This window comes from Xanthomonas cucurbitae (assembly GCF_002939885.1).
Classification (GTDB): Bacteria; Pseudomonadota; Gammaproteobacteria; order Xanthomonadales; family Xanthomonadaceae; genus Xanthomonas; species Xanthomonas cucurbitae.
On record NZ_MDED01000030.1, the window covers coordinates 1 to 48595 of the forward strand.

Here is a 48595-nt window from a genome sequence, read left to right on the forward strand (position 1 = left end):
GTGCAACTCCACTTGGTCGTGTAGGGGCTCAGGCTACGACACCTGGCCCGCTACGTTATAGGACTGTTGCACTTCGCGGGCGAATCCACCAGTGACATTGCTGTTTCGCATCTTCTTCTACCTCATCAGTGACTGAAAAATTAGCACGCCGCAGCATCTGTGAGCCAGACTCCACGCGTTCTTGGCAGTCTGCCAAAGCCATGCTCAATCAATGTGTCGCGAAGCAGTCTGTCGCAGAATGCCTCTGATGAATACGGGGTGCGGAAGATGTGCGCGGATCCAACTATGTTTTTCCTGAACGCAAGATTTGCGCCACCAGCAAGACGGTAGTATTTGCCATTCGGATATCCGGTCAAAACCTTGACCTTGGATGCCGCCTCGTCAATCGCATCCAGCATCCTGACTACCTCGCAAAGGTAATGCGGCGACGCTTCAGAGCCATCTTCTAAGAGGAATGAGCACTTCACAAATGAAAAGCCAGCTGGGTCCATGGACTGAAAAATCTGCTTCAGCGGCTCTGATATCAGCCAGTATCCCTTGAAGCCGCTATGCATGTCATTTGGCATATCACCAATGCGGCTGTCGTATCGCAGGCGTGGAGTTTCCTTCAATTCTGCAAGTCCTCCACGTTCCGATGGTTGGCTCATGTGCGCGGGGAATGGTACGTTCTTTTCATTCTCAAATTCCACGCCATTTCCCCGTCCTCCACCTCTCACGTCAGGCTCAAGGATATAGAACTCGCCCTTCTTCGGCTTATGGTGAGTTGTCATTGTTGACTCTTCTATTTCATTCATGGGCACAACTCCATAACGTTTCAGCATGTTTTTCCGCAATACTCCGAAATTGCAGGGCCAATGCGTTCAATAATTCCAGATCAGGTCGCGCTTGACGTTGATGCTTTGTTTCCAGTTGCAGCAACCGGTTGCCATCGGGCGGCGCGCCATGGCTGGTCCACTGGCCTTGGCTGTCTCGGTAATAGCGCCGGCCGTCGGAGGCGGTCAAGGCGTCCGGATCCGGGAGCATCTGCTGCACCGCCGGCGCCAGCGGCCAGCTCTCTGCCGCCCATCCATTACGGTAATGCGCAAGTTCATAGCGCGCGGCAATCGCGCCGGGGCTGTTGGCGGTGTTGCGGGCGATGGTGGCCTGCGCCTGCGTATCTAATTCCGCTGCGCGTGGGAGTGAGGCGGTTTCCTGCACATAGCTGCCGCGATCGTTGGCACCAGAGATGTCGGTCTTGACCAGGCGATGCCATTGGCCGTTGGAGTCATCGCGGATCCACTCGGCGCTTCTCAGGCTAGGGTGATCGCTGGCATTGGATGGTTGGCGATCGACGATGGGCGTGGCGATGGGGTTGTCCACGCCATCCTGGCTGGTGTCGGCCTGCCCATCGCGCGTCCACGCCGTGCCATTGAAGCTCCACGGCGTGCCGTCGTGATCGGTCTGACGATAGATGGCGCGGTTGTCGAGCAAGGCGGCGGCTTTCTCGCTGGCCACGCTCATGAAGTAGGCATCGGCGGCGATCAGCACCATCGGCCCGGCGCCGGAGCTGCCCAGCGCGTAGGCCGCCGCGCTACCGCCCGCCCAACCGCCGACATTGCGCCCGGTGAAGTGTGCCAGCTCCGATTGCGCGGCGAGCGGGTTGTCCTGGCCGAGCAAATGCGTGGCGCGTTGGCCGGTCATCACGGTGTCGGCGGCGGTGGCGAGCAGGCCAGCGGTGCGTAGCGCCTGGCCTGTTGATAGCTCGCCTGTCAACAGTTCGACGGTGGTGAAGCCGCGCTGAGAAAGCGGCGTGTACAAGTGCGGTGTGGAACCAGCGGCATGCGCGATGCGGAGGGGCGCATCACCCACCGCTGTAGGCGTGTCGTCCAGCACTTCGCTGACAAGTGCCGCTGTGGAGTCGGACAAGCGCACGCGCCCGGCACTTTCAGCATGCGCGATGGCCATCCGCAATTCCTCGCGGCCGGCGATCTCGCGGATCACGGCATCGCGTTCATCAGGCACAGCGACCAGAGTGCGCCCTGTCGCACGCGCCGTCTCGATGACCTTGGCAATGCGTTGCTCGGAGTGGGTGATAGCAGCCCATTCGGATTCCACCGCGCTCATCGAGCGCAGCGCCTTCAATTGATCGGCGTGCGTTGCGCGGTAACTGTCTAAATCGGAGAAGGTCTTGTGGTTCTGCGCGTTCGTATCGGCCTTGGTCAGACGATCTGGGATAGTGGTGAAAACATCGCCATTTATCAATGCGACTTTTAGGGTGTCTTGCAATTCGCGCACTTGACCGGCGACGCGCTGCAATGCGGCGGGGGCGTTGCGCATTGCAGCCTTGCCGTCCGGAGAGTCAAAAATATCTTCAAGATGAGCAATGAGTTCTTTTGTGTATGAACTCCGCGTACGACCACGATGTGGTGATGTTTCCAGCGTATCGGCGAGTTGGCCGCCTTTGGGCAAGTACAGCCGATTGACAGAGACATCGGCATCGATCAAACCATGCTCAGCCAGTTTTCTGAGCAAAGGATTCCGTAGAAAATTACTCTGCTCAATGACGTGATGGCTTTGAAGAAGCGAGTCATTAGCCGACATTTACATTGACTCCAGTCGCTCGAAGGGAAGCTCGGATCAGTAGTCTGCAGCGTCTATGAGCCAAACGCCGCGCGTCCGAGGCGACTTGCCAAACCCCTGCGCGATCAAGATATCGCGCAGGACGCGATCACAGAAAGCTACGGATGTGTAAGGTGTTCGAAAAATATGCGCATCCTCGATGGCGTCTGCTTTGAAAGCCAGCTGTCCGCCACCCGTAAGGCTGTAGTGCTTGCCGTGTTGATAGCCAGTTAATATCTTGACCTTGGATGCCCCTTCATCAATTGCCTCAATGATCCGCACGACTTCGCATAGGTAGTGCGGCGCTGCGGGCGAGCCATCTTCCAATCTGAAATCGCATGGCGCGAAAGCAAATCCCTCGGGATCTATCGATTGGAGCAGCTGCTTCAGTGGCTCTGAAACCAGCCAATACCCTTTTAAGCCGCTTTCAAGATCGTTTGGCATATCGCCGATGCGACTGTCGTAGCGCAGGCGCGGTGTTTCCTGCAATGCGGCCAGTCCCGCATCTTCTCCCGGTAGACTGTCAGCAATGGGGAACGGCACACTGTCTTCGTTCTCCAATTTCACACCGGGACCGCGACCGCTGCGCATATCTGGCCTGAGGATGTAGAACTCGCCTTTTCTGGGCGCATTCGGATGTATTGCTTGCGCTTGATTTGACTGGTTCATGGGTGTTCTCCGATCAACCCTGCATATAACCGAAATGCGATATCCGCTTTCATCAAGCGGGCGCCGCCAGCATACGCGATTTGTATGTTCTAACACCGCGCTGCAGATGGGCGATCGGACTGTCGGCGCCATAGTGGCCGCCTGGTTCGTGCTGCAGCTGCATGGCGCCATCGACTGCGAGCCCCTCCGCTTCGCGCGTGCGCTTCGTCGCCAGTTCGATCGCTTCGCGCCAGTGCGGCTGCAGCTGCGTGCCTACGATGCTGTAGCGGTACAGCGTTTGCGCGTGCTGTTGCTCCTGCGCCGACGGCGGCGATTGCCGGATGGCGGCGATCAGCTGCGCCTGCTCGGCCAGCGCCGGTTGCAGCAGTGCGCGCGTGGTCTCCAGTTCCAGCAACCGGTTGCCATCGGGCGGTGCGCCATGGCGGGTCCGCTGGCCTTGGCTGTCGCGATACTGGCGCTGGCCTTTTTCTGCATCCGCGACCACGCCGGTCTGCACCATGCCCATCGATTGCCTATCTGTGGGATTGCCTGAAGCCGGGCGAAAAACGCAAACGCCCGCAATGCGTCGAAGGCATTGCGGGCGTTGGTGAAGGCGGCAGGCCTTCGTTCTGCGGTGGTGTGGGCGTTACGCCTTGGGCGCGTCGCGCAGTTCGCGGCGCAGGATCTTGCCGACATTGGTCTTGGGCAGTTCTTTGCGAAACTCGACCACTCGCGGTTGCTTATAGCCGGTCAGGTTGGAACGGCAGTGCGCCTTGACGTCTTCGGCGGTCAGGGCCGGATCCTTCTTGACGATCACCACCTTGACGATCTCGCCGGACTTTTCATCCGGGACGCCGACGGCGGCCACTTCCAGGACGCCGGGCAGGGTGGCGACCACGTCCTCGATCTCGTTCGGGTACACGTTGAAGCCGGACACCAGGATCATGTCCTTCTTGCGATCGACGATGTAGACGAAGCCTTGCTCGTCCATGCGTGCGATGTCGCCGGTGTGCAGCCAGCCCTCGGCATCCATCACCTTGGCGGTCTCCTCGGGCTTCTTCCAGTAGCCCTTCATCACTTGCGGGCCCTTGAGGCACAACTCGCCGATCTCGCCGATCGGCAAGGTGTTGCCGGCGTCGTCCTTGATGCAGGCATCGGTGGAAGGAATCGGCAGGCCGATCGAGCCGTTGTAGTCCTTCAGGTCCATCGGGTTGATGCACGCGGCCGGAGAGGTCTCGGTCAGGCCGTAGGCCTCGACCAGGGTCTGACCGGTGACGTTCTTCCAGCGCTCGGCCACCGAACGCTGCACGGCCATGCCGCCGCCGAGGGTCATCTTGAGCGAGGAGAAGTCGATCTGGTCGAAGCCGGGTGTGTTGAGCAGGCCGTTGAACAGCGTATTGACACCGGTAAATGCGGTGAAGCGGGTCTTCTTCAGCTCCTTGACGAAGCCAGGCATGTCGCGCGGGTTGCTGATGAGGTGATTACAGCCGCCGACCTTCATGAAGACCAGGCCGTTGGCCGTCAGTGCGAAGATGTGATACAGCGGCAGCGCGGTGATGACCACCTCGTTGCCTTCTTCCATCTTGCCCGTGCCGGCGATCCACTGGTGCGCCTGCTGCATGTTGGCGACCAGGTTGCGGTGGGTCAGCATCGCGCCCTTGGCCACGCCGGTGGTGCCGCCGGTGTACTGCAGGAAGGCGATGTCGTCCGATTCCACCTGCACCGCAGGGACGTTGTGCTTGCTCCCGAGCGCGAGCGCCTCGCGGAAGCGGATGGCACCGTCGAGGCGGTAATCAGGCACCAGCTTCTTGATGTATTTGACGACGAAGTTGACCAGCGCGCCCTTGGGGAAACCAAGCATGTCGCCCAGCCCGGTGGTGATGACCTGCTTGACCGGCGTGTCGGCGATGACCTGCTGGACGGTGGTGCCGAAATTGTCGATGACCACCAGCACGCTGGCGCCGGAGTCGACCAACTGGTGCTTCAACTCGCGCGGGGTGTAGAGCGGATTGACGTTCACCACCGTCAGGCCGGCACGCAGGATGCCGAAGGTGGCGATCGGGTACTGCAGGCAGTTGGGCATCATCAGCGCGACGCGGTCGCCCTTCTTCAGCTGCAATTGGCCGAGCAGATAGCCAGCGAACTGGTCGACCAGGCGATCCACCTCGCGATAGGTGATGGTCTTGCCGAAGCTGTGATAGGCGGGACGATCGGCGAAGCGTTTGGCCGAGGTGGCGAACACCTCGGCGATGGTACGGAACTGCTCCAGATCGATCTCGGCGGCCACGCGGGCCGGATAGCTTTGCAACCAAGGACGTGCCTGATTCATCTGCCCCCCTCCAGGGTAATCGGTGCGCGACGCGGTGTTGTCCACGGCACTGCAGCTGTCGGCAGCATACCGTCATGAATGGAAAAGGCGAAGCGTGATGCACCGCAATATTCGGTAGCGGCCGGCAGCGGCGGGTGATGGCATCGCTGTGGATGCTGCTGCCTGTCGCCGGTAGGCCCGAGTTGTACGGGAGCGGCGCCTGCGGCAGACGATGGCGCCGATGCAGGCGGCGATCGAGGTTCATCGCGCGGCGCGCTGGTGGGGCAGGGCGCCGGCCGTCCGAACAGGGACAGGCCGGCCTGCCGGCCCCAGAAACGACATTCCCGCCACGCGGCGGGAATGTCGGCAGTGGTGCCGTACGGGGCGGTCAGGCGGCCTTGCGTGCAGCCAGTTGACGCAGCACGTATTGCAGCAGACCACCGTGCTTGAAGTACTCCACTTCCTTGGGTGTCAGCAGCAATACCTTGACCTGGAACTGCTTGACGCTGCCGTCGGACTTCTTCGCATCGACGTTGGCACGGCGGCTGGCGCCGTCCTGCAGGCCGGTGATGTCGAGCACTTCCGATCCATCCAGGCCAAGGCTTTGCGCGTTCTCGTTGTCCAAAAACTGCAGCGGCAGCACGCCCATGCCGACCAGGTTGGAGCGGTGGATGCGCTCGAAGCTCTCGGCGATCACCGCCTTGACCCCAAGCAGGTTGGTGCCCTTGGCTGCCCAGTCGCGCGAGGAGCCGGTGCCGTATTCCTTGCCGGCCAGCACCACCAGCGGCACGCCATCGGCCTTGTATTTCACCGCCGCATCGTAGATGGCGAGTTTTTCCGGCTGGCCGCCATTAGCCGGGTAGTACAGCGTGTTGCCGCCCTCTTCACCGCCGAACATCAGGTTCTTGATGCGGATGTTGGCGAAGGTGCCGCGCACCATCACATCGTCATTGCCGCGGCGGCTGCCGTAGCTGTTGAAGTCTGCCGGCTGCACGCCGCGTTCCTGCAGGAAACGGCCCGCCGGCGAGTCCTTTTTGATGTTGCCGGCCGGGGAGATGTGGTCGGTGGTGATCGAATCGCCGAACAGGCCCATGATGCGCGCACCGTGCACGTCGTCCACGTTTCCCACCTGCATGGTCATGCCGTCGAAGTAGGGCGGGTTTTTGATATAGGTGGAGGCGGCGTCCCATTCGTACAGCGCGCCATCCGGCGAGGCGATCGTGTTCCAGCGCGTGTCGCCCTTGAACACGTCGGCGTAGTTCTGCTTGAACATCTCCGGGCCGACGGTGGCGGCGATGGTGTCGCCGATTTCCTTGTTGCTCGGCCAGATGTCGCGCAGGTAGACCGGCTGGCCGTCGCTGCCGGTGCCCAGTGGCTCGGTGGTCAGGTCGATGTCGGTGGTGCCGGCGATCGCGTACGCCACCACCAGTGGCGGCGAGGCCAGGTAGTTCATCTTGACTTCGGGATGCACGCGGCCTTCGAAGTTGCGGTTGCCCGACAACACCGAGGTCACCACCAGATCATCCTTGGCAATCGCCGCAGACACGTCTTCCGGTAGCGGGCCGGAGTTGCCGATGCAGGTGGTGCAGCCGTAGCCGACTACATAGAAACCGAGTTTTTCCAGATCGGCGAGTACGCCGGCCTTGCTCAGATAGTCGGTGACTACGCGCGAGCCGGGCCCGAGCGAGGTCTTCACCCATGGCTGCGCCTTCAGGCCCCTGGCCGCCGCGTTACGCGCAAGCAGGCCGGCGCCGAGCATGACTGCCGGATTGGAGGTATTGGTGCACGAGGTGATGGCGGCGATGACCACCGAGCCGTCGCGCAGCTGCCAGCCGGCACCGCTGTCGGTGGCGTGCTCGGCGTGTGCGGCCTTGGCACCAACGGCGGTGCCGCCACCGCCTTCGTTTTTCAGCCGGTCTTCCTGCTTGAGATCGGTCAGCTTCTTGCTGCGTGCGTCGGCAAAGGGCTTGAGGCTTTCGCGATAGTTGCGCTGCATGTCTTCCAGCAGCACGCGGTCCTGCGGGCGCTTGGGGCCGGCCAGCGAGGGCTTGACCTCACCCATGTCCAGTTCCAGCGTGGCGCTGTACTGGGCGGGCGGGGTGTTGGCGTCGTGCCACAGGCCTTGCGCCTTGGCATAGGCTTCCACCAGCGCGATCTGCTCCTCGCTGCGGCCGGACAGGCGCAGGTAGGTCAACGATTCTTCGTCGACCGGGAAGATGCCGCAGGTGGCGCCGTATTCCGGTGCCATGTTGCCGATGGTGGCACGGTCTGCCAGCGGCAGGTGTTGCAGGCCCTCGCCATGGAACTCGACGAACTTGCCCACCACGCCGGCCTTGCGCAGCATCTGGGTGACGGTGAGCACCAGGTCGGTGGCGGTGGCGCCTTCGGGCAGCTTGCCGCTGAGCTTGAAGCCCACCACCTGCGGAATCAGCATCGAGGAGGGCTGGCCCAGCATCGCGGCCTCGGCCTCGATACCGCCCACGCCCCAGCCCAGCACGCCGATGCCATTAATCATGGTGGTATGGCTGTCGGTACCGAACACGGTATCGGGATAGGCAACCAGGGTGCCGTCCTTGTCGGCGCTCATCACCACGCGCGCCAGGTTTTCCAGGTTGACCTGGTGGACGATGCCGGTATTGGGCGGCACCACCTTGAAGTTTTCGAATGCCTTCTGGCCCCAGCGCAGGAAGCCGTAGCGTTCCTGGTTGCGCTGGAATTCGATCTTGCCGTTGAGGTCGAGCGCGTCGGGCTTGCCGAACACGTCCACCTGCACCGAGTGGTCGATGACCAGTTCGGAAGGAATCTGCGGGTTGATCTGGTCGGCCTTGCCGCCCAGCTTGACCACCGCATCGCGCATCGCGGCCAGGTCCACCACGCAGGGCACGCCGGTGAAGTCCTGCAGCACCACGCGCGCGGGCATGAAGGCGATTTCGATCTCCGGCTCGGCCTTGGGGTCCCACTTGGCGACCGCCTCGATATGGTTCTTGCCGACGGTCACGCCGCCGTCTTCGTGCCGGAGCAGGTTCTCCAGCAAGATCTTCATCGAGTAGGGCAGGTGGGCGATATCGAAGCGCTCGCCCAGTTTGGGCAGGCTGTAATAGTCGTAGCGCTTGCCGTGGACCTCAAACGAGGTGCGGGTGGAAAAGGAATCGCTCATGCATCACTCCTATGGCGTCGAAGGCTTTAGGTAGGGGTTAATTCTGAGTCATTCAGTGTGTACGTACGGTTTGTGTGCCCGTTCTGCGGGCTTGAGTATGGCAACCAAAGTATGTATAGTTCGTGCATACTTTATCCACGGAGCGCCCATGGAAGCCACCGTTGCCGAGCGCGGCCAGATCACGCTGCCCAAGGCGGTACGCGATGCCCTTGGGCTGACCAAGGGCACTACGCTCAAGGTCGAGCTGGAAGGGGGGCGCATCATCCTGCGCAAGAGTGTGGACGATGCGATTTCACGCGCACGCGGCCGCTTCAAGCTGGATGGCTTCGATAGCACCGACGATGCGATGCGTGCCATTCGCGGGCGTGCGCCGGGCGATCCGTTCGATCCTGAAGCCGGCGCATGATTGCCATCGATTCCTCGGTGCTGGTGGACCTGCTGGCCGACAGTGCGCAGGCAGACGCTGCCGAAGCCTGTTTGCGCCAGTGCCTGAGTACCGGGCCGGTCGTGGTGTGCGACGTCGTGCTGGCCGAAGTGTGCAGCGCGCTGCGCGACGGCGCCGAGGCGCTGTCGGTGCTGGAAGACATGAGCATCCGCTTCAATGCGCTGGAGGCCAAGTCGGCCCTGCGCGCCGGCGAGATGCAGCGTCGCTTCCGTGCGCGCGGCGGCAAGCGCGAGCGGGTGGTGGCCGATTTCCTGATCGGCGCCCACGCGATGCTGCAATGCGATGGCCTGATTACCCACGACGAGAAATTTTTCCGCGACTACTTCAAGGGCTTGAAGATCATCGTGCCCAAGCCCACCCCCTGATCCACGTTTCGCGTTTCTACACCTTACCGCTGTCTTTTTTGGAGAACCCGCATGTTGGAAGCCTATCGCCACCACGTTGCAGAGCGCGCCGCGCTCGGTATCCCGCCGCTGCCGCTGACCGCGCAGCAGACCGCTGAGGTCATCGAACTGTTGAAGGCGCCGCCGGCCGGCGAAGACGCCTTTCTGGTCGAGCTGCTGAGCCAGCGCGTGCCGGCCGGCGTGGACGATGCCGCCAAGGTCAAGGCATCGTACCTGGCCGCCGTGGCTTTCGGCACCGAAAAGACTGCGCTCATCAGCCCCACGCGTGCCACCGAGCTGCTCGGCACCATGCTGGGTGGCTACAACATCCAGCCGCTGATCGACCTGCTGGACAACGCCGAGCTGGGCACCACCGCCGCCGAAGCGCTCAAGCACACCTTGCTGGTGTTCGATGCGTTCCACGACGTGCAGGAAAAGGCGCAAGCCGGCAACGCGCACGCCAAGGCCGTGCTGCAGAGCTGGGCCGATGCCGAGTGGTTCACCAGCAAGCCGGAAGTGCCGCAGAGCATGACCGTCACCGTGTTCAAGGTGCCGGGCGAAACCAACACCGACGACCTGTCGCCGGCGCCGGATGCCACCACCCGGCCGGACATCCCGCTGCATGCGCTGGCGATGCTCAAGAACGCCCGCGAAGGCGCAGCGTTCGTGCCGGAAGAAGACGGCAAGCGCGGCCCGATCCAGGCCATTGCCGACCTCAAGGACAAGGGCCACCTGGTCGCCTACGTGGGCGATGTGGTCGGTACCGGTTCTTCGCGCAAGTCGGCCACCAACTCGGTGCTGTGGTGGACCGGCGAAGACATTCCGTTCATTCCGAACAAGCGCTTCGGCGGTGTGTGCCTGGGTAGCAAGATCGCGCCGATCTTCTACAACACCATGGAAGACGCCGGCGCATTGCCGATCGAGCTGGACGTGTCGCAGATGGAGCACGGCGACGTGGTCGAACTGCGTCCGTACGACGGCAAGGCGTTGAAGAACGGGCAGGTAATTGCCGAGTTCGCGATGAAGTCGGACGTGCTGTTCGACGAAGTGCGCGCCGGTGGCCGCATTCCGCTGATCGTGGGCCGTGGCCTCACCGCCAAGGCGCGCGAATTCCTCGGCCTGCCGGCGTCGGACCTGTTCCGTCTGCCGATGGACCCGCCGGACACCGGCAAGGGCTTCTCGCTGGCGCAGAAGATGGTCGGCCGCGCCTGTGGCTTGCCGGAAGGCCAGGGCATGCGTCCGGGCACCTATTGCGAGCCGAAGATGACTTCGGTGGGCTCGCAGGACACCACCGGCCCGATGACCCGCGACGAGCTGAAGGATCTGGCTTGCCTGGGCTTCTCGGCCGACCTGGTGATGCAGTCGTTCTGCCACACCGCCGCCTATCCGAAGCCGGTGGACGTCAAGACCCATCACACCCTGCCGGAGTTCATCTCCACCCGTGGCGGCGTGTCGCTGCGTCCGGGCGATGGCGTGATCCACAGCTGGCTCAACCGCATGCTGCTGCCCGACACCGTCGGCACCGGCGGTGATTCGCATACGCGTTTCCCGATCGGCATTTCGTTCCCGGCCGGTTCCGGTCTGGTGGCCTTTGCGGCCGCCACCGGCGTGATGCCGCTGGACATGCCCGAGAGCGTGCTGGTGCGCTTCAAGGGCGAAATGCAGCCGGGCGTGACCTTGCGTGACCTGGTCAACGCGATCCCGCTGTACGCGATCAAGGACGGTCTGTTGACGGTGGCCAAGCAGGGCAAGAAGAACATCTTCTCCGGCCGCATCCTGGAAATCGAAGGCTTGCCGAACCTGAAGGTGGAGCAGGCGTTCGAATTGTCCGATGCCTCGGCCGAGCGTTCGGCGGCCGGTTGCACCGTGCACCTGGACAAGGCACCGATCATCGAATACCTGACCAGCAACATCACCCTGCTGCGCTGGATGATTGCCGAAGGCTACGCCGATGCACGCACCCTGGGCCGCCGCATCAAGAAGATGGAAGAGTGGCTGGCCGACCCGCAGCTGCTGCAGCCCGATGCGGACGCCGAATACGCGGCGGTCATCGAGATCGACCTGGCCGACATCCACGAGCCGATCGTGGCGTGCCCGAACGACCCGGACGACGTCAAGACGCTGTCCGACGTGGCCGGTGCGGCGATCGACGAAGTGTTCATCGGTTCGTGCATGACCAACATCGGCCACTTCCGTGCCGCCGCCAAGTTGCTGGAAGGCAAGCGCGATATTCCGACCCGGTTGTGGGTGGCACCGCCGACCAAGATGGACGCTTCCGAGCTGACCAAGGAAGGCCATTACGGCACCTTCGGCGCGGCCGGTGCGCGCATGGAAATGCCTGGCTGCTCGCTGTGCATGGGCAACCAGGCGCAGGCACGGGAGGGCGCCACGGTGTTCTCCACCTCCACGCGTAACTTCCCCAACCGCCTGGGCCGCAACACCAATGTGTACCTGGGTTCGGCCGAGCTGGCGGCGATCTGCTCGCGTCTGGGCCGGATCCCGACCAAGGCGGAGTACATGGCCGACGTGGGTGTCATCAAGACCAGTGGCGAGCAGATCTATCGCTACATGAACTTCGACCAGATCCAGGAATACCAGGACGTGGCCGAGACGGTCGCTGCCTGAGTCGGCGAGCGATTGACGTGTAGAACGCAATGCCCGGCACTGCCGGGCATTGCGCTTTTTGAGCGATGGCCTGGCGTTGGCTTCACGATGCCGGGCGATAAGGCAACTGCCAGCTGACTGGTCTGGTGCATTGCAACAAAAATCTGATGTCGCGGTGGCTAGTGTCCGGCCTTCCCCCACGTGCCCTCGATGCCATGCCAACCTGCACGATCGCTGGTCAACCATTGCACTACACACAGTACGGCCAAGGTTTTCCAGTGTTGCTCGGCCACAGCTATCTTTGGGATGCGGACATGTGGGAGCCGCAGATCCAGGCCCTGTCGCCGCACTATCAGGTCATCGTTCCGGAGTTGTGGGGTCACGGGCAATCGGGGGGCTTGCCGGACCGCACCCAGGGAATCGACGATCTTGCACGGCAGATGCTTGGGTTGCTGGATGCGTTGGAGCTGCCGCAGTGCGCGGTGGTCGGCGTGTCGGTCGGTGGCATGTGGGGCGCGGAGCTGGCGTTGCTGGCACCGGCGCGGGTCCGCAGCCTGGTGTTGATGGAAACCTTCCTGGGTGCCGAGTCGCAGACAAGACGTTTACGTTGCTTCGGCCTGCTCGATGCGATCGAGGCGGCAGGGCAGGTGACGCCTGCACTGATCGAGGCGATCGTGCGGATCTTTTTCCGTCCGGGAACCGACCCGGGGTCTGCGCTGTCGGCGGCGTTTGCGCAGCGCCTGGCGAGGTTGTCGGTCGAGCAGCTGCGTGCGTCGATCGTGCCGCTGGGGCGGCTGATCTTCGGGCGTGCCGATCGGCTCGATGCAGTGTCTGCGCTGGATCCGGCGCGCACCTTCCTGCTCGGCGGCGCTGGCAACGTGGCACACCCGCCAGAAGAGGTGTGGAAGATGGCCGAGGCGATCTGCTGCGATTACGAACTGGTGCCCGATGCCGGGTACCTCGCCTCGCTGGAGAACCCGGCGTTCGTCAATGCGCAGTTGCTGGGGTGGTTCAAGCGCACCTTGCAGTGATGCTTGCTTGCGTGCGGGATGACGCTCGCAACCCCTCTCCCGCTAAGGCTGTGTGCCCAGCCAGGCTTCCAGCGCGGGTGCAGGCAGCGGGCGCGAGAAGAGATAGCCCTGCAGCACCTCGCAGCCCAGATCGGCAAGAAACAGACGCTGGGCCTCGTTTTCCACGCCCTCGGCGACCACGTGCTTGCGCAGGTGTTCGCCGATGCGCAATACCGAGGTGGTCAGCGCACGCGCATCCTCGCTGTGTTCGATGTCGCGCACGAAACTCATGTCCAGCTTGAGTTCGTCGATCGGCAGGCGGTGCAGATGGCTGAGGCTGGAGTAGCCGGTGCCGAAGTCGTCCAGCGACAACGTGATGCCGGCTTCGCGGATGGCATGCAGGTTTTCCAGGACACCGGGCTGGCCGGAGAGCATCACGCTTTCGGTCAACTCCAGGGTCAGGTCGGACGGTTGCACGCTCAGCTCGGCGATCAGCTGCAGCAGGTCCGGCAGCATGCGCGGACTCTCGAAGCCGCTGGCGGACAGGTTGACCGACACCCGGGCTACCGCAATGCCGCGCCTGCGCCAGTCGGCGATCTGTTCGCAGGCGCGGCGCAACACCCAGGCATTGAGCTGCGGCATCATGCCTTGCTCTTCGGCCACCGGCAGGAAACGCGCCGGCGACACCGCGCCCAGCTGGGGATGATTCCAGCGCAGCAACGCTTCCACGCCGTAGAGCGTGTGCGGCGTGGCGCTGTGCATCTGCGGTTGGTAGTGCAGCTGCAGCTGGTCGCGGTCGATGGCCTGGCGCAGTTCCGCCTCCAGTGCCACCCGCTCCTGCGCCATGCGATTCATGTCCGAACTGAAGAAACGGAAGCGTCCGCCGCCTTCCTTCTTGGCGCGGTTCATTGCCAGGTCCGCGTGGCGCAACAGGATGGTGATCTCGCGTCCATCCTCGGGAAACATCGCCACCCCGATGCTGGCCGAGGGATGCACGGTCAGGTGGCCGACCGTCAGCGGGCCGGCGATGGTGCTCAGCAGGCGCTCGGCGGCGGCACTGGCCTGCTCGGCGCCGCATTGCGGCAGGGCCAGGGCGAACTCGTCGCCGGCCATGCGCGCCAGCATGACGGTGGCCGGCAGCTGCTCGGCGATCCGCAATGCGATGTCACGCAGCAGGCCATCGCCGGCGGCATGGCCCTGGCTGTCGTTGATCAGCTTGAAGCGGTCGATGTTGACGAACATCAATGCCGCCGGCTCGCCGGCATATTCGGCCTGGGTCAGCGCCTGCTCGGCGCGGGCGCTGAACATGATGCGGTTGGGCAGGCCGGTGAGCGCATCGTAGAAGGCCAATTGATGCACGCGCTGCCGGATCTGCTCGCGTTCCAGTGCCAGCGTGCACAGCTGCTGGCACAGTTCGGTCAGCCGCACATGCCAGGCATCAGCGCGCTGCGGCTTGCGGTAGTACAGCGCAACGGTGCCCAGCACGCGCGCACTGTTGGAGCGGATCGGCGTGCTCCAGCAGGCGCGCAGGCCCATCGGCAAAAGCAGCTCGCGGTAGGCGGCGAACAGCGGATCGCTGGCAATGTCTTCCACCATCACCGCGCGACCGCGCCAGGCTGCGGTGCCGCAGGCGCCGGCACCGGGGCCGATCTTCAGGCCGTTCACCGCGTCGGCATACTCCGGCGGCAGGCTGGGTGCGGCCAGCGAATGCAGGTAGCCCTGATTGTCCGCACTCATCACCGTGGCCATCACCTCCGGCGCGATGCGTTCGACCTCGGTGCAGATCAGCGTCATCACTTCGATCAGCGGGCGCTCCTGCACCAGCGCTTCCAGCACGCGATGCTGCAGCACCTCGTGCATCTTGGTGTCGGTGATGTCGGTCAGCACTGCGACGTAGTGTGACGGATTGTGCTTGGCGTCGTAGATCGGGTTGAAGTTGAGCGAGATCCACAGCGGCGTGCCGTCCTTGCGATAGACCAATAGGTCGGCGCGGGTCTGTTGCAGGGCATCGGCACGGTCGCGGATTCGCGCCACCTCGTTCTGGTCGCTTTGCGCGCGGGTCAGCACGTCGGAGGGCCGTTGCCCCACCAGTTCGGCCTCGCTATAGCCGAACATGCGCTGGAAGCCGTCGTTGGCATACAGCAGCCGCGATTGCAGATCGCAAATGAGGATGGCGCTGCTGCTGCCGTCCAGGGCTTCAGACAACAGGCGCGCGCGGCGGTCGCGCGGGCGTTCGCCACGCATCACCATGCCGGCGGTGAGTGGGCCGGGCGTATTCGTGAGACTGCCGGCAGCGCGTATGGGAATGCCCGCACCGGCGACACCCGCGGCGGCACCGGCAGTGCCGTGTACCTCCGCTGGCGCGTTCGAATGCGGGGGACGCTCAGCCATGGACGTCAGCGTGCCTGGGCCGACAACGCGATCAGGCGCTCGGCCACGCGATCCAGCGGCACCACTTCCTGCGCGGCGCCGAGCTTGTAGGCAGCACCGGGCATGCCCCAGACCACGCTGCTGGCTTCGTCCTGCACCAGCGTGGGTGCACCGGCCTGCAGCATTTCCAGCAGGCCGCGGGCACCGTCGTCGCCCATGCCGGTGAGGATGGCGCCGACCGCATTCGGCCCGGCGTTGGCGGCCACCGAACGGAACAGCACGTCCACCGCCGGCTTGTGGCGGTTGACCGGCGGGCCGTCGTCGATGCGGCAGCGCCAGCGCGCACCGTCGCGGATGATGCGCAGATGCTGGCCGCCTGGCGGCAGGTAGGCATGGCCGGGCAGGATGGCTTCGCCATCGCTGGCTTCGCGCACCGACATGGCCGAATGCCGGTTGAGGCGCTCGGCGAATGCGGTGCTGAAACTGGCTGGGAGATGCTGGGTCATCACCACCGCCGGTGCGTCGGCAGGCATGTGTTCAAGCACCACGCGCAGCGCTTCGGTGCCACCGGCGGAGGCGCCGATGGCGATCAGGCGGTCGGTAGTGCGAAAGCGCAGCGCGCTGCCCGCTACCGGGGCCGCGTAGGTGTCCAGGGTGAGCTTGGGCGGGGTGGGGCGGTTGAGCGCGCTGACCTTGGCCTTGGCGGCCATCTTGACCTTGCTGACGATCTCCTCGGCGTAGCCTTCCAGCCCGCGCGCAACGTCGATCTTGGGCTTGGACACGAAATCCACCGCGCCCAGCGACAAGGCCTGCAAGGTGGTATCGGCGCCGCGTTCGGTCAGCGACGAGATCATCACCACCGGCGTGGGGCGCAGGCGCATCAGGTTTTCCAGAAACACCAGGCCGTCCATGCGCGGCATCTCCACGTCCAGCGTGATGACGTCCGGATTGAGGCGCTTGATTTTCTCGCGCGCCAGCAGCGGGTCGGCCGCCGAACCGACCACTTCGATGCCGGCATCGCGCGAGAGGATTTCGGTGAGCATCTGGCGCACGACCGCCGAATCGTCGACGATCAACACACGTACGGGAGTTTCCAGCGTCATTCGAACAGCTCCACTCCACCGGTGACCGGGGCTTTGGATAGACGGGCGCGCACGGCCGATTCGGCGGCGGCGACTTCGGCTTCGTGTGCATGCGGCAGACGCTGCACGACCACCCGGCCGGTCGTCGGGAAGAACCACACCTTGCGCGGATGGATGCCGCACAGATCTTCGGCAATGATGGGAATGTATTCGGCTTGCAGATACTGGCGCACGAACTCGGCATTGCGGGTGCCGACCGGATTGCTGGTAAAACCCTTGAGCACGTTGGCGCCACCGAAGACCTTGGCTTCGATGCGTTTGCGATGCGCGCCGCGCTTGAGCATGTCGTTGATGAGCAACTCCATTGCATAACTGCCGTAGCGCGCGGGTGCGCCGTCGCCGACCTGGCCCTCCGGCAACAGGAAATGGTTCATGCCGCCGATCTTGAGCACCGGGTCGCGCAGGCAGGCGGCAACGCACGATCCCAAGGTGGTCGTCAACGCGGTGTCGTCGTCCACGACCAGGTATTGGGTGGGCAACAGCTTGGCGGTGATGGTCTGGAAGCGCGAATCGCGGTAGCGCATCACGTCGTCGACTTGCACGGCGGTACTCATGCGGACGCCCCTGCGCGCTGGGTGCGCCGATACAGCGTGCGGCCGCACGGCTGGATCAGGTCGGCCGCGTGCAGGTAGTTCTCCGAATGCCCGGTGTAGAGCAGGCCGTCGTCGCCCATATGCGTGACCAGGCGCGACAGGATGCCGCGCTGGGTGGGTTTGTCGAAATAGATCATCACGTTGCGGCAGAACAGCGCCGCGTAAGGGCCGCCGACGTCGTAGCGCGAAGACAGCAGGTTCAACTGCCGATACTCGATCAACTGCTGCAGCGCCGGGATCACCCGGCACTTGCCCTCGTTGGGGCCGCTGCCGCGCTGGAAGTACTTGCGCTTGATCGCTGCATCCAGCGAGGCGACACGGTCGATGGCATAGACCCCGCGCGAGGCGGTTTCCAGTACCTGGGTGTCCACGTCGGTGGCGATAATGCTCACCGGCGGGGTCAGCGTGCCGAAGGCTTCGCAGGCAGTGATGGCGATGGAGTAGGGCTCCTCGCCGGTGGAGGCGGCGCAGGACCAGATCTTCAGCGGCGCTTGCGCCGTGCGCTTTTGCAGTTCTTCGCGCAACTTGTCGAAGTGGTGCGGCTCGCGGAAGAACGAGGTCAGGTTGGTCGTCAGTGCGTTAGTGAACGCCTGCCATTCTTCTTCGTCGTTGCCGGCTTCCAGTTGGTCCAGGTACTCGCGGAACGAGCGCAGGCCAAGTACGCGCAGACGACGCGACAGGCGGCCGTACACCATGTCGCGCTTGGCCGGCGCCAGGGCGATGCCGACACGTTGATAGATGAGGTCGCAGACGCGCTTGAAGTCGCGGTCGCCGAAATCGAATTCGCGTGTGTCAGAAGCGGGAGTGGTAGTCGTCATATCCATACGCGTTGTTAGCTAGTACTGGATATCGGCCATGGGGCCGTGCAACTGAAGCGCCAATCGGTGGGTCGATGGCGGTGGGGCCGTGCGGGTACGTGGAGGCCGCCGTGCGGCGGCTTGCCCGGGTTGCACGTCCACAGCAGAGGGCGTGGATGGCAATCGGCACAAACACAAACGCCCCGGCAGGCCGGGGCGTTGTGGGTGACGGCAGTGACTCAGAACTCTTGCCAGTTTCCGTCGGCCAGCGCGGCCGATGACTTGGCAGACCGCGGCGGCGCTGTCGCTGTGCGGACCGCCGGCCTGGCCGCGGTCTTGACCGCCACCGGACGTGAGGCCACCGGACGCAGGCGTGCCTGCGTGGCGGCAGCGGCCGACTCATCCAGCTTGAACACCGAGACCGCTTCGGCCAGGTGACCGGCCTGTTCTTCCATCGAACGGGCGGCGGCGGTGGCTTCTTCCACCAGCGCGGCATTCTGCTGGGTGGTTTCGTCCATCTGGGTGATGGTCTGGTTGACCTGCTCGATGCCGGCAGATTGTTCCTGCGAGGCGGCGGAGATCTCGCCCATGATGTCGGTCACGCGCTGCACGCTGGCGACGATGTCGGCCATGGTGGCACCGGCCTTGCGCACCAGCGCCGAGCCTTCGGCGACCTTGTGCACGGAGTCGTCGATCAGGCCCTTGATCTCCTTGGCGGCACCGGCCGAGCGCTGTGCCAACGTGCGCACTTCCGAGGCCACCACGGCGAACCCGCGGCCCTGCTCACCAGCACGCGCCGCTTCCACGGCGGCATTCAAGGCCAGGATATTGGTCTGGAAGGCAATGCCGTCGATGACCGAGATGATGTCGGCGATCTTCTTGGACGAGGCTTCGATGCCGGACATGGTGTTGACCACCTGCGACACCACCTCGCCACCTTGCGAGGCGACGCCGGTGGCGCCGATGGCCAGCTGGTTGGCCTGGCGGGCGCTTTCGGCGTTCTGCTTGACGGTGGAGGTGAGTTCCTCCATCGAGGCAGCGGTTTCCTCCAGGTTGGCGGCCTGCTGCTCGGTACGATGCGATAGATCGGTATTGCCGGCGGCGATCTCGCCAGCGGCCGCATTGATCGCGGTGGAGGAGGTCTTGATGCGCCCGACGATGTCGGCCAACTGTTCGGCCGTGGCATTGGCATCGTCGCGCATCTGTGCGAACACACCGCTGAATTGTCCGTGCATGCGCACGGTCAGATCGCCACGCGACAGTGCCGACAACAGGGCCGAGATCTGCTCGATGCTGGCGGCGTTGGCGTCCAGCAGGCCGTTGAGCTGCTGGGCCAGCTGCAGGAAGAAGCCCTGCTTGCCGTCGGTGTCCACGCGGCCACTCATGTCGCCGTTGGCAGCGGCACGCACGATGCGGGCGACTTCTTCTTCGACCTGCACTTCGATGGTGCGGTCGCGCCATTCGCACACTTCGCCAGCGATTTCACCCTGGTCGTTCTTGATGCCGGTGACGGTCTGTGCCAGCACCACTTCGCCGAAGCGCTCTTCGAAGCTGGTGACACCATCGCGTTCCAGTGCGGCAATGGCCTTGCGCACCGTGGCATCGGAAAGACCCAGGTAGCTGACGTGCTGGTCGATGACCTTGCTGGCATCGAACTCGGGCGATGCCAGGCGGATGCTGCTTTCGTACTGCGCCACGATCTTCATGAAGGCATCGTTGGCGTAGATGATGACACGGTCCGGATTGGTGATAAAGGTGCCGGTGGACGACTTGTCCAGCGCGGTGCGGATGCGCAGGTTCTGGTCGGCGATGATGTGGTCGCGTTCGATACGCTCCTTGAGATCGCGTTGCATGCGCTGCATGGAGCGCATCAGTTCGCCCACTTCATCCTGGCCTTGCACGTGGATCTGGCCATCCAGCTTGCCGCCGGCGATTTCGGTGGCGGTGGTGACTGCGCCGCGCATGCTCTTGACGATGGAACGGGCGAACAGGAATGCCAGCCCGAGGCCGCCGGCGATGCCGATCAGCAGCACCATCACGGTCAGCGACACGGACGTGGCATGCACCTTCTCGGCCTTGGTCTTGGCCGCCTGCGCCAGCAGGTTGTCTTCGGTAATCAGCGCAGCCAGCGAATCCTGTGCCTTGTTGTGCAGGGTGCGGGTTTCGCCGACGAAGGTGTCAACAGCATCGTCCGGGAGATTGAGCTCGACCATTTCATTGACGCTGGCATAGGAGGCGTAGGCCTTCTTCCAGTCCGCCACGAACGTATTGAACAACTTCTTCTGCTGCGGGGTCTCGATCAAGCGGGGGTAGCCCTTGATCGTCGCGTCGATCTCGCTGCCGAGCTTCTTCGACCGCTGCCTGGCCTCCTGCTTGACCGCATCGCTTGCACGCACCAGGTTTTGATAGGCCGCATTGCGGTATTCGCCGAGCATGCCGCGCAGGTCGCCGGCTTCGCGCACGCTGGACATGGTGTTGCCGGCCAGGTCGCTGGTGACGTTGTTGAGCGACGCCAGGCCCGAGTAGGCGATGATGCCTTGTACCAGCATCATCAGCAGCACGATGCCGAACGCCAGCATCAGCCGCGGCATCAGTTTCAGGTTATTGATCCATTGCATTGACACGATTCCCCGTAGAAGTCAGTCCGCATCATCCAGACAGCACATCGCCACGCATGGGCGTGGCGATGTGCGATGGAATCACTTGATGGTGGCGAGCTTCAGGCCGGCCGGAGAGCTGACTTCGATTTCGGCGCGCGAGCTGTCGCGCTGGATCTTGCCCAGAACGCAGACGTCCTTGCCTTCGAGGGATTCCGGGGCGAAGCTGAACTTGCCGCGGTTAGCGCCGTCGATGCGGGCCGAGAAGGTGTGGCGCGGGAACATGCCACCCATATAGAGGAAGGTGGGCTCACCTTCCGAGCTCTGCGCGTACTTGGCCTTTTCGACCTTGCCGCAGACCATGCCGTCCTTGCCAACGAAGCGGGTTGCCATTTCCGGCGGAATCATTTCCTGCGATTGAGCCGACAGCGAGGGAGCAACAACGACCAGTGCAGCGACGGGGAGCAGCGACAGCAGGAACTTCATAGGGGTTCTCCAGAATCGAAAGTCGAACGGTGACCCGTTTATGCACACGGGCTTCCATTCAGCTATCGGCGAGCTGGACTTCAACTTGAACCCGATTAGAGTGATCTATATCTCACTTCCACACATGTGTACGCTACCTGTCGGGAGTGTCCTGACACCTGATGGTCGCAAACGGCCGCTGCCATGGATGCAGCGGCTGCCAAGCCGTCGCGAAGCGGAGACGTGCCTCGCTGCGGTTGCGACCATCGTCTGGCGACGGCCACCCTGCAATTCGCGCACAGGGTTGAATCAGGCGGCTTCTTCGGTCAGTTGCTGGCCCAGCTCGGTGCTGTCGAGCAAGGTCTCGATGTCCAGCAGGATCAGCATGCGATCGTCCTGGGTGCCGATGCCGGAGATGAAGCGGGTATCGACCGATGCACCGAACTCGGGGGTGGGGCGGATCTGGTCATCGTTGAGCGGGATCACGTCCGAGACGCTGTCCACCACGATGCCGACGACGCGGTCTTCCACGTTGAGCACGATCATCACGGTGAAGGCATCGTAGCGGGCTTCCTTCATGCGCAGCTTCAGGCGCAGGTCGATCACCGGCACGATGGTGCCGCGCAGGTTGATGACACCCTTGATGTAGTCGGGGGCATCGGGCAGGCGGGTGACCGAATTGTAGCCGCGGATCTCCTGCACCTTCAGGATGTCCACGCCGTAGTGCTCTTCGCCCAGGGCGAAGCTGAGGAATTCACCACCGGTGCCGGTGGTCGTGCTTTTGTCGTTCATGGAAACTCCGGGCGTTGCGGCTGAGTGACATAAAGGGGGTTGCCCTAGCAACATCGGCGCGCCGTCCGGCAACTTTAGGCAGGCGCCACCGGCGCTGCAGGTAGATTCAGAACACACCGCTCTTGCGTGCATTGCGCTGGCGGTCGACGCGGAAGATGTAGCGCTGGATGGTTTCGTCGGCACCGCGCGGCAGGTCGCTGAACTGCATGCCGATGCGGAAGCCCTCGCTGCCATTGGGCAGGGTCTGCTTGTGCTGGCTGCAGACGGTGAGCGGCAAGACGATCGGCGCGGCGCCTGGCAGTTGCAGCGTGCAGTCGCGGTAGGTGCGCTGCGGCTCCAGCAAGGGCATCCCGGCCGTGAGCGAAACCGCCAGCCCGCCGCTGCTGATGTCGGTCACGCGCAGCTGGAGGCTCAGGTCGCCGCCTTGCGCTTGCTCCTGGCGGATGGTGCAGACGGGGGAATCGGTAATCGGCGTTTCCAGCCGGTACGATTCGCGCCGTTGCATGTGGTAGAGCGCATCGGGGAGGTTGGCGCGGAAGGCGACGTGGCTGTCGCGCTCGATGCGTTGCGCCTTCTCCAGCCGGAAGCGGACGTTGACCCGTTCCAGCTGCGCGTAGCACAGCAGGTACTTGGCGTCTTCGATGGCGCGGTTGGAGGTGTCGTTGTGGCTGCCGTCCAGGATCAGGCAGTCGTCGTCCTCGTCCACCTCAAGCACGGCGGTGGGCACGGCCATGTCGCGACCGGCCACGTGCATGGTGACCACGGCGCGTTGGTCCCGCAGTTGGCGCAGCAGGCCACGGATCTGCCGCCGGTTGCGCAGCAGATAGCGCTCGTCACCTTCGGGTAGATGATCGGCGTCGTGGTCCTGCTGTGACTGTGAGGAATCGCCTTGGGACATGGGCACGCGCACGGTTGGAAACGGGAGGGCGCCGCTGGACTGGCGCTGGCATCGCCATGATATCGGCGGCGGCCGCGAATCTTGAAGGCCAACGCCCACGCCGGCAAGGCCGGCGGTCGCTGCACCCGGTGACGCCGCACTGCACGCGATTGCTGCCAGTGTCGCCGCGCGCGCAGTCTATGCAGGCGCGGCATCGTCGCCTCAGTGGTAGGCGTGGCGCGCGTTGGCCAGCAGCGTGCTCAGGCGGTCTTCCTGCTCGAGGCGGAACACCGCTACCGCATCCACCAGCTGCGTGGCCTGATCCTCCATGGCACGGGCGGCGGCGGTGGCTTCTTCCACCAGCGCCGCGTTCTGCTGGGTGGTCTCGTCCATCTGGGTGACGGTCTGGTTGACCTGGGTGATGCCGGCGGCCTGCTCGCGCGAGGCGCTGGTGATCTCGCCCATGATGTCGGTGACGCGCTGCACCGAGCCGACCACCTGCTGCATGGTATTGCCGGCCTCCGCTGCCAGTGCTGCACCGTTGCCGATGCGGGTCACGGAATCTTCGATCAGGTGCTTGATCTCCTTGGCCGCGCCGGCCGAACGCTGCGCCAGCGTACGCACCTCGGAAGCGACCACGGCAAACCCGCGGCCCTGTTCGCCGGCACGCGCTGCTTCCACTGCTGCGTTCAAGGCCAGGATGTTGGTCTGGAACGCAATGCCGTCGATGACCGCGATGATGTCGGCGATCTTCTTGGACGAGGTGTCGATGTCGGCCATGGTGGCGACCACGCGGCCAACCACGTCGCCGCCCCTGGCGGCCACGCCGGCCGCATCCAGCACCAGGCGGTTGGCCTGGTCGGCATTGTCGGCGTTCTGCTTGACGGTGGCGGTGAGTTCCTCCATTGAGGCGGCGGTTTCCTCCAGCGCGGCGGCCTGCTGTTCGGTACGACGCGACAGGTCGCCATTGCCGGTGGCGATCTCGGTGGCGGCTGAATTGATGGCCAGCGAGGAGTCCTTGATCCGGCGCACGATGCCGGCCAACTGGTCGGCAGTGGCGTTGGCGTCGTCGCGGATATCGGCAAAGACGCCTTGCAGGTCGCCTTCCATGCGCGCGGTGAGATCGCCCTGCGACAGCGACGACAGCAACGCAGACACCCGCGACAAACCGTCGGCATTGTTGTCCAGCAATACATTGAGCTGCTAGGCGAGCAGCAACAGGAAGCCCTGCTTGTCCTGCACGCCAATCCGTTCGCTCAAGTTGCCGGCGGCCGCTGCGCGCACCACGCTCGCGACCTCTTCTTCCACCTGTACCTCCTGGGTGCGGTCGCTCCATTCCACGACATAGCCCATGCGTTCGCCGGTGGCATCGAGGACCGGGCTGACGATTTCCAGCATGATGCGGCCGCCGACCTCGATCTGCGCGGTATGCGAGCTCTTGAGCTGCTCCAGCAGCTGCGCCTGGTACGGGTTTTGATGAAACTGGTCGATGCGCAGCTCGCTCAACGCGTCGGCGTCGAAGTGCGGCAGGTGGGCTCGCAGCGCGCCTTGCATCTGCGTGAGCTTGCGCTGCAATGGCCGATTGACGTAGATGATGCGGCGGTCGGCATCGGCGATCATCACATTGGTGCTGACGTCGTCCAGCGCAGTGCGCACGCGCAGCGCTTCACTGGCAATCAGGTGATCGCGCTCCAGGCGCGCGCGCAGGTCGTCGCGCATGGTGCGCGCGTTGAGCAGCAGACGGCCGAGTTCGTCGTGCCGATCGATTTCGATCAGGTTGTCCAGGCGCCCGGCCGCGACGTCGCCCAACACGCGCTCCACCGCCAACAAGGGGCGGGTAACCATCTTGCGTGCGGCAATAAAGACCACCGCGATGCACAGTGCCAGCACCACCAACGAGAACAGCAACATGCTGCCCATCAGCGCGTCCAGCGGGCCATCGATGGCGCTGCGCGGCTGCGTGCCGATCACTGCCCACTGCCACGGCGCATAGCGGTGGGCAGTGACTTCGAAGGCCTGGCTGCTGCCCTTGGCATCGCGCAACGGCAGGTTGGCGCTGGGTTGCTTGCCATCCAGCACTGCTTGCAGCGCGGGCTGCTGCTCGGCGGCGACCAGCGCCGACAGGTTGTCCGGCGTGCCGGGCGGGGCGGCGATGACCTGGCCATGGTGGTCGCCAGGTGCCATGTCGACGATGATGAAGTAACCGTCCTGGCCCAGCTTGGTCTGGCTGACCTGGGCCTTGAGCGCTGCCAGGCCCTGGGTGTAGTTGCGACCGACGAACAGCGCGCCGATCACGTCGCCGGCCGCATTGCGCAGCGGCGCGTAATGGGTCATGTACTGTTCGCCGAACAGTTGCGCCTGGCCGGTGAAGGGCTTGCCCTCGGACAGCGCGGCATAGGCCTTGCCCTTGCGGTCGAGCAGGGTGCCGATCACGCGCTCGTTCTGTTTGTTGCGCAACGAGGTGGTGATGCGCACGAAGTCGTCGCCGGTGCGCGCGAAGATGGTCGCAACGCCGCCGGTGGCCTGTGCGAAGCGGTCCACCGCGTCGAAATTGAGATTCAGTGCCTGGGTGCCGGCCCGCAACGCAGGGGTGTCTTGCGCGCCGATGGTGACGGTGCTGGCCGGGTCCAGTTCGCGGGCGCCGCGCGGGAGCATGTCGTCGAACACGTTGCCCAGGCGCTGGGTGCCCTCGGTCAGGGTCACGTCGTACATCGCCACCGATTGCTGCATCAGCCGGGTGCTGGAGCGCAGCTCGGCCTTGACCTGCGATTCGATGTCGCGCGCCGATTGCCGATAGATGGTCAGGGCCAGTAGTCCCAGCGAGATGGCGATGACCAGGGTCAGCAGTGCGGACAGCCGTGTGCCAATAGACAGCCGGTTGAAGAAATCCATGCGAAATCGACCTTGCCCCGGGAAGGGCGTTACAAATGCGTGAATGCGTTATCGGCCGTCTAGGCGCGAAATTGATCCTTTATGCCGAAATCTGCATAAAAAAATGCGATATGTTCAAGTTGAGTGCGTGTAAGCGATTTCAGAGCAGGTAACCCATTCCGCCGTTTGTGAGTTCGGTGTGAAATTTCCACGGCGCGCCGTTTGCGAGTCATCGCCCTAGTCGCCAGGCCTGGAAGGCCGCGAAAAAAAAGCCGCTTCCCCTGGAGAAGAGAAGCGGCTGTCAAGATTTGCTGGTTGCGGATCCACGATCCGCGACTGGTACGCAACCCTGATAAGTGTGTTGCCTGCGTACTACGAGGTTGCACTGTGTGGTTTGGTCATGCCTTGCAAAACGTGGCTAAGAGAACAGAGCGTGGTGGTCGATGCCGATGGTCTGTGCACCTTGGGCAAGCCCGCCTGATAGACATGGACGCCACTCAGAACTCCTGCCAGCCGGCTGCATCGGTGGCCGGTACAGACGCACGTGTCGATGGGCGATGTGCGCTCGCCGGTGCGGCGAATGCACGCGCTGGCTTGCGCGCATGGCTGGGGGCACCGGCAATGGCGGCGAGCTGGCGTGCCACCGGTGCCTGCGTGTTGACCTTGAACACCGACACGGCCTCGGTGAGTTGCTGCGCCTGCTCTTCCATGGCGCGTGCGGCGGCGGTGGCTTCTTCCACCAGGGCGGCGTTCTGTTGGGTGGCTTCGTCCATCTGGGTGACGGTCTGGTTGACCTGTTCGATACCGGCGTACTGCTCCTGCGAGGCAGCAGAAATCTCGCCCATGATCGAGGTGACGCGCTGCACGCTGGCCACGATCTCTGCCATGGTGGTGCCGGCCTGGTCGACCAGGGTGGCGCCCTGGGTGACCTTGTCCACCGAATCGTCGATCAGGTGCTTGATTTCCTTGGCGGCACCGGCCGAGCGTTGCGCCAGCGTGCGCACTTCCGAGGCGACCACGGCAAACCCGCGGCCCTGTTCGCCGGCACGCGCCGCTTCCACGGCCGCGTTCAAGGCCAGGATGTTGGTCTGGAACGCGATGCCGTCGATGACCGAGATGATCTCGGCGATCTTCTTCGAAGAGGCCTGGATGTCGGACATGGTGGTGACCACATCGGCGACCACGCTGCCGCCTTGCGATGCCACCGCTGCCGCACCGATGGCGAGCTGGTTGGCCTGGCTGGCGTGTTCGGCGTTCTGCCTGACCGTGGAGGTGAGTTCCTCCATCGAGGCGGCGGTTTCTTCCAGGTTGGCGGCCTGCTGTTCGGTGCGCTGGGACAGATCCTGGTTGCCGGTGGCGATCTCGCCCGAGGCCAGGCCGATCGCGTCGGCGGCCTGCTGGATGCGACCAACGATGCCGGCCAACTGTTCGGCCGTGGCGTTGGCGTCGTCGCGCATCTGCGCAAACACGCCCTGGTACTGGCCACTCATGCGCGCAGTGAGGTCGCCGGCGGCAATGGCCTGCAACAGGCTGGAGAGCGAGGCGAGGTTGCCGTCTGCGGTGGCCATCAGGTGGTTGAGGCTCTCGACCATGATGCGGAAGTCGTACTGGAATTGCTCGGCGTTGCCGCGTGCGGTGAAGTCGCCGCCAGCCGCTGCCTGCGCCAGATGCTTGATCTCCTGATTCATCGTGGACAGGTTGTGCTTGACCTGATTCATCGCAGTGGTGATCGCAGCTTTTTCGCCTGGCAGTTGCGGCATGTCCTCGCTCAGGTCGCCGATGGCGTAGCGCTCCACCAAGTGGATGGTCTGCATCTTGACCTTGATGTGGGCGGCGACCAGCTCGTTGGTGTCGCGGGCCATGCGGCCAAAATCGCCGGGGAACACGCTGGCGTCCATACGGAAACTGATCTGGCCTTCGTCATGGCGCCTGGCCATGTCCAGCTGCGCGCTGATGAGTGTGCGGACCTGGTCCTGCATCTTGTCCATGGCCTGCAACAGGCGGCCGGTTTCGTCGTTGGCCTGGGTGCGCACATCGTTGTCGAGATGGCCCTCGGCAATGGCTTCGGCGGCACGGGTAGCCTGGGTCAACGGACGCACCAGGCTGCGGGTGATCGCCCACCCCAGCAGGATACTGATGACAACCACTGCCAGGCCGCCGCCGATCAACATGGCACGGCCGCGCGCCATGGCCGTGGTGGCTGCGTCATAGGCTTCGCTAGCGCGACGGCGCTGCAGCGCAGAATATTCATTCAAGGCGTTCTGCCACTGTTCGGTGGCCGGTGCGGCTTTCTGCAACAGCAGCGCAAGCGCTTCCTGGGGCCTGGAATTCAGGCCGAGGTCGGCGACCTGTGCGTTGAGCTTGCCGGCGATGTCGCTGGCCTGATCGATCTTCTGTCGCAATGCGGCCGCTTCCGGCGATGCGGAGAACACGTAGAGTGTGCGTCGGGTGTCTTCGTAGGTTGCCAGCTTGTCCTTGATGATGCCGGTGAAGCGCAGATTGTCTTCCTGGGAGGTGGGCAGCACGATGTTGCGCAGCTGCACGGCAACCACGGCGCTGGCGCTGGTCATGTCCTCCAGATGCTGCATGATCTTGATGTTGCGGTTGACCACCGTGTCCAGGCTCTCGCGCGCCTGGGCCAAGGTATATAAACCGGCGACGACCAATCCGCAGGACAACAGGATCAGCGTGCCGAAGGCGAAGGTCAGGCGCTTGCCGACGTTGTGCCGTTGTAGAAGAGCGATCATGTGCAGGTCTCGAGGGCAATGGGCAGGAAGGGGGGCGTTGGGTGCCATCGCGTCGTCGCGACGTCGCATGGGCCGTGCAGGCAGACATTCGGTTGTTTGATCGCTGCGACCGAACCAGGCGCTTGAGCGGCGCGATTGCAGGTATGTCTGCCTGCTTGTAGTCGGTAACGGCGCCGCCGACCACGGCTGAACGGATCTGCGCTCCCGCGTATGGGTAGCCGTCACCGAGGTGAAGCGGGCGTGCACAAGACAGCAGCAAAGGCGCGCGGAAGCGCGGCAATCGCATAGGCGATACGCAGGAGCTTCACTGTTCGATCACGAACCGGAGCGTGATGGCTGTGTGTGCGGGTGCGATCTGCAGGATCGCAGGGCACTGCCAGGTGTTCGCGAAAGGCGATTGACGTTCTTCGAGTATGCGGCCAGATGCCAGCACAGACTGGCAGCGTGCAGTAGTGCCGGGTGCTGTGCCAGCTGCCGACATACCTGGATTATCGCCAGCGCCGGCATGGCGATGGCCGATGCAGTCCGCTGCTGGGAGCTGCATCGGCGGTGCGGTCCTCTGCTTGCAGAGCGGCCGCAGGTCGATTCAATCAGTGTGAGCGCAGACGATCAGGCGGCCTGGCCGATGTGGGCCGAGGCCGTTGCCTGCAGCTGAAAGATCGAGACCGCATCACGCAGCTGCTGCGCTTGTTCTTCCATCGCACGGGCGGCGGCGGTGGCTTCTTCCACCAGGGCCGCGTTCTGTTGAGTGGACTGATCCATCTGCGCGACGGTCTGGCCAACCTGCGCGATGCCGTCGGACTGTTGCTGCGATGCGTCGCTGATCTCGTGCATGATCGTGGTGACGCGCTGCACCGAGGCGACGATCTGCTGCATGGTGTGCCCGGCCTGGCCAACCAGCTGGCTACCATGCTCGATGCGCTGCACCGAGTCGTCGATCAGCTGCTTGATCTCCTTGGCCGCGCCGGCCGAGCGCTGCGCCAGCGTGCGCACTTCCGATGCCACCACCGCAAAGCCACGGCCCTGTTCGCCCGCGCGCGCGGCTTCCACCGCTGCATTCAAGGCCAGGATATTGGTCTGGAAGGCGATGCCGTCGATCACGCCAATGATGTCGGCGATCCGGCGCGACGCGGTCTGGATGCCGGCCATGGTGCCGACCACCTGGCCCACCACTTCACCACCTTGTGCGGCCACGGTGGTGGTGTCGACCACCAGTTGGTTGGCGCGCCGCGCATGCTCGGCGTTGTTGCGCACGGTGGAGGTGAGCTCTTCCATCGAGGCGGCGGTTTCTTCCAGGTTGGCGGCCTGCCGCTCGGTGCGTTGCGACAGGTCCTGGTTGCCGGCGGCGATTTCGCTGGCGGCGTCGTTGATGGCGTCGGTGGAATGCTGGATGCGTGCGACGATGTCGGCCAGCTGCACGACCGTGGCGTTGGCATCGTCGCGCATCCGCGCGAACACACCATGGAAATCACCGTGCATGCGCACGTTCAGATCGCCGCCGGCGATCGCCTGCAGCACCGTGGACAGCGCCTGCAGATTGGCATCGGAGGTGGCCATCAATTGATTGAGCGCCTCCACCATGGTGCGGAAATCGTACTGGAAGCGCTGTGCGTCGCCGCGTACGCTGAAGTCACCGTTGGCGGCAGCCTGCACAAGCCGCTTGATCTGGGTGTTCATCGCCGACAGGTTGGCCTTGGCGGTGTCCATGGTGTCGCTCAGCACCGCCTTCTCGCCCGGCAGGCGTGGCATGTCCTGGCTCAGGTCGCCGATGGCATAGCGCGACATGATCTGCGCCAGCTGCATCTTCACGGCGATATGCGAGCCGACCAGTGCATTGGTGTCGTTCACCATGCTGGCGTAGGCGCCGGGGAAGCTGTCGGCCTGCATGCGATAGCTGATCTGGCCGGCATCGTGTCGCTGCGCCATTTCGCTTTGCGCGGCCAGCACGCGTTGCAGCTGCTGCTGCATCTGCTGCATGTTGCCCAGCAATTGGCCGGTCTCGTCGCGGCTGGGCGCCACGATCCGGTCGGTCAGTTCGCCCTTGGCGATGTTGGCCGCCACCACAGCGGCGCGCCGCACGTTGCGGGTCAGCCGCGACAAGGTGTACCAGCCCAGCGCGACGATCAGCGCGGCCAGCAGCGACAACCCGGCGATCGCCTGCCACATCGCGTCGCGGGCCTGCACTAGGTGCCGTTCGGATTGTCGTTGCAAGGCCTGCAATGCCACGCCGCTGAGGTCCTGCATCGTTTGCCCAAGCGCATCGAGCGCAGCATTCCATCGCGCGTCGGCGTGGGCGTCGCTGCCCGCCAGCGCACTCGCCAGCACGGCCATCGTCGCGTTCGCGCGTGTGGCTTCGGCGCGTGCGGCATCGCTCAGCGCCGGGTCCGGTTGCTCCAGCAGCCTGATGGCCTTGTCCAGCTCATGCCGGAAGCGTGCATGGTTACGTTGCAGCTGGCTGAGCTTTTCGGCCAGCATGGGCTTGTTCTCTGCCGCTTGCGAGGGATCGCTGGCGGCGTCCAGCCCGGTCATGGACTCGGTGGCGTCGGGGCCGTAGATCAACGTGGCCACCACCAGGTGGTAGCTCTCGATGTAGGGGGTGTACACCAGCTGGCTGTCATCGCGCAACGCATCGAGCGCTGCAAATGCCTGGTCCCTTACCTTGGTGTAGCCTTCGGTGGCGACGCTGGCGACATGGCGTTGTTGCAGGATGCGCAATTGCTCGCGGCTGCGTTCGAAGCCGGGCAGGGTGGTGGTCATGGCAAGCAGTTGCTGCAGATCGCGTTCGGCCCGCTGTGCTGCCGCAGTGGCGGTGCTGCCGCTGTCCACGTGCGCGGCGTGCAGGTCGGTGATGAGACCCAGCATCTTTCCCAGCGGTGCGTAACTGCGTAATTCGTTGCTGCTGACGCCCACGCTTTCGCTGAGCGTGCCGCTGTAGAGCAAGACCGGGACGAGTAGCCCGATCAGGGCGAGTACGCCGATCATTCCGAGTTTGCTGGCGATGGCCAGGTCGTCCCAACGACGGGTCCAACGGTGTGGGGACGGAGCAGCGGTGTTCGGCGTCAACGTGGGCGAAGTAGGCATTGGTGCGTCTCTTGGGCGTACGCAGCTATCGGCCATGACATGTGAAGGCTTGAGCCGGCCGGCAATGCTGCCGACCGGCTCTGTTCAGACTGCGTTGCGTGCCGCTTCAGAACTCCTGCCAGCTGGAGTCGTTGCCGGTGGTGGCGGCCACCGGACGCGGCCTCGACGCGGGGCTGCGACCTGCTGCCGCCACCTGCGCCCTGAGCGCTTGAGTCACCACCGGCTGCGCCGGGGCGGCACGCGCGGCCAGCGGCGCATGGCCGTGGCTGTCGTCGGTCTTGAACACCGCCACCGCGTCGGTCAACCCGACTGCCTGTTCTTCCAGCGCGCGTGCGGCCGCAGTGGCTTCTTCCACCAGGGCCGCGTTCTGCTGGGTGGTCTCGTCCATCTGGGTGACGGTCTGGTTGACCTGCTCGATGCCGGAGGACTGTTCCTGCGAGGCGGCGGAGATTTCGCCCATGATGTCGGTGACCCGCTGCACGCTGGCCACGATCTCGCCCATGGTCTTGCCGGCGCTGTGCACCAACACCGAGCCGTCGGCCACGCGCTGCACGGATTCGTCGATCAAGCCCTTGATCTCCTTGGCGGCACCGGAAGAGCGCTGCGCGAGCGTACGCACCTCGGAGGCGACCACTGCAAAACCGCGACCCTGCTCACCAGCACGCGCCGCTTCCACTGCCGCGTTCAAGGCCAGGATGTTGGTCTGGAAGGCGATCCCGTCGATGACGCTGATGATGTCGGCGATCTTCTTGGACGAGGCTTCGATGCCGCTCATGGTGTCCACGACCTTGCTGACGATCTCCCCGCCTTGCGAAGCGACACCGGCGGCGCCGATGGCCAGCTGGTTGGCCTGGCGGGCGCTTTCGGCATTCTGCTTGACGGTGGAGGTGAGCTCTTCCATCGAGGCAGCGGTTTCTTCCAGGTTGGCGGCCTGCTGCTCGGTACGCTGGGACAGGTCCTGGTTGCCGGCGGCGATTTCGCTGGCAGCGCCTTTGATCGAGATGGCAGAGTGCTTGATGCCGGTGACGATCTGCGCCAGCTGGGTGGCGGTGGCATTGGCGTCGTCGCGCATCTGCGCGAACACACCACGGAACTCGCCACTCATGCGGGCAGTGAGGTCGCCAGCGGCGATGGCTTGCAGCAGGCTGGACAGCGATTGCAGGTTGCCGTCGGCGGTGGCCATCAAGGTGTTGAGGCTATCGACCATCACCCGGAAGTCGTACTGGAAGCGTGCGGCGTCACCACGGGCGCTGAAGTCGCCGTTGGCGGCTGCCTGCGCCAGCTGCTTGATCTCGGCGTTCATCGCCGACAGATTGGATTTGACCTGCATCATGGTGTCGGTCAGCACGGCCTTGTCGCCTGGCAGCTTGTCCATGTCCTCGCTGAGATCACCGACTGCATAGCGGCCCATGATCTGCGACAGGCGCATCATCACTGCCACATGCGAGGCGGCCAGATCATTGTTGTCGCGCACGATCGTGGCGTAGTCGCCAGGAAATGCCGACTCGTCCACACGGTAGTTCAACTCGCCCTGGTCGTGCCTGCGCTTCATTTCCAGCTGGCCTTGCGAAACCTTCTGCAATTGCAACTGCATCTTGCCCATGCTGGCGAGCAGGCGGCCGGTCTCGTCGGTGCCGCTGCCATCCACGGTGATGGACAGATTGCCCGCAGCAATGGCGTCGGCCACCTGCGATGCGCTGCCCAATCGCGCGAGCAGGCGGCGCCGAATCAACCAGCCGCCGGCCACTGCCACCAGCACGGCGATGCCGCTGCCGATCATCATCGACCACCGGCTACGCACCTTGGCAGCTGCCAGGGCCGCGCTGCGCTTGACCAGCAACCCGTTCTCCTGGCTTTCGAAGTCGGTCAGCAACTGGCGCATCTTGTTCATCGCCAGACGCTCATGGCCGGCCTTGAACTGCGTCAGCAGATCGCCCATCGCCGCATCGCTGCCGCGCAGCGCGATCAGGCGCTCTTCGTGGCCCAGAAACTCGTCGTAGGCCGTATGCAATTGCCCAAGCCGATCCTGCTGGATGGGGTTGTCGGAGGTCAGCTTCTTGGCGCGCGCATATTCCTCCTCGAACGCAGTCTTGCCCTTGTTATAAGGCGTCAGATGTTGCTGCTGGCCAGAGAGCAGGAAGCCGCGCGCGCCGGTTTCGATATTGATCGTGGCGATCGACATCGCACGTCCTGTCGCGATCACCTGGTAGGTGTGATCGTTCATGGCCACCGCTTCGGAAAGCTCGGACTGCCCACGCAGTCCTACTGTGGTAACGGCCAACAGGACGGCGACGATGGTGCCAAAGCCCAGTGCCAATTGGGTGGAGAGACTCAAGTTCTTCATCTGTATGCGCCTTGATCGAGGAGCGTGGCTGATACGGGCAGAGCGCAGAGCTCTACGGTTGCGATGGACGGAAACGCACGGCTATGGACTTTCCTGTCGCGGTTGACGAAGGTCATCGCTGATATAAATATCGGCAAAATTTCAGTGAGCTGAAGACTTTGTGATGAAGTTGTCAGGTGTGTATTTCGCTTGTGCTCATCAGACAACAACTTGGCAGACGCATGAGTCCGCTCGATATAGTTGTTGGAGCAGTGAAGTGGTCCGACGCGACCCGTTTGCCGATCAACCAGGCAATTTTTGGAGTGCAGCAATGCGGCGCTGAGAACAGCGCCGCATCGCTACAACATAACATTTACTTCATTAAAATTCCGACCAGTTGGTGCGTTGGTCAGCTGTCTCAGGTACCTGGGCGCGCGCCTTGGGTGCGCGGGGAATGGTGGCAACGGCTCTGGTGGACGTCGATTGGGTGATGGGTTTGCGCGCGGCGTTTACCGAAGGCCGGGAAGAGATGGCACGCATGGCGGTCGGTGACGCATGGCTGTGGCTGTCGTCGGTCTTGAACACTGCCACCGCGTCGGTCAACCCAACCGCCTGTTCTTCCAGCGCGCGTGCGGCGGCGGTGGCTTCTTCCACCAGGGCCGCATTTTGCTGGGTGGTCTCGTCCATCTGGGTGACGGTCTGGTTGACCTGCTCGATGCCGGAGGACTGTTCCTGCGACGCGGCGGAGATTTCGCCCATGATGTCGGTGACCCGCTGCACGCTGGCCACGATCTCGCCCATGGTCTTGCCGGCGCTGTGCACCAACACCGAGCCGTCGGCCACGCGCTGCACGGATTCGTCGATCAAGCCCTTGATCTCCTTGGCGGCACCGGAAGAGCGCTGCGCGAGCGTACGCACCTCGGAGGCGACCACTGCAAAACCGCGACCCTGCTCGCCGGCACGCGCCGCTTCCACTGCCGCGTTCAAGGCCAGGATGTTGGTCTGGAAGGCAATCCCGTCGATGACGCTGATGATGTCGGCAATCTTCTTGGACGAGGCTTCGATGCCGCTCATGGTGTCCACGACCTTGCTGACGATCTCCCCGCCTTGCGAAGCGACACCGGCGGCGCCGATGGCCAGCTGGTTGGCCTGGCGGGCGCTTTCGGCATTCTGCTTGACGGTGGAGGTGAGCTCTTCCATCGAGGCAGCGGTTTCCTCCAGGTTGGCGGCCTGTTGCTCGGTGCGCTGGGACAGGTCCTGGTTGCCGGCGGCGATTTCGCTGGCAGCGCCCTTGATCGAGATGGCAGAGTGCTTGATGCCGGTGACGATCTGCGCCAGCTGGGTGGCGGTGGCATTGGCGTCGTCGCGCATCTGCGCGAACACGCCGCGGAACTCGCCACTCATGCGGGCGGTGAGGTCGCCGGCGGCGATGGCTTGCAGCAGGCTGGACAGCGATTGCAGGTTGCCGTCGGCGGTGGCCATCAAGGTGTTGAGGCTATCGACCATCACCCGGAAGTCGTACTGGAAGCGTGCGGCGTCACCACGGGCGCTGAAGTCACCGTTGGCGGCCGCCTGCGCCAGTTGCTTGATCTCGGTATTCATCGCCGAGAGGTTGGCCTTGACCTGCATCATGGTGTCGGTCAGCGCGGCCTTATCGCCGGGCAGCTTGTCCATGTCTTCGCTGAGGTCGCCGATCGCATAGCGTCCCATGATTTGCGACAGGCGTATCATCACCGCGATGTGCGAATCCACCAGGTTATTGGTGTCATTGGCCATGCGGCCGTACTGGCCGGGGAATGCGTCGGCGTCGATCCGGAAGCTGATCTGTCCTTCGTCATGACGACGGGCCATGTCGGTCTGCGCAGCCAGCAGATTGCGCAATTGCGATTGCATCCGGTGCATGGAGGTGAGCAAACGGCCGGTTTCATCGTTGAACGGCGTCTGGACATCGTTGTCCAATGTGCCGCCGGCAATCGATTCGGCCGCGCGCGTGGCGCGGTTCAACGGCTGGGTAAGGCTACGGGTAATCAATAGCCCCAGCACGGCGCTCAGCAGAATCACCGCCGCCGTGCCGGCAATCAGCAACTTGCGCGAGTCGGCCATCGAGTCCAGGGCGATAGCGGATGCCTGCGATGCCGCCTTGTCCTGTAGCGTGATGTTTTCGGAGATCTTGTCCTGCCAGCGTTGCATGGCTGGAGCTGCCTTGGTGAGCAACAGGGTCAAGGCATCATCGCTGTGGTTGCTCATCACCAAGTCGATGATCTTGTCGTTCAGTGGCTTGGCCTCGGCACCACGCACATCGATTTCTGCGCGCAGTGCCTTACCTTGCGGCAAGGCCGACATGGCATACAGGGTCTCGCGCGCCTTGTTGTAGTCGGTCTGTGCAGAATTGATGCGTGCGATGAACTGAAGGTTTTGCTCATCGGTCGTGGGGAGTACGACATTGCGTAGCTGCATGGCGATGATGAAATTGGCGTTCATCATGTCGTTGGACAGACGAATCTTCACCATGTTCTGGTGCACGATGTCGTCGACCAGGGTTTGCGCCGAGCGCAGTCCGCGGTAGCCGATCATTGCAATCAGGCCGGACAGCACGATCAGCACTGTGAACGCCGCCGCAAGGCGCGGGCCCACGTTGAAGCGTTGGAGTAAGGCAGTCATGGCAGGATCCTGGGAGGCGGGCTGGTGATGGGAAGATGCAATGGCAGCAATCGCGCCGCGCATCTCGTCCACCCTGATTTCGGCCGCTGATGCCACTTATTAACGTCAAGGCATAATAAAAAATGTAAATCAGGTCACTTTCGTGAAGTGATCGTGATTGAAATGCAAGTGCTCATGGATAGACGGCTAGATGATTGCAGCGAGCCCGTCCATCCAACCTGAGGCTGGGTGATCGATGGTCACTTGCCTGCCCGGTGCCGGCTCCGCTTTGCCCAACGCTCAAAACAAACGAGCCGCGCTCCGGGCGCGGCTCGTTCGTGCGTCATGACTGGCCGCTGTTCTAGAACTCCGACCAGTCCGATTCGTTGGACGCCACGGAGGCCACCCGGGCGCGCGGTAACGGTTTGCTGGCGGCTGTGGGCGCGGCGGTCGTTGCCGGCTTCTGGGCGATGCGCGCCTTCGCTGGCGTGCTGCGTGTGACTGCTCCCAGCTCGGCCGAGAGGCGGAACAAGGCGACCGCTTCGGTCAGTTGCTGGGCCTGTTGTTCCATCGAACGGGCGGCAGCGGTGGCTTCTTCCACCAGCGCGGCGTTCTGCTGGGTGGCCTCGTCCATCTGGGTCACGGTGAGGTTGACCTGCTCGATGCCGGCCGACTGTTCCTGCGACGCCGCGGAGATCTCGCTCATGATGTCGGTGACGCGCTGCACCGAGGACACGATCTCGCTCATGGTGCTGCCGGCCTGATCCACCAGCGCCGAGCCCTGCGCCACCTTGCTCACCGAATCGTCGATGAGGTGCTTGATCTCCTTGGCCGCACCGGCCGAACGCTGTGCGAGCGTGCGCACCTCGGAGGCAACCACGGCGAAACCGCGGCCCTGCTCGCCGGCACGCGCCGCTTCCACCGCCGCGTTCAAGGCCAGGATGTTGGTCTGGAACGCGATACCATCGATGACGGAGATGATCTCGGCGATCTTCTTCGAGGAGGCCTGGATGCCGGACATGGTGTCCACTACCTGGCTGACCACGTGCCCACCCTGCGAGGCGACGCTGGCTGCGCCGATCGCCAGCTGGTTGGCCTGGCGTGCACTTTCGGCATTCTGCTTGACGGTGGAGGTGAGCTCTTCCATCGAGGCGGCGGTTTCTTCCAGGTTGGCGGCCTGCTGTTCGGTGCGCTGCGACAGATCGTTGTTGCCGGCGGCGATTTCGCTGGCCGACCCGGTGATGGAGGTGGCCGTCTGCTGGATGCGTCCGACGATGCCGGCCAGCTGCGTGGCGGTGGTGTTGGCATCGTCGCGCATGCGGGCGAACACGCCATGGAACTGGCCATCCATGCGCGCTGTGAGGTCGCCTTGGGCCAGCGCTGTCAGCAGTTCGGAGAGCTTACCCAGGTTGCGGTCGCTCACTTCCATCATCGCGTTGAGGTCGCCGATCATGCGCGCCGAATCGTGTTTGAAGCGCGTGGCATCGCCGCGCTGGCTGAAGTCGCCGTTGGCAGCGGCCTGCGCCAGGCGCTTGATCTCGGTGTTGATCGCCAGCAGGCTGGCCTTGGCCGCGTCCATGGCTTCGTGCAGCACGGCACGGGTGCCCGGAAGGCGCGCGGCATCGCGCGACAGGTCGCCCTGGGCATACTCGTTGAGCACGCCGATGGCATCGACGATGGCATCCAGGTGCTCGAAGATCATGGTGTTGATGCCGCCGGCCAGCTCGCCGTAGACACCCGGGAAATCAGTGGGCATGCGGTGGGTGACATCCTCGCCCGCATGCATGTGCACCATCGTCTTGGTCTGCGCGGAGAAGCGCTCCAGCGTGTGCACCATGTCGTCGGTGGCCTTGAGCATCTGGCCGATCTCGTCCTTGCCGTGGTCGGCGGTGCGCACGCTCAGGTCGCCCCGCGCCACGCCCTTGATCGCGGCCAGGGCACGCGCCACCGGTTCCAGGACCGAATTGCCGATCATCCAGCCGACCAGCAGATTGACCAGCACCAGCAGGCCGCCGGCCAGCGTCACCACGGCGGTGAAGGCCAGTGCCTGCGATTGGGTGTCGTCCAGGTACACGCCCGTGCCGATCACCCAGCCCCACGGCTTGTACAGCGCCGCGTAGGAGGTCTTGCTGACCGGATCCTGCTTGCCGGGCTTGGCCCAGGTGTAATCGACATAGCCACCACCGGCTTGCGCGGCGGTCACGAACGCCGGGAAGATGCGCTTGCCGTCTGGGCTGAGCACATCGTTGAGCGGTTTGCCATTCAGATCCGGGCGGGTGGGATGCATCAGCATCACCGGCGCCTGGTCGGTCACGTAGATGTAGTCCACGCCATCGCGTGCGCGCATGGTGGACAAGGTATGCAACGCGGCCTGCTTGGCGGCGGCCACGTCCACCTGGCCCTTTTCGGCGCGCTCGGCGTAGCCATTGACCACGGCGATCGCCATTTCGACCTGGCTCTTGAGGCCGTCGCGGCGGGTGTCGGTGAGATCCACGTATTGCATGCGCGCGGCCACCACCGCCAAGGCGACGATGCCCACCGCCACCAGCGCGGTCTGGACCAGGAACTTGCGCTTCAACGGCATGTTGGCGAGCGTTTTTGCGAACGAACTCTTGAACGTCATGACGAATATCCAGCGAAAGGAAGATACCGGGATAAAGCAGGTAGCGACTGGGACAGCGAAATGTTGAGTATCCTGCGGAAGTGGCCCATGCCTGCCCGGGGCAGTGCCCTGCGTCTACGGCAGGGCTGCCCTGGAAAGCGAGTGCGGCAGACTTAGTCGCGTTGCCGTGCGCTGTCGCCGGCCACCGATGCCTGCAGGTTGCGCAATTCGGTCCACAGCTGTTGGCGGGTATCGCCGTCGTGCCCCAGCGACAAGGCCTGCGCCGCGTGCAGGTCGCCGGCGTGCAGCGCGCGATCGGCCTGACGATGTTGAGCCAGGTATCTGCCGAGCTGCTGCTGCACCCGCGCGAAGCGACGGGCCTGCTCGCCCTGTGGCGCAGTGGCCTGGAAATAGCCGGCATGCCGCGCGATGCGCTGGCGCAAGCTGCCCAGGCGTTCGTCGTAGGCCTGGATGCGAACCGGGTCGTACGCGGCGGCCAGCTGTGCACGTTGTTGTTCGCGCAGTTGCACCAGATCCACGGCCAGCGATTGCAAGGCTGTCACCGGCACGCTGTCCAGCAGTACGGACACCGGCGCTGCCGGTGCGGCGAAGGACGGTGGCAGGGAGGCGCCCGCCGCCAGCAGGGCGACAGCGACTACGGCAACCAGCATCGGGCGGGCAGAGCGGAGGGAATTGGCGGTGTGCATGCGACTTCCTTCGACTTGGCGCGGGCTAAAGGCCCTCAGTGCCTTGTCTATCGGCCGCCCAAGCGTGTGCTTTATCACCTTTTGGACCGACGGTCGCCACGCCGGTGAACCGTTGGCCGGCAGGGTGCGCCAGGGGCTGTGGCGCCAATTGCCGTGCCGGCGCTGCAATAACTGGCAGGACAGGACGAGCGGCCAGGGCCCGGCAGCGTTGCCGGGCCCTGGTGGGACGCCGGATGCCGGCTAAGGCGAAAGGTCTGGGTAAAGGGCCAGAATGTCCTGCCGATCGCGTCTGGCGTCTGGCCGGACGGGGAAGGGCGATGCCGTCAGTTGCTTGCCACCGGCAATCGCTTCCACGTCATCGCGCACCGATGGCGTGGAAGCGTGCACCGCGGCATGGCTGCCGCGGCCTGCCGCACTACGCGGCCTGTGGCACCTTCAACGAGCGCACCAGCCCGCCGATGTCCACGATCAGCGACACACGGCCATCACCGAGGATGGTGGCGCCGGAGACGCCGGGGATGCGGCGGTAGTTGTTCTCGATGTTCTTGACCACCACCTGCTGCTGGCCAAGCAGTTCGTCCACTTCCAGTGCGATCTTCTGGCCGTCGCCTTCGACGACGACCACCAACGGTTCCTGCGAGGACTGCTGCCCGCCGAAGCCGTAGTAGTTGGTCAGCGACAGGATCGGCAGGTATTCGCCGCGCACCCGCAGCACGCGGCCGTCGCCAGCCATCGAGCGGATGTCTTCGGCAGCCGGTTGCAGTGCTTCGAGCACGTAGGCCAGTGGCAGGATCAGGGTTTCGCCGGCCACCGAGACGGTCATGCCGTCGAGGATGGCCAGGGTCAGCGGCAGGCGGATCAATACGCGGGTTCCGCTACCCGCATTGCTTTCCAGCTGCACTTCGCCACCCAGGCCCTGGATGTTGCGGCGAACCACGTCCATGCCTACGCCACGACCGGACAGGTCGGTGACGGCATCGGCGGTGGAGAAGCCCGGCGCGAAGATCAGGTCCCAGACCTGCGAGTCGGTCGGGTTGTCCGGCACGGCAATACCGCGTTCGGCGGCTTTTTCCAGGATCTTGGCGCGGTTGAGGCCGCGGCCGTCGTCGCTGACTTCGATCACGATGTGGCCGCCCTGGTGCGAGGCGGCCAGGGTGATGGTGCCCGTCTCGTCCTTGCCGGCGGCGCGACGCGCGTCGGGCAATTCCAGGCCGTGGTCGATGGAGTTGCGCACCAGGTGCACGAGCGGATCGGCGATCTTTTCGATCAGGCCCTTGTCCAGTTCAGTACCTTCGCCAATGGTGCGCAGGCGCACCTGCTTGCCGAGGCGGCCGGACAGGTCGCGCACCAGGCGCGGGAAGCGGCGGAACACCGCATCCACCGGCAACATGCGCACGCCGATGACCGCTTCCTGCAGGTCGCGGGTGTTGCGTTCGAGCAGGTCCAGGCCGGCGAACAGTTGTTCGGCATGTGCCGGGTCCAGGCCGGTGGAGACTTGCTTGAGCATGGCCTGGGTGATGACCAGTTCGCCGACCAGGTTGATGAGCGCATCGACCTTGTCCACGCTGACGCGGATGGAGCTTTCGGCTTCGGCGGCAGCGGCCTTGGCAGGCGCGGCGGCAGCTTCGACCACGGCCACCGGCGCAGCGGCAATCGCCGCCGGGGCGCTGGTGGCGTTCTGGTCCACGGCCAGGCTCGGCGGCGGGCCGGGCACTGGCATCGGGCGGATGTCCAGTTCGCAGTCGTCCACGACCCAGGCGAAGGTGTCTTCGATCTTGCTGCGCGGAATCTTGCCGATCAGGCCCAGGTCCCACGCCAGGTAGGCTTCCAGCGGGTCGATGTTCTCGAAGCCCGGCATGCGCTCCAGGCGCGCGGCGATCTGCAGCGGGCCCAGGTGTTCCAGCTCGCGGATGATGCGCAGTGGGTCGTTGCCGCTCATGAACAGCGACGGCGCCGGGGTGAAGCCGATGTGCCAGGCTTCGGGCTCTTCTTCCTTCGGCTTGGCCGCCACGACGGCGGTGGCCGCTTCGCCGGCCAGCACGGCGTTCAGGCGGGTATGCACGGCCTTGACCGCCGCAGGGTCTGCCGGGGTGCCGTGTTCGGCTTCGCGCAGCAGGGCGCGCAGCACGTCCACCGACCCGAGCATGGCATCGACGGCATTGGGTTCGAGCTGGCGCTTGTTGGAGCGCAACTCGTCCAGCAGCGTCTCCAGCACATGGGTCAGCCCGGCGACGGCCTCGAATCCGAAGGTGGCAGCGCCGCCCTTGATGGAATGCGCGGCGCGGAACACCGAGTTGATGATTTCCGGGTCGCGGTTGCCTTCTTCAAGTGACAGCAGCCCGGCCTCCATCGCGTCGAGCCCTTCGCGGCTTTCCTCGAAGAAGGTGGCGTGGAAACGTTGCAGGTCCATGCTCATGGGCGTGACATCCGATGCTGGAGCGAGTAAGGGTTAACCCAGGACTTTCTGGACGGTGGCGATCAGCTGTTCGGGATTGAACGGCTTGACCAACCAGCCGGTGGCGCCGGCCGCCTTGCCTTCGGACTTCTTGTCGGCCGCCGATTCGGTGGTGAGCATCAGCATCGGGGTGAACTTGTAGTCCGGCAGCTGGCGCAGCTCGCGGATCAGCGAGATGCCGTCCATGTTGGGCATGTTCACGTCGGTCACCACCGCATTGAAGCGCTGGCCCTTCGCGCGGCCCAGCGCAACGGCGCCGTCTTCGGCTTCTTCGACGGCAAAGCCGGCAGAGGTGAGGGCGAAAGAGACCATCTGGCGCATCGACGCCGAATCGTCCACCACCAAGATACGTGCGCTCATGCGGCGTTCTCCACAGATTTCAGGTTGTCATTGGATGCGGGTAGCCCAAGCGCGTCGGTGACGCCCAGCAGGCGGGCCGCATCCCTAAAAGTGTCGTTACAGCCATCGAATTCGGTATGCAGGCCGGCCTGGCGGCGACTCTGCACAAAGGCGCAGAGCAACTGCACGGTGGCGGTGTGGATGCGTCGGACCTCGCCGGCATCAAGCACCAGGTCGCCGTCCTGGGTGAGGAATCCGGCAAGCTTCTGCTTGAGGTCGGCGCTGGTCTCGATGCCAAGATCCTCGCCCAATGTCACTGTGCTCATTGTTGCTCCGAACGGATGGTTCTATGCGTACTAACGGCGGGGGGCGGGAAAGCTTTAACGGTGAATCGGTCACACGCCACAGTGCGCACAGCTGGCGTCAGGTTGAACACCCCGTCAATGCAACAGATGCGTGGCATCGAGCAGGATCATCGGCTGATGGCTCAAGCGCGCGACGCCGCGGAACAGGTTGTTGGAGATGCGGCACAGCCGGGCGTTGTCCGGTGGTTCGATCTGCTGGTCGGTGAGGCTGGTGACGTCTTCCACGGCCGACACGCGCAGGCCCATGGTTTCGCCGTTCTCTTCCAGCACCACCACGCGCGTCTGCAGGTCCATGTCCACCGGCGATGCGCCCAGGTGGATGCCCAGGTCGATCACCGGCACCACCTGTCCACGCAGGTTCATGATGCCGAGCATGGCGCTGGATGTGCCGCGCAATGGCAGCAATGGCACCGGCAGCACCACTTCCTGCACCTTGAGCAGTTCCAGCGCATAGGTCTGTTCGCCGCAGCGCAGGCGCAGCCAGCGGGTACTGCGTTCGCTGGCACGGCGCTCGGCATGGATCCTGTCGGCCTGGCCGGGAGCCAGCAGTGCCTGCAGGCCGGTCGGTGCGATCGGCGCCGGCGCGGCGCGTGCCGGTGCCTGGGGCGCGCGTGGCGGCAGCGCGGCGGGTGCCGGTGCAGGTGCGGGCGCGGTGTCCAGGCCAAAGGCCGGATCGGAATCCATTTCGGCCAGCAGATCGGCGGCCATCATGTCCGCACTCGGGACAGCACTGCCGAAGGCCGGGTCCGAATCCATCTCGGCCAGCAGGTCGGCGGCGATCTGTTCGGGCGTGGGCGCTGCGGCCACCGGCGCACCGAAGGCCGGGTCCGAATCCATCTCGGCCAGCAGATCGGCGGCGATCTGCTCGGGCGTGGGCGCTGCGGCTACCGGCGCACCGAAGGTGGGGTCGGCATGCATCTCGGCCAGCAGGTCGGCGGCGATGACCTCGGGCGAGGCGGTCGCGACCACCGGCGGTTCGGCCAGCGCAACGTCGCTCGCGTCGCTGGCCGCCTGCAGGGCGGGCGGCTGCGCTGCTGCGGCCGCGATGGCAGGTGTTTCCACGCCGACATCGTGCAGCAGGCCCTCCAGGTAGTCGTCCAGCTCGCCATTGGCGGTGTGGTTGCTCATGCGGCTTGCTCCATACGCATCGCGTCATCGGCCAGCACCCATTCCAGCGCGCGGCGATAGGCGGACAGGCCGCGGCCCTGGTAGTCGCCGCCGGTGGCGGGAACGGTCAGGGCGGCGGCATTGCAGATTCGGGTATCCACCGGCACCGCGTCTTCCCACACCACTGCACCGTAGGTGGCCTGCATTTCCTTCAATGTGTCGGTGCCGGCGCGGGTGCGGCGATCGAACAGCGTGGGCAGGATCGACACCGGCAACGCGCGGCGACGCGACCGCTGCACCATGTCGGCGGTGCGCACCATGCTGGCCAGGCCATGCAGCGCGAGCGGTTCGGCCTGGGTCGGCACCACCGCGCGGTCGCAGGCGGCCAGCGCGTTGATCATCAGCAGGCCCAGGGTAGGGGGGCAGTCGAGCAGGATGTAGTCGTGCTGGCCGGCGTGGCGGGTCAGCGCGTTCTGCAACGCCAGGCCCAGGCCGGGCTGGTTGGCGCTACGGCGTTCCAGTGTGGCCAGGGCGGCCTGTGCGCAGACATACGACAGGCCGGGGATGGTGCTTTCGTGCGCCAGGCCGGCCAGGTCGCTCGGCGGGGTGCCGAACAGGTCCAGCACCCCGCGCGGCGGCGGGTCGGACGGCACGCCAAACGCGCGGGTGAGCGAGGAATGCGGATCGAGGTCGATCAACAACACCCTGTGGCCGAGCGCGGCCAGGCCGCGACCCAGCGCCAGCGTGGTGGTGGTCTTGCCGACGCCGCCCTTTTGGTTGGCGATTGCCCAGATACGCATCTCATTGCACTCCTTCAATTACGGCGGGAACGGAACTTGTGCCGCTTTCGGTGGTGACGGCCGTCTGGCCGCCGTCAGGCTTGGCAGGCTTCGGCGCCCCGGCGGCGGTCGCGTGCAACTGCGATGGCGGATCGGGTGCGAGTGAGCCAGCCGAGTCAGCGAGGATGATCAACACCACACGCCGGTTCGCATTCCGTCCCGCCTCAGTGCCGTTATCGGCACGTGCGCGGAATTCTCCATAGCCCACCATCGCCAATCGTTGCGGCGCAATGCCGTCGTCGGCGAACAGGTGCACCACGCTGGCCGCGCGCGCGGCCGACAGCTCCCAATTGGACGGGAACTGCACGGTGGCAATCGGCTGGTTGTCGGTATAGCCCTCCACGCGCACCCCGTTGGGTGCATCGCGCAGCACCGTAGCCAGCGTGGACAGGGTGTTGCGGGCGCCACCGGCCAGGGTGGCCGAGCCGGTACCGAACAGGATGTCGCTGTTGATCTCCACCTCGATCCACAGATCGTTGCGGCGGATGGTGATGAGGCGTTTTTCGATCAGCGGCGACAGCGTCTTGCTCAACTGCTGCGCCACCGCATCCATCTGGCGCTGCGCGCGGGCCAGTTGCGCCTGGTTGCGCAACGACACCGGCATGCGCATCTGCGCGGCCATCGACGGCAGCGAGGTGGTGTCGGTTGGCCCGGTGGTGGCCGTCATCGGCGCACCGGCCTTGATGACCGAGGGACGGTCATGGTCGGCGCCCAGGGTCTGGGTCTTGCCGATCTGGACCGGGCTCGCCTGGTTCGACGAACCACCGAAGGCGCTGGTCAGCGCCTGCGCCATCACCTTGTACTTGCCCTCGTTGAGCGAGGAAATGGCGTACATCACCACGAAGAACGCCAGCAGCAGCGTCATCAGATCGGCGTACGGAATCGCCCACGCTTCGTGGTTGCCATGTTCTTCGTGATGCTTGCGACGACGGGCCATAAGCGGGCTAATGCAAGTAGCCTGCCAATTTCGACTCGATGTTGCGCGGGTTCTCGCCCTGGGCGATGGCGATCAACCCTTCGATGGCCATTTCGCGCTCGTTGGTGCTGCAATGGATCACGCTTTTGAGCTTGGCGGCCACCGGCAGGAACAGCAGGTTGGCCGAGGCAATGCCGTAGATGGTGGCGGTGAAGGCCGCCGCGATGCCGTGGCCGAGCATGGCCGGGTCGGCCAGGTTCTTCATCACCGCCATCAGCCCCAGCACCGCGCCGATGATGCCCAGCGTGGGGGCGTAGATGCCCATGCCCTCGAACACCTTGGCCGCGGCCAGATCCTGGCGCTCCTGGTTGTCCATTTCGATTTCCAGCATGTGCCGCATGGCCTCCGGCTCCACGCCATCGACCAGCATCTGCAAGCCCTTGCGCAGGAATGGGTCGTCCAGGCGCGGCAACTGGTCCTCCAGGCCCAGCAGGCCCTGGCGGCGCGCGGTATTGCTCCATTCCACGATACGCGCCAGCAGCTGCGGGCGGTCGCTGGCCGGCGGCTGGATCACCCAGCGCAGGATCTTGAAGGCGCGCCGGAAAACCGTCGGCGAGGTATGCAGCAGGATCGCCGCCACCGTGCCAACGATGACGATCACGAAGGCAGCCGGCGACCACAGCGACGAAATACCGGCGCCCTTCAACACGCTGCCGCCGACGATTGCCACGATCGCCAGCACCAGTCCGATGATGCTCAATCTGTCCATGCAGGCGGTATCGGCCCGGGCGCGGCGGACTTGATAGACGAGAGCGCCCGGCAGTGCCGGAAATCTGGCGTGGTCACAGTTCGTCGCGTGGAAAGCCCGTCTCCCCGCAAGAGAAGGGAACTGGACGGCCGCCAAGGCAGTGACAGGCCCCGCACCCTCATCGGCGCGATAAGACGCTGCTTGCGTGTCATTGGCGCGCAACCCTTGGAGCGCCCGCGCCACGAGCGCGAGCCGGCGCGCGGAGCGGGGGGAGTACAGATCACCCTTGCGCCATTACGCAGTGCGTAATATATTCCGTCTGACGTAATGAGGGCGATCAGGATGATCCAGTCGTTTCGATGCAGGCACACACGCGCGTTGTTCGAAGGTGGGAACCCGCGTCAGTTCCACTCCATGCAGGCCGCAGCCGAGCGGAAGCTGCAGTTGCTGGATTCGGCGCAGACGCTGGAGTTCCTGCGCAGTCCGCCAGGCAACCGGCTTGAACTCCTGTCAGGCACGCGCGCCGGCCAGCACAGCATCCGCATCAACGACCAATGGCGCGTGTGCTTTGTCTGGACCGATGCCGGCCCTGAGTACGTAGAAATTGTTGATTACCACTGAGGTGTTGCCATGCGACCCACCAACAAGCTGCGCGCGATCCATCCCGGCGAGATCCTGCGCGAGGACTTCATGCTGCCGTTGCAGCTGACCATCAACGGCCTGGCGCGGGCGTTGGATGTGCCTGCCACGCGCGTCCACGGCATCGTGCACGGCGCGCGCGCGATCACTGCCGATACCGCTGCGCGCCTTGCGCGCCACTTCGGTGGCGACGCGGCATCCTGGCTTGCGCTGCAGGCCACCTACGATCTGAAGACCTTGCCCAACCGTAGTGAGATCGAGACCAACGTGCAGCCGCGTGTAGCGGCGTAGGTTGAACGGCCTGCTGCGTGCAGAGGCGGTTCTGCACTGCGCCACCAGCGCGCATGCAGCAGACGATTGCGACGACTGACTTCGCCTTCTTGTCCAATGCTGCGGGGCAAGGCCGATAGTGTCAGAGCAAGCGCTCGCCGTGGATAAGGGCATGAAGGGAGAAGGTGGGATGCGGGTTAAATATCGGAATTTCTTTCTGTGGCTACTGTTCGCTACCACTCTGATTTCCGCATTCGCTGTTTGGGCGAATTATCGAATCAACCTGCATCTCCTGGGGTCTGCTTGGTCAGCAGTCGATGAGCGTTATTACGATGAGCATTTCAATGGCTACGACTGGGCGGCTGTCCACGCGACCTACAGGAAGAGAATTCCGGTGTTCGATTTTAGTCATGCAAAGACGGTCGACCTGGTAGGAGAAATGTTGGGTTTATTGGAGGCGTCGCATCTTCAATACTTCACAGCCGAGGACATCGCGCTGAGCCTTCCAAAGAAGGAAGATCTGGTTGGGCTTCAATGGCCGGATGCGTTCGTGGGAGCCGGTATGCTGATCTCCGAGCCGCGTTCGGCCACTATGTCAGTTGTCAAAGCCATCGACCCTGGTTCGCCTCTTTATACGCGAGGGGTGCGCGCAGGCTGGCATGTCCTGCTGTCTGCCGCTGCGGCCCCGAGTCCTGGTCAGCAAAAATTAGACATTGGGGTTGCAGCAATTTCGCTGGATGGTATCTGGAGATATTTCGTTATTCCAGTTGATCTTGTTGCTACGCGCTCGACGAATCTTGAAAGACGCGATGGGCTGGTTCGTATCAATGACTTTGATCGGTCAAACTTTCGCGCTTTGGTGGAGTCGGCTTACGGCACCGGTGGAACGCCCGGTATGATTCATTGTCGGCCATTGAAGCTGACGATCACAAGTCCATTGCCCGGCAACGGGCTAAACGTGATCGAGGTGGTGAACCACTCCAGTGCGGAACGGGCGGGTGTCGAGCCTGGCGATCACCTGGTAAGTATGGGGCCGGTATCGGGACAGCCCGTCGGGACGTATGAATACCGGTGATTGTCAACATAGTTGTCCGCTATTTCATGCTGCCAACTTCATGTCATCGGGTGCTTTTCTATCGTCGTTATCCGGGTTCAGCCAC

The 48595-nt window shown here is 64.2% G+C and carries 32 protein-coding genes and 4 pseudogenes; 7 read left to right on the forward strand and 29 right to left on the reverse strand.

What is annotated here, in order from left to right:
• Positions 1–140: 140 nt before the first annotated feature.
• The 7 genes and pseudogenes from XcuCFBP2542_RS14735 to acnA all read right to left on the reverse strand — a co-directional run bounded on the left by XcuCFBP2542_RS14735 (position 141) and on the right by acnA (position 8711).
• A complete protein-coding gene (locus XcuCFBP2542_RS14735; RefSeq protein ID WP_104604381.1) occupies positions 141–770 on the reverse strand; it encodes an imm11 family protein in 630 nt (209 codons plus the stop codon).
• 58 nt (positions 771–828) lie between these two features.
• Positions 829–1326, reverse strand: a pseudogene (locus tag XcuCFBP2542_RS20325) (hypothetical protein); the annotation flags it as partial.
• Between the two features lie 3 nt (positions 1327–1329).
• Positions 1330–2295, reverse strand: a pseudogene (locus XcuCFBP2542_RS20330) (hypothetical protein); the annotation flags it as partial.
• A gap of 321 nt (positions 2296–2616) precedes the next feature.
• Positions 2617–3267, reverse strand: coding sequence for an imm11 family protein (locus XcuCFBP2542_RS14745; RefSeq protein ID WP_104604385.1), 651 nt, complete (start codon positions 3265–3267; stop codon positions 2617–2619).
• Positions 3268–3361: 94 nt separating this feature from the next.
• Positions 3362–3739, reverse strand: a pseudogene (locus XcuCFBP2542_RS14750) (hypothetical protein); the annotation flags it as partial.
• 153 nt (positions 3740–3892) lie between these two features.
• Entirely contained in the window at positions 3893–5575 is a 1683-nt protein-coding gene (gene rpfB / locus XcuCFBP2542_RS14755; RefSeq protein WP_104604436.1) for a fatty acyl-CoA ligase RpfB, read from the reverse strand.
• A gap of 367 nt (positions 5576–5942) precedes the next feature.
• A complete protein-coding gene (acnA, locus tag XcuCFBP2542_RS14760) occupies positions 5943–8711 on the reverse strand; it encodes an aconitate hydratase AcnA (RefSeq protein WP_104604387.1) in 2769 nt (922 codons plus the stop codon).
• Positions 8712–8859: 148 nt separating this feature from the next.
• Between acnA and XcuCFBP2542_RS14765 the strand changes: the two genes are divergently transcribed.
• The 4 genes from XcuCFBP2542_RS14765 (at position 8860) to XcuCFBP2542_RS14780 (ending at position 13174) form a co-directional block, all read left to right on the forward strand.
• Positions 8860–9117 (forward strand): AbrB/MazE/SpoVT family DNA-binding domain-containing protein, encoded by a 258-nt coding sequence (locus XcuCFBP2542_RS14765; protein ID WP_104604389.1) that lies wholly within the window; start codon positions 8860–8862, stop codon positions 9115–9117.
• On the forward strand, positions 9114–9521 hold the full coding sequence (locus tag XcuCFBP2542_RS14770) for a type II toxin-antitoxin system VapC family toxin (RefSeq protein WP_104604391.1): 408 nt from the start codon (positions 9114–9116) through the stop codon (positions 9519–9521). Before XcuCFBP2542_RS14765 ends, XcuCFBP2542_RS14770 begins: the two co-directional genes overlap by 4 nt.
• A 51-nt stretch (positions 9522–9572) precedes the next feature.
• Positions 9573–12164 carry a bifunctional aconitate hydratase 2/2-methylisocitrate dehydratase gene (gene acnB, locus XcuCFBP2542_RS14775; protein ID WP_104604393.1) on the forward strand — a complete coding sequence of 864 codons (2592 nt, stop codon included), beginning with the start codon at positions 9573–9575 and terminating at the stop codon, positions 12162–12164.
• Between the two features lie 194 nt (positions 12165–12358).
• Positions 12359–13174, forward strand: a complete 816-nt coding sequence (locus XcuCFBP2542_RS14780; RefSeq protein ID WP_104604395.1) for an alpha/beta fold hydrolase — start codon at positions 12359–12361, stop codon at positions 13172–13174.
• Positions 13175–13216: 42 nt separating this feature from the next.
• Here the strand turns inward: XcuCFBP2542_RS14780 and XcuCFBP2542_RS14785 are convergent, their stop codons facing one another.
• The 22 genes and pseudogenes from XcuCFBP2542_RS14785 to XcuCFBP2542_RS14890 form a co-directional block, all read right to left on the reverse strand.
• The gene (locus XcuCFBP2542_RS14785) at positions 13217–15544 is read right to left on the reverse strand and encodes a sensor domain-containing protein (protein ID WP_223214426.1); all 2328 of its coding nucleotides are present in this window, start codon (positions 15542–15544) and stop codon (positions 13217–13219) included.
• 5 nt (positions 15545–15549) lie between these two features.
• Positions 15550–16626 (reverse strand): protein-glutamate methylesterase/protein-glutamine glutaminase, encoded by a 1077-nt coding sequence (locus XcuCFBP2542_RS14790; protein ID WP_104604397.1) that lies wholly within the window; start codon positions 16624–16626, stop codon positions 15550–15552.
• Complete coding sequence (cheD, locus tag XcuCFBP2542_RS14795) at positions 16623–17219, reverse strand: chemoreceptor glutamine deamidase CheD (RefSeq protein ID WP_104604399.1); 597 nt, start codon at positions 17217–17219, stop codon at positions 16623–16625. Before cheD ends, XcuCFBP2542_RS14790 begins: the two co-directional genes overlap by 4 nt.
• Complete coding sequence (locus XcuCFBP2542_RS14800; RefSeq protein ID WP_104604401.1) at positions 17216–18082, reverse strand: CheR family methyltransferase; 867 nt, start codon at positions 18080–18082, stop codon at positions 17216–17218. The genes cheD and XcuCFBP2542_RS14800 overlap by 4 nt, the downstream gene beginning before the upstream one ends.
• A 212-nt stretch (positions 18083–18294) precedes the next feature.
• Positions 18295–20673, reverse strand: coding sequence for a methyl-accepting chemotaxis protein (locus XcuCFBP2542_RS14805; protein ID WP_170067000.1), 2379 nt, complete (start codon positions 20671–20673; stop codon positions 18295–18297).
• Between the two features lie 81 nt (positions 20674–20754).
• Positions 20755–21138, reverse strand: coding sequence for a hypothetical protein (locus XcuCFBP2542_RS14810; protein ID WP_104604405.1), 384 nt, complete (start codon positions 21136–21138; stop codon positions 20755–20757).
• Between the two features lie 288 nt (positions 21139–21426).
• Positions 21427–21909, reverse strand: a complete 483-nt coding sequence (locus tag XcuCFBP2542_RS14815; protein WP_104604407.1) for a chemotaxis protein CheW — start codon at positions 21907–21909, stop codon at positions 21427–21429.
• A 106-nt stretch (positions 21910–22015) separates the two neighbouring features.
• Entirely contained in the window at positions 22016–22807 is a 792-nt protein-coding gene (locus XcuCFBP2542_RS14820) for a flagellar brake protein (protein ID WP_167527001.1), read from the reverse strand.
• 201 nt (positions 22808–23008) lie between these two features.
• Positions 23009–25678, reverse strand: a pseudogene (locus XcuCFBP2542_RS20235) (methyl-accepting chemotaxis protein).
• A 476-nt stretch (positions 25679–26154) separates the two neighbouring features.
• Complete coding sequence (locus XcuCFBP2542_RS14830; RefSeq protein ID WP_104604411.1) at positions 26155–28404, reverse strand: methyl-accepting chemotaxis protein; 2250 nt, start codon at positions 28402–28404, stop codon at positions 26155–26157.
• A gap of 609 nt (positions 28405–29013) precedes the next feature.
• Entirely contained in the window at positions 29014–31485 is a 2472-nt protein-coding gene (locus tag XcuCFBP2542_RS14835; RefSeq protein WP_104604412.1) for a methyl-accepting chemotaxis protein, read from the reverse strand.
• Positions 31486–31591: 106 nt separating this feature from the next.
• Positions 31592–33709, reverse strand: a complete 2118-nt coding sequence (locus XcuCFBP2542_RS14840) for a methyl-accepting chemotaxis protein (RefSeq protein ID WP_104604440.1) — start codon at positions 33707–33709, stop codon at positions 31592–31594.
• A 480-nt stretch (positions 33710–34189) separates the two neighbouring features.
• The gene (locus XcuCFBP2542_RS14845; RefSeq protein ID WP_104604414.1) at positions 34190–36469 is read right to left on the reverse strand and encodes a methyl-accepting chemotaxis protein; all 2280 of its coding nucleotides are present in this window, start codon (positions 36467–36469) and stop codon (positions 34190–34192) included.
• Between the two features lie 340 nt (positions 36470–36809).
• The gene (locus XcuCFBP2542_RS14850) at positions 36810–39071 is read right to left on the reverse strand and encodes a methyl-accepting chemotaxis protein (protein ID WP_104604416.1); all 2262 of its coding nucleotides are present in this window, start codon (positions 39069–39071) and stop codon (positions 36810–36812) included.
• A 152-nt stretch (positions 39072–39223) separates the two neighbouring features.
• On the reverse strand, positions 39224–39757 hold the full coding sequence (locus tag XcuCFBP2542_RS14855; protein ID WP_104604418.1) for a hypothetical protein: 534 nt from the start codon (positions 39755–39757) through the stop codon (positions 39224–39226).
• A 415-nt stretch (positions 39758–40172) separates the two neighbouring features.
• Positions 40173–42173 (reverse strand): chemotaxis protein CheA, encoded by a 2001-nt coding sequence (locus XcuCFBP2542_RS14860; protein ID WP_104604420.1) that lies wholly within the window; start codon positions 42171–42173, stop codon positions 40173–40175.
• Between the two features lie 33 nt (positions 42174–42206).
• A complete protein-coding gene (locus XcuCFBP2542_RS14865) occupies positions 42207–42572 on the reverse strand; it encodes a response regulator (RefSeq protein ID WP_002806565.1) in 366 nt (121 codons plus the stop codon).
• Positions 42569–42877, reverse strand: coding sequence for an STAS domain-containing protein (locus XcuCFBP2542_RS14870; RefSeq protein ID WP_104604422.1), 309 nt, complete (start codon positions 42875–42877; stop codon positions 42569–42571). Before XcuCFBP2542_RS14870 ends, XcuCFBP2542_RS14865 begins: the two co-directional genes overlap by 4 nt.
• A 114-nt stretch (positions 42878–42991) precedes the next feature.
• The gene (locus XcuCFBP2542_RS14875; protein ID WP_104604424.1) at positions 42992–44044 is read right to left on the reverse strand and encodes a chemotaxis protein CheW; all 1053 of its coding nucleotides are present in this window, start codon (positions 44042–44044) and stop codon (positions 42992–42994) included.
• Positions 44041–44823 (reverse strand): ParA family protein, encoded by a 783-nt coding sequence (locus XcuCFBP2542_RS14880; protein WP_104604426.1) that lies wholly within the window; start codon positions 44821–44823, stop codon positions 44041–44043. Before XcuCFBP2542_RS14880 ends, XcuCFBP2542_RS14875 begins: the two co-directional genes overlap by 4 nt.
• 1 nt (position 44824) lies before the next feature.
• Entirely contained in the window at positions 44825–45799 is a 975-nt protein-coding gene (gene motD, locus XcuCFBP2542_RS14885; RefSeq protein ID WP_104604428.1) for a flagellar motor protein MotD, read from the reverse strand.
• A gap of 7 nt (positions 45800–45806) precedes the next feature.
• Positions 45807–46547 carry a flagellar motor protein gene (locus tag XcuCFBP2542_RS14890; RefSeq protein WP_104604430.1) on the reverse strand — a complete coding sequence of 247 codons (741 nt, stop codon included), beginning with the start codon at positions 46545–46547 and terminating at the stop codon, positions 45807–45809.
• 321 nt (positions 46548–46868) lie between these two features.
• On the opposite strand from XcuCFBP2542_RS14890, the gene XcuCFBP2542_RS14895 reads away from it, so the two are divergent.
• The 3 genes from XcuCFBP2542_RS14895 to XcuCFBP2542_RS14905 all read left to right on the forward strand — a co-directional run bounded on the left by XcuCFBP2542_RS14895 (position 46869) and on the right by XcuCFBP2542_RS14905 (position 48510).
• Entirely contained in the window at positions 46869–47147 is a 279-nt protein-coding gene (locus tag XcuCFBP2542_RS14895; RefSeq protein WP_104604442.1) for a type II toxin-antitoxin system RelE/ParE family toxin, read from the forward strand.
• 9 nt (positions 47148–47156) lie between these two features.
• Positions 47157–47456, forward strand: a complete 300-nt coding sequence (locus XcuCFBP2542_RS14900; RefSeq protein WP_104604432.1) for a HigA family addiction module antitoxin — start codon at positions 47157–47159, stop codon at positions 47454–47456.
• A 151-nt stretch (positions 47457–47607) separates the two neighbouring features.
• Positions 47608–48510, forward strand: a complete 903-nt coding sequence (locus XcuCFBP2542_RS14905; protein WP_146090341.1) for a S41 family peptidase — start codon at positions 47608–47610, stop codon at positions 48508–48510.
• The last annotated feature ends 85 nt before the right edge of the window (positions 48511–48595 follow it).

Bases quoted from the DNA above. Each gene is read 5' to 3' on its own strand.
- XcuCFBP2542_RS14735 (WP_104604381.1), bottom strand. From the start codon at position 770: ATGACAACTCACCATAAGCCGAAGAAGGGCGAGTTCTATATCCTTGAG.
- XcuCFBP2542_RS14745 (WP_104604385.1), bottom strand. From the start codon at position 3,267: ATGAACCAGTCAAATCAAGCGCAAGCAATACATCCGAATGCGCCCAGA.
- rpfB (WP_104604436.1), bottom strand. From the start codon at position 5,575: ATGAATCAGGCACGTCCTTGGTTGCAAAGCTATCCGGCCCGCGTGGCC.
- acnA (WP_104604387.1), bottom strand. From the start codon at position 8,711: ATGAGCGATTCCTTTTCCACCCGCACCTCGTTTGAGGTCCACGGCAAG.
- XcuCFBP2542_RS14765 (WP_104604389.1), top strand. From the start codon at position 8,860: ATGGAAGCCACCGTTGCCGAGCGCGGCCAGATCACGCTGCCCAAGGCG.
- XcuCFBP2542_RS14770 (WP_104604391.1), top strand. From the start codon at position 9,114: ATGATTGCCATCGATTCCTCGGTGCTGGTGGACCTGCTGGCCGACAGT.
- acnB (WP_104604393.1), top strand. From the start codon at position 9,573: ATGTTGGAAGCCTATCGCCACCACGTTGCAGAGCGCGCCGCGCTCGGT.
- XcuCFBP2542_RS14780 (WP_104604395.1), top strand. From the start codon at position 12,359: ATGCCAACCTGCACGATCGCTGGTCAACCATTGCACTACACACAGTAC.
- XcuCFBP2542_RS14785 (WP_223214426.1), bottom strand. From the start codon at position 15,544: ATGGCTGAGCGTCCCCCGCATTCGAACGCGCCAGCGGAGGTACACGGC.
- XcuCFBP2542_RS14790 (WP_104604397.1), bottom strand. From the start codon at position 16,626: ATGACGCTGGAAACTCCCGTACGTGTGTTGATCGTCGACGATTCGGCG.
- cheD (WP_104604399.1), bottom strand. From the start codon at position 17,219: ATGAGTACCGCCGTGCAAGTCGACGACGTGATGCGCTACCGCGATTCG.
- XcuCFBP2542_RS14800 (WP_104604401.1), bottom strand. From the start codon at position 18,082: ATGGATATGACGACTACCACTCCCGCTTCTGACACACGCGAATTCGAT.
- XcuCFBP2542_RS14805 (WP_170067000.1), bottom strand. From the start codon at position 20,673: ATGCAATGGATCAATAACCTGAAACTGATGCCGCGGCTGATGCTGGCG.
- XcuCFBP2542_RS14810 (WP_104604405.1), bottom strand. From the start codon at position 21,138: ATGAAGTTCCTGCTGTCGCTGCTCCCCGTCGCTGCACTGGTCGTTGTT.
- XcuCFBP2542_RS14815 (WP_104604407.1), bottom strand. From the start codon at position 21,909: ATGAACGACAAAAGCACGACCACCGGCACCGGTGGTGAATTCCTCAGC.
- XcuCFBP2542_RS14820 (WP_167527001.1), bottom strand. From the start codon at position 22,807: ATGTCCCAAGGCGATTCCTCACAGTCACAGCAGGACCACGACGCCGAT.
- XcuCFBP2542_RS14830 (WP_104604411.1), bottom strand. From the start codon at position 28,404: ATGATCGCTCTTCTACAACGGCACAACGTCGGCAAGCGCCTGACCTTC.
- XcuCFBP2542_RS14835 (WP_104604412.1), bottom strand. From the start codon at position 31,485: ATGCCTACTTCGCCCACGTTGACGCCGAACACCGCTGCTCCGTCCCCA.
- XcuCFBP2542_RS14840 (WP_104604440.1), bottom strand. From the start codon at position 33,709: ATGAACGATCACACCTACCAGGTGATCGCGACAGGACGTGCGATGTCG.
- XcuCFBP2542_RS14845 (WP_104604414.1), bottom strand. From the start codon at position 36,469: ATGACTGCCTTACTCCAACGCTTCAACGTGGGCCCGCGCCTTGCGGCG.
- XcuCFBP2542_RS14850 (WP_104604416.1), bottom strand. From the start codon at position 39,071: ATGACGTTCAAGAGTTCGTTCGCAAAAACGCTCGCCAACATGCCGTTG.
- XcuCFBP2542_RS14855 (WP_104604418.1), bottom strand. From the start codon at position 39,757: ATGCACACCGCCAATTCCCTCCGCTCTGCCCGCCCGATGCTGGTTGCC.
- XcuCFBP2542_RS14860 (WP_104604420.1), bottom strand. From the start codon at position 42,173: ATGAGCATGGACCTGCAACGTTTCCACGCCACCTTCTTCGAGGAAAGC.
- XcuCFBP2542_RS14865 (WP_002806565.1), bottom strand. From the start codon at position 42,572: ATGAGCGCACGTATCTTGGTGGTGGACGATTCGGCGTCGATGCGCCAG.
- XcuCFBP2542_RS14870 (WP_104604422.1), bottom strand. From the start codon at position 42,877: ATGAGCACAGTGACATTGGGCGAGGATCTTGGCATCGAGACCAGCGCC.
- XcuCFBP2542_RS14875 (WP_104604424.1), bottom strand. From the start codon at position 44,044: ATGAGCAACCACACCGCCAATGGCGAGCTGGACGACTACCTGGAGGGC.
- XcuCFBP2542_RS14880 (WP_104604426.1), bottom strand. From the start codon at position 44,823: ATGCGTATCTGGGCAATCGCCAACCAAAAGGGCGGCGTCGGCAAGACC.
- motD (WP_104604428.1), bottom strand. From the start codon at position 45,799: ATGGCCCGTCGTCGCAAGCATCACGAAGAACATGGCAACCACGAAGCG.
- XcuCFBP2542_RS14890 (WP_104604430.1), bottom strand. From the start codon at position 46,547: ATGGACAGATTGAGCATCATCGGACTGGTGCTGGCGATCGTGGCAATC.
- XcuCFBP2542_RS14895 (WP_104604442.1), top strand. From the start codon at position 46,869: ATGATCCAGTCGTTTCGATGCAGGCACACACGCGCGTTGTTCGAAGGT.
- XcuCFBP2542_RS14900 (WP_104604432.1), top strand. From the start codon at position 47,157: ATGCGACCCACCAACAAGCTGCGCGCGATCCATCCCGGCGAGATCCTG.
- XcuCFBP2542_RS14905 (WP_146090341.1), top strand. From the start codon at position 47,608: ATGAAGGGAGAAGGTGGGATGCGGGTTAAATATCGGAATTTCTTTCTG.